Source organism: Candidimonas humi (genome assembly GCF_019166065.1).
Taxonomy (GTDB): Bacteria; Pseudomonadota; Gammaproteobacteria; order Burkholderiales; family Burkholderiaceae_B; genus Candidimonas; species Candidimonas humi.
Window position 1 is genome coordinate 114684 of record NZ_JAHTBN010000001.1, and the last position, 55335, is coordinate 170018.

Annotated in this window: 55 protein-coding genes (2 of these 55 running past the window's edge); 37 read left to right on the forward strand and 18 right to left on the reverse strand. The window is 63.9% G+C overall.

All coding sequences use genetic code 11. The annotated features are described in order from the left end of the window. The 3 genes in view from KVP10_RS00505 to KVP10_RS00515 are tightly spaced (at most 16 nt apart) and all read left to right on the forward strand, a layout consistent with a single transcriptional unit that may run on beyond the window. Positions 1–147: the final stretch of an amino acid aminotransferase gene (locus KVP10_RS00505; RefSeq protein WP_217962504.1), read on the forward strand. It extends 1059 nt beyond the left edge of the window; 147 of the gene's 1206 nt are visible here — the last part of the coding sequence; the start codon falls outside the window, past its left edge; it ends in the stop codon at positions 145–147. 16 nt (positions 148–163) lie between these two features. Continuing rightward, positions 164–1213 carry a hydroxyacid dehydrogenase gene (locus KVP10_RS00510; RefSeq protein WP_217962505.1) on the forward strand — a complete coding sequence of 350 codons (1050 nt, stop codon included), beginning with the start codon at positions 164–166 and terminating at the stop codon, positions 1211–1213. Between the two features lie 10 nt (positions 1214–1223). Further along, on the forward strand, positions 1224–2165 hold the full coding sequence (locus tag KVP10_RS00515) for an ornithine cyclodeaminase family protein (RefSeq protein ID WP_217962506.1): 942 nt from the start codon (positions 1224–1226) through the stop codon (positions 2163–2165). A 93-nt stretch (positions 2166–2258) separates the two neighbouring features. Here the strand turns inward: KVP10_RS00515 and KVP10_RS00520 are convergent, their stop codons facing one another. From KVP10_RS00520 to KVP10_RS00530, 3 genes are all read right to left on the reverse strand, one after another. Further along, positions 2259–3305 (reverse strand): LacI family DNA-binding transcriptional regulator, encoded by a 1047-nt coding sequence (locus tag KVP10_RS00520; RefSeq protein ID WP_217962507.1) that lies wholly within the window; start codon positions 3303–3305, stop codon positions 2259–2261. Positions 3306–3482: 177 nt separating this feature from the next. Next, a complete protein-coding gene (locus KVP10_RS00525; protein WP_246600221.1) occupies positions 3483–4421 on the reverse strand; it encodes a Bug family tripartite tricarboxylate transporter substrate binding protein in 939 nt (312 codons plus the stop codon). 268 nt (positions 4422–4689) lie between these two features. Continuing rightward, entirely contained in the window at positions 4690–5445 is a 756-nt protein-coding gene (locus tag KVP10_RS00530; protein WP_217962508.1) for a GntR family transcriptional regulator, read from the reverse strand. Positions 5446–5607: 162 nt separating this feature from the next. On the opposite strand from KVP10_RS00530, the gene KVP10_RS00535 reads away from it, so the two are divergent. The 4 genes from KVP10_RS00535 to KVP10_RS00550 all read left to right on the forward strand — a co-directional run bounded on the left by KVP10_RS00535 (position 5608) and on the right by KVP10_RS00550 (position 9698). Then, entirely contained in the window at positions 5608–6693 is a 1086-nt protein-coding gene (locus KVP10_RS00535) for an Ldh family oxidoreductase (RefSeq protein WP_217962510.1), read from the forward strand. A 53-nt stretch (positions 6694–6746) separates the two neighbouring features. Then, positions 6747–7925, forward strand: a complete 1179-nt coding sequence (locus KVP10_RS00540; protein WP_217962511.1) for an enolase C-terminal domain-like protein — start codon at positions 6747–6749, stop codon at positions 7923–7925. 223 nt (positions 7926–8148) lie between these two features. Beyond that, the gene (locus KVP10_RS00545; RefSeq protein WP_217962512.1) at positions 8149–9258 is read left to right on the forward strand and encodes an ABC transporter substrate-binding protein; all 1110 of its coding nucleotides are present in this window, start codon (positions 8149–8151) and stop codon (positions 9256–9258) included. Positions 9259–9389: 131 nt separating this feature from the next. Beyond that, entirely contained in the window at positions 9390–9698 is a 309-nt protein-coding gene (locus KVP10_RS00550; RefSeq protein WP_217962513.1) for a putative quinol monooxygenase, read from the forward strand. An 86-nt stretch (positions 9699–9784) separates the two neighbouring features. Here the strand turns inward: KVP10_RS00550 and KVP10_RS00555 are convergent, their stop codons facing one another. The 3 genes from KVP10_RS00555 to KVP10_RS00565 all read right to left on the reverse strand — a co-directional run bounded on the left by KVP10_RS00555 (position 9785) and on the right by KVP10_RS00565 (position 12889). Beyond that, positions 9785–10438, reverse strand: a complete 654-nt coding sequence (locus KVP10_RS00555; protein ID WP_217962515.1) for a glutathione S-transferase family protein — start codon at positions 10436–10438, stop codon at positions 9785–9787. Positions 10439–10606: 168 nt separating this feature from the next. Further along, a complete protein-coding gene (locus KVP10_RS00560; RefSeq protein ID WP_217962516.1) occupies positions 10607–11602 on the reverse strand; it encodes a Bug family tripartite tricarboxylate transporter substrate binding protein in 996 nt (331 codons plus the stop codon). Between the two features lie 318 nt (positions 11603–11920). Next, the gene (locus tag KVP10_RS00565) at positions 11921–12889 is read right to left on the reverse strand and encodes a Bug family tripartite tricarboxylate transporter substrate binding protein (protein WP_217962518.1); all 969 of its coding nucleotides are present in this window, start codon (positions 12887–12889) and stop codon (positions 11921–11923) included. 217 nt (positions 12890–13106) lie between these two features. Between KVP10_RS00565 and KVP10_RS00570 the strand changes: the two genes are divergently transcribed. Next, on the forward strand, positions 13107–13853 hold the full coding sequence (locus KVP10_RS00570) for a hypothetical protein (RefSeq protein WP_217962519.1): 747 nt from the start codon (positions 13107–13109) through the stop codon (positions 13851–13853). A gap of 109 nt (positions 13854–13962) precedes the next feature. Here the strand turns inward: KVP10_RS00570 and KVP10_RS00575 are convergent, their stop codons facing one another. The 5 genes from KVP10_RS00575 to KVP10_RS00595 form a co-directional block, all read right to left on the reverse strand. After that, positions 13963–14382, reverse strand: coding sequence for a PaaI family thioesterase (locus tag KVP10_RS00575; protein WP_217962521.1), 420 nt, complete (start codon positions 14380–14382; stop codon positions 13963–13965). 194 nt (positions 14383–14576) lie between these two features. After that, positions 14577–15557 carry a Bug family tripartite tricarboxylate transporter substrate binding protein gene (locus KVP10_RS00580; protein ID WP_217962522.1) on the reverse strand — a complete coding sequence of 327 codons (981 nt, stop codon included), beginning with the start codon at positions 15555–15557 and terminating at the stop codon, positions 14577–14579. Positions 15558–15622: 65 nt separating this feature from the next. Beyond that, positions 15623–16546 carry an NAD(P)-dependent oxidoreductase gene (locus KVP10_RS00585; RefSeq protein ID WP_217962523.1) on the reverse strand — a complete coding sequence of 308 codons (924 nt, stop codon included), beginning with the start codon at positions 16544–16546 and terminating at the stop codon, positions 15623–15625. Next, complete coding sequence (gene ilvD / locus KVP10_RS00590; protein ID WP_217962524.1) at positions 16543–18255, reverse strand: dihydroxy-acid dehydratase; 1713 nt, start codon at positions 18253–18255, stop codon at positions 16543–16545. Before ilvD ends, KVP10_RS00585 begins: the two co-directional genes overlap by 4 nt. Positions 18256–18402: 147 nt before the next feature. After that, positions 18403–19137, reverse strand: coding sequence for a GntR family transcriptional regulator (locus KVP10_RS00595; RefSeq protein WP_217962525.1), 735 nt, complete (start codon positions 19135–19137; stop codon positions 18403–18405). A 249-nt stretch (positions 19138–19386) separates the two neighbouring features. On the opposite strand from KVP10_RS00595, the gene KVP10_RS00600 reads away from it, so the two are divergent. The 12 genes from KVP10_RS00600 to KVP10_RS00655 all read left to right on the forward strand — a co-directional run bounded on the left by KVP10_RS00600 (position 19387) and on the right by KVP10_RS00655 (position 30999). Continuing rightward, on the forward strand, positions 19387–20556 hold the full coding sequence (locus KVP10_RS00600; protein WP_217963041.1) for a CaiB/BaiF CoA transferase family protein: 1170 nt from the start codon (positions 19387–19389) through the stop codon (positions 20554–20556). Between the two features lie 71 nt (positions 20557–20627). After that, positions 20628–21596 (forward strand): Bug family tripartite tricarboxylate transporter substrate binding protein, encoded by a 969-nt coding sequence (locus KVP10_RS00605; RefSeq protein WP_217962526.1) that lies wholly within the window; start codon positions 20628–20630, stop codon positions 21594–21596. A gap of 11 nt (positions 21597–21607) precedes the next feature. Then, positions 21608–22399, forward strand: coding sequence for an enoyl-CoA hydratase (locus KVP10_RS00610; RefSeq protein WP_217962527.1), 792 nt, complete (start codon positions 21608–21610; stop codon positions 22397–22399). Positions 22400–22495: 96 nt separating this feature from the next. Next, positions 22496–23437, forward strand: a complete 942-nt coding sequence (locus KVP10_RS00615) for a LysR family transcriptional regulator (RefSeq protein ID WP_217962528.1) — start codon at positions 22496–22498, stop codon at positions 23435–23437. 334 nt (positions 23438–23771) lie between these two features. Then, entirely contained in the window at positions 23772–23969 is a 198-nt protein-coding gene (gene rpmI, locus KVP10_RS00620) for a 50S ribosomal protein L35 (protein WP_217962529.1), read from the forward strand. 16 nt (positions 23970–23985) lie between these two features. Then, on the forward strand, positions 23986–24345 hold the full coding sequence (gene rplT / locus KVP10_RS00625) for a 50S ribosomal protein L20 (RefSeq protein WP_088601322.1): 360 nt from the start codon (positions 23986–23988) through the stop codon (positions 24343–24345). Between the two features lie 72 nt (positions 24346–24417). Beyond that, positions 24418–25440, forward strand: coding sequence for a phenylalanine--tRNA ligase subunit alpha (gene pheS / locus KVP10_RS00630; protein WP_217962530.1), 1023 nt, complete (start codon positions 24418–24420; stop codon positions 25438–25440). A 126-nt stretch (positions 25441–25566) separates the two neighbouring features. Continuing rightward, on the forward strand, positions 25567–27978 hold the full coding sequence (pheT, locus tag KVP10_RS00635) for a phenylalanine--tRNA ligase subunit beta (protein WP_217962532.1): 2412 nt from the start codon (positions 25567–25569) through the stop codon (positions 27976–27978). A gap of 11 nt (positions 27979–27989) precedes the next feature. Further along, entirely contained in the window at positions 27990–28310 is a 321-nt protein-coding gene (locus tag KVP10_RS00640) for an integration host factor subunit alpha (RefSeq protein ID WP_217962533.1), read from the forward strand. Positions 28311–28417: 107 nt separating this feature from the next. Then, positions 28418–28819, forward strand: coding sequence for a MerR family transcriptional regulator (locus KVP10_RS00645; RefSeq protein WP_217962534.1), 402 nt, complete (start codon positions 28418–28420; stop codon positions 28817–28819). 1 nt (position 28820) lies between these two features. After that, the gene (locus KVP10_RS00650; protein WP_217962535.1) at positions 28821–29633 is read left to right on the forward strand and encodes a ferritin-like domain-containing protein; all 813 of its coding nucleotides are present in this window, start codon (positions 28821–28823) and stop codon (positions 29631–29633) included. Further along, positions 29614–30999: an L-serine ammonia-lyase gene (locus KVP10_RS00655; protein WP_217962537.1), complete on the forward strand. Its 1386-nt coding sequence runs from the start codon at positions 29614–29616 to the stop codon at positions 30997–30999. Before KVP10_RS00650 ends, KVP10_RS00655 begins: the two co-directional genes overlap by 20 nt. Before the next feature lie 159 nt (positions 31000–31158). Here KVP10_RS00655 and KVP10_RS00660 read toward each other — a convergent pair whose 3' ends face one another. The 5 genes from KVP10_RS00660 to KVP10_RS00680 form a co-directional block, all read right to left on the reverse strand. Next, complete coding sequence (locus KVP10_RS00660; protein WP_217962538.1) at positions 31159–31965, reverse strand: anti-sigma factor; 807 nt, start codon at positions 31963–31965, stop codon at positions 31159–31161. Then, positions 31962–32492 carry a sigma-70 family RNA polymerase sigma factor gene (locus KVP10_RS00665; RefSeq protein ID WP_217962539.1) on the reverse strand — a complete coding sequence of 177 codons (531 nt, stop codon included), beginning with the start codon at positions 32490–32492 and terminating at the stop codon, positions 31962–31964. The genes KVP10_RS00660 and KVP10_RS00665 overlap by 4 nt, the downstream gene beginning before the upstream one ends. 187 nt (positions 32493–32679) lie before the next feature. Next, positions 32680–33654, reverse strand: coding sequence for a Bug family tripartite tricarboxylate transporter substrate binding protein (locus tag KVP10_RS00670; RefSeq protein ID WP_217962540.1), 975 nt, complete (start codon positions 33652–33654; stop codon positions 32680–32682). 123 nt (positions 33655–33777) lie between these two features. After that, positions 33778–35415, reverse strand: a complete 1638-nt coding sequence (locus KVP10_RS00675) for an alkaline phosphatase family protein (RefSeq protein WP_217962541.1) — start codon at positions 35413–35415, stop codon at positions 33778–33780. A gap of 13 nt (positions 35416–35428) precedes the next feature. Beyond that, complete coding sequence (locus KVP10_RS00680; RefSeq protein WP_217962542.1) at positions 35429–35821, reverse strand: cupin domain-containing protein; 393 nt, start codon at positions 35819–35821, stop codon at positions 35429–35431. Between the two features lie 181 nt (positions 35822–36002). On the opposite strand from KVP10_RS00680, the gene KVP10_RS00685 reads away from it, so the two are divergent. From KVP10_RS00685 to KVP10_RS00730, 10 genes are all read left to right on the forward strand, one after another. Beyond that, positions 36003–36896 (forward strand): LysR substrate-binding domain-containing protein, encoded by an 894-nt coding sequence (locus tag KVP10_RS00685; RefSeq protein ID WP_217962544.1) that lies wholly within the window; start codon positions 36003–36005, stop codon positions 36894–36896. Positions 36897–37022: 126 nt separating this feature from the next. After that, on the forward strand, positions 37023–38846 hold the full coding sequence (locus tag KVP10_RS00690; RefSeq protein WP_217962545.1) for an ABCB family ABC transporter ATP-binding protein/permease: 1824 nt from the start codon (positions 37023–37025) through the stop codon (positions 38844–38846). A gap of 305 nt (positions 38847–39151) precedes the next feature. Then, positions 39152–39646 (forward strand): SUF system Fe-S cluster assembly regulator, encoded by a 495-nt coding sequence (locus tag KVP10_RS00695; RefSeq protein WP_217962546.1) that lies wholly within the window; start codon positions 39152–39154, stop codon positions 39644–39646. Beyond that, a complete protein-coding gene (sufB, locus tag KVP10_RS00700) occupies positions 39643–41091 on the forward strand; it encodes a Fe-S cluster assembly protein SufB (RefSeq protein WP_217962548.1) in 1449 nt (482 codons plus the stop codon). Before KVP10_RS00695 ends, sufB begins: the two co-directional genes overlap by 4 nt. Positions 41092–41099: 8 nt before the next feature. After that, entirely contained in the window at positions 41100–41876 is a 777-nt protein-coding gene (gene sufC / locus KVP10_RS00705; RefSeq protein WP_217962549.1) for a Fe-S cluster assembly ATPase SufC, read from the forward strand. Beyond that, the gene (sufD, locus tag KVP10_RS00710) at positions 41873–43216 is read left to right on the forward strand and encodes a Fe-S cluster assembly protein SufD (RefSeq protein ID WP_217962551.1); all 1344 of its coding nucleotides are present in this window, start codon (positions 41873–41875) and stop codon (positions 43214–43216) included. Before sufC ends, sufD begins: the two co-directional genes overlap by 4 nt. Beyond that, on the forward strand, positions 43213–44508 hold the full coding sequence (locus KVP10_RS00715; RefSeq protein WP_217962552.1) for an aminotransferase class V-fold PLP-dependent enzyme: 1296 nt from the start codon (positions 43213–43215) through the stop codon (positions 44506–44508). The genes sufD and KVP10_RS00715 overlap by 4 nt, the downstream gene beginning before the upstream one ends. Before the next feature lie 79 nt (positions 44509–44587). Beyond that, complete coding sequence (gene sufU / locus KVP10_RS00720; protein WP_217962554.1) at positions 44588–45043, forward strand: Fe-S cluster assembly sulfur transfer protein SufU; 456 nt, start codon at positions 44588–44590, stop codon at positions 45041–45043. Between the two features lie 135 nt (positions 45044–45178). Continuing rightward, positions 45179–45742, forward strand: a complete 564-nt coding sequence (sufT, locus tag KVP10_RS00725) for a putative Fe-S cluster assembly protein SufT (RefSeq protein WP_246600223.1) — start codon at positions 45179–45181, stop codon at positions 45740–45742. Positions 45743–45745: 3 nt separating this feature from the next. Continuing rightward, entirely contained in the window at positions 45746–46453 is a 708-nt protein-coding gene (locus tag KVP10_RS00730) for a GNAT family N-acetyltransferase (RefSeq protein ID WP_217962555.1), read from the forward strand. A gap of 72 nt (positions 46454–46525) precedes the next feature. Here KVP10_RS00730 and KVP10_RS00735 read toward each other — a convergent pair whose 3' ends face one another. Next, on the reverse strand, positions 46526–47449 hold the full coding sequence (locus KVP10_RS00735; protein ID WP_217962557.1) for a LysR substrate-binding domain-containing protein: 924 nt from the start codon (positions 47447–47449) through the stop codon (positions 46526–46528). 183 nt (positions 47450–47632) lie between these two features. Here KVP10_RS00735 and KVP10_RS00740 point away from each other — a divergent pair, with 183 nt between their 5' ends. The 5 genes from KVP10_RS00740 to KVP10_RS00760 all read left to right on the forward strand — a co-directional run bounded on the left by KVP10_RS00740 (position 47633) and on the right by KVP10_RS00760 (position 52758). Continuing rightward, a complete protein-coding gene (locus tag KVP10_RS00740; protein ID WP_217962559.1) occupies positions 47633–48832 on the forward strand; it encodes a CaiB/BaiF CoA transferase family protein in 1200 nt (399 codons plus the stop codon). An 88-nt stretch (positions 48833–48920) separates the two neighbouring features. Continuing rightward, positions 48921–49910: a TRAP transporter substrate-binding protein DctP gene (dctP, locus tag KVP10_RS00745; RefSeq protein WP_217962560.1), complete on the forward strand. Its 990-nt coding sequence runs from the start codon at positions 48921–48923 to the stop codon at positions 49908–49910. Between the two features lie 160 nt (positions 49911–50070). Then, on the forward strand, positions 50071–50616 hold the full coding sequence (locus tag KVP10_RS00750) for a TRAP transporter small permease (protein ID WP_217962561.1): 546 nt from the start codon (positions 50071–50073) through the stop codon (positions 50614–50616). After that, the gene (locus KVP10_RS00755; protein WP_217963043.1) at positions 50616–51944 is read left to right on the forward strand and encodes a TRAP transporter large permease; all 1329 of its coding nucleotides are present in this window, start codon (positions 50616–50618) and stop codon (positions 51942–51944) included. The genes KVP10_RS00750 and KVP10_RS00755 overlap by 1 nt, the downstream gene beginning before the upstream one ends. A 61-nt stretch (positions 51945–52005) precedes the next feature. Further along, the gene (locus tag KVP10_RS00760; RefSeq protein WP_217962562.1) at positions 52006–52758 is read left to right on the forward strand and encodes an enoyl-CoA hydratase/isomerase family protein; all 753 of its coding nucleotides are present in this window, start codon (positions 52006–52008) and stop codon (positions 52756–52758) included. A gap of 67 nt (positions 52759–52825) precedes the next feature. On the opposite strand, the gene gcvA is transcribed toward KVP10_RS00760, so the two are convergent. Beyond that, positions 52826–53791 carry a transcriptional regulator GcvA gene (gene gcvA / locus KVP10_RS00765; RefSeq protein ID WP_217962563.1) on the reverse strand — a complete coding sequence of 322 codons (966 nt, stop codon included), beginning with the start codon at positions 53789–53791 and terminating at the stop codon, positions 52826–52828. A gap of 129 nt (positions 53792–53920) precedes the next feature. On the opposite strand from gcvA, the gene KVP10_RS00770 reads away from it, so the two are divergent. Both KVP10_RS00770 and KVP10_RS00775 read left to right on the forward strand, forming a co-directional pair. After that, on the forward strand, positions 53921–54667 hold the full coding sequence (locus tag KVP10_RS00770) for an RraA family protein (RefSeq protein WP_217962564.1): 747 nt from the start codon (positions 53921–53923) through the stop codon (positions 54665–54667). A 39-nt stretch (positions 54668–54706) separates the two neighbouring features. Continuing rightward, positions 54707–55335, forward strand: the 5' portion of a protein-coding gene (locus KVP10_RS00775; RefSeq protein WP_217962565.1) for a Bug family tripartite tricarboxylate transporter substrate binding protein. Its footprint extends 358 nt past the window's final position; the window shows 629 of its 987 coding nt (coding positions 1–629); its start codon is at positions 54707–54709; the stop codon falls past the right edge of the window.

Sequence of the window (55335 nt, forward strand, 5' to 3'; positions counted from 1 at the left end):
TCGGGGCTGTCTGCCGAACATGCCAAGACGTTGCGCGACGATTTCGGTATCTATGTCTTGGACACCGGCCGCATTTGCGTTGCCGCGCTCAACGATGGAAACCTGGATCGCGTCGTCCGGGCGATTACGCACGTAGTGAAACGATAAGCGGGGGGATACGACCATGGCGGTAGAAAAGCTTGTCGTCCGTTTCGATCATTGGGTCGATCCGATATTCGATCGTACTCTGAGTCAGGCATCCGGTATCTCGCTTGAAGTATTGTCCCGAGACACTTCCGATGCCGCCATGCGGCGGCTGGCTGCTGCGCATGTCTATCAGATTTCGCCGGCGGTCAATGAGCTGCCCTTGCCGTGGCGGGCCAACAAGGAATTGCTCGCGCAGTGCCCGAACCTGCTGTGCGTGTCATCGGGTGGAGCGGGGCATGACACCGTGGATGTAGACGCATGTACGCGTGCCGGCATCGCCGTGGTGAATCAGGTTGGGGGAAACGCCGCATCTGTGGCCGAATATGCCATCGGGATGATGCTCGCGGTTTCGCGCCGCATAGCCGAATCCGATCGCAAGCTGCGATCCAGGCGCGGATACACAAGAGAAGATCTCATGGGGCACGAAATTACCGGGAAGACATTGGGCCTGGTGGGAATCGGGCACACGGGGCGCGCCGTGGCCGGACTCGCGCGGGCTTTCCGGATGCGTGTGCTGGCCTATGATCCGCTGCTTTCCTCCGAGGAAATCAGTGCGCGCGGCGCTGAAAGCGCCGATCTGCCCGCCTTGTTGGGGCAATCCGACATCGTATCCTTGCATTGCCCCTTGGATTCCAGTACCCGTAGCCTGATGGACGCCGAGGCCTACGCGAAAATGAAAAAAGGCGCGATTTTCATCAGCACGGCGCGAGGGGGCATACATGACGAGCTGGCGCTTCGTGCAGCGTTGGCCGATGGCCATCTGGCAGGGGCGGGACTGGATGTTTGGGAGTCCGAGCCGCCCGCGCTCGATCATCCGTTGCTCGCCTTGGACAATGTGGTCGCCGGCTTTCATACTGCCGGTGTCTCGCACGAAGGGCGCAGAAATGTCGCGGCCATGGCGGCTGATCAGATTTTGGCGTTCTTGCGCGGCGAAACTCCGCCCCGACTGGTGAACCCTGATGTCTGGCCTGTTTTACAGGCTCGGTTCGCTCGCCTCCTGGGCATGCAGATTGCCGGGAATACGTGAGGTAAATCGGATGAAATTCGTCTCCGAATCCGAGTCCGCCTCCATTGTCGACCACGCATTGGCCTACGAGGCCGTGCGCCAGGCATTCATTGCGGCCGTCGATCCCGGCAGCCGTGTTTTTCCTGCCGTCATCGCCCACGGATCCGACAGGGCCAACCGGTTTTCCCTGAAGGCGGGCGTTACGTCGGCGTTGGCAGGCGTAAAAATGGGCTTTAATTGGCCTGCGAATAAACTGCGTTCGATGCCAAGCCACAATTCGATCATCGTCATTCTCGATCAGGAAGTGGGCAAGATCGAGGCGGTCATTGAAGCCGGTGTGGCGAATGCCTATCGAACCAGCGCCGCCAATGCCGTGGCTACCGATGTTCTGGCCCGCCCCGATGCCCATACCCTGGCAATATTCGGCGCAGGAAATCAGGCTGGCTACGAGTGTGCGGCGATCGCGCGTATCCGTCCCATCACACAGGTGCTTGTCGTGAACCGGGATGAATCCAGGGGGCAGGCTTTCGCAGAGCGCCTGCGACGCGACGGCATGAACGCCAGCGTTGTACCGACGCAGCACGCTTGCGAAGTTGCGGACATCATAGTAACTGCGACGGCTTCACAGATTCCCTTGTTCGATGCCGGATGGGTGCGCCCAGGCACTCATGTGTCCGCCATGGGCGCCGATTCCAAAGGCAAGCAGGAATTGCCGGTCTCCCTGCTGCTGCGCAGCCGCTTGTTTTGCGATCTTCCCGAACAGTCCCTGCGCATCGGGGAGTTCCAGCATATTTCCGATGCCGCGTCGGCGGCCGTGCAGTCCGTGACTGCGATCGGCTCGATACTCATGGGGGCCGCTGCCGGGCGAAACAGTGCGTCAGAAATCACGGTCTTCGACAGTTCGGGGATCGCTCTTCAGGATTTGTTCATCGGAAGGTGCATTCTCGAGGCGCTTAGGGCGCGAGAGAGTTAGGCGGCTTGTGGAGGGCTGCCCTCGCACAGAGGAAGGCGGGGCGGGCAAGGGCTGCCGGGCGCAGCTTGGCTGGCAGCGTGGAAGCCTGCCCGCTCAGCCACTGTCGCGTTCGATGATGGAAAAACCCAGGTCTACGACAGGCTCGGCCACCGGCTTGCCGGCGAGCTTTTCCATCAGCATGTCGGCCGATCGGCGGCCGATTTCCACGCTGTCGATTTGCACTGTCGTCAGTGCAGGGTCGATGTCCACCGCGAAGTCCAGGTCGCCGAAGCCGAGTACCGCGACGTCTTCGGGTACGCGCAGGCCGCGCTGCTTGAGCTCGGTGATGGCGCCCAGCGCTACCAAGTCCGATGCGCAGAAGATGACGTCGAGTTTCGGGTGCAGCGCCAGCAATTCGGCCGTGCCTGCGCGTCCGTGGCGCAGGCGCGTGGGTGCATCGATTTGCGCCGCGGGTATCCCGGTGTGCCCATGCCGGGCAGCAGCCTTGGCAAAGCCGCGGGCCCGCAGGGCGCTGCGCGGTTCCGAGGCGACGATCATCGCCGCTTGCCGATAGCCCTTGCGGTGAACGTAGTTCGCCATTGCCGCCCCCGCGGCTTCGTGGGAAAAACCGACCAGCATGTCCACGGGCGTGCGCGTCTTGTCCCAGGCTTCTACTACCGGTATGCCGATGGCCTGCAGCCGCCTGCGCATCGGGGCGGAGCGGATGGCGCCCATCAGCACGATGCCATCGACGCGGCGGCTCACGACGGCATCGATAAGCGCATTCTCGGTGTCCTGTTGGTAGCCGCGCTGGCCCAGCATGACTTGATAGCCCGCCGCCGCCAGGGTCTCCGTCAGCGATTGCACGGCCAGCATGAAGGATGAGCCTGAAGAAATGGTGGGGACCAGGCAGGCGATGACCCGGCTGCGCGATGATTTCAGGCCGCCTGCAAGCAGGTTGGGCACATAGCCGGTCTGGCTGACGGCCTGCTGGACCTTGAGCCGGGTCCGCTCGGCGACAATCGTGGGGTTGCCGAGCGCCCGCGATGCGGTAATTGTAGATACGCCGGCCACCCTGGCCACATCGGCCAGAGTGGCCTTGCCCGGTGTGGCCGGAATGGGTGGCGATGTACGGGCTGGCTTGGGATCCTTTGCCTGCATCGGTGCTTGTTATGAGTGTGGCGTATGTGCCGCCGAGGCCTCGGGTGTGCGGGGAACAGGCTCTTGTATGGCTCTCGCCTTATCCGCTTTCCGCAAGCGCCGCGCCAAAGGAGGTCGGACGGCAAACGTAGGCCGATAGCATAGCAGATTGCATCCTGCCGGCGACCGGCCGAGTCGCTAGTTCAGGTGGATTCCGGCGTCCTTTACGACCTTGGCCCAACGCGCGGTTTCTGAATGCTGCCATGCATCGGCGTCTTGCCACGAGTTTGCCACGACCTCATAGCCCTGTTTTTCCAGGACAGCCTTGGATTTCGGAGCGACCAGCGCGGTGCGCAGCGCTTTCGACAGCCGTTCGACGACAGGGGTCGGGGTGGCCTTGGGCACAGCGATGCTTTGCCACGAATAGACCACCATGTCGGATATGCCGGCTTCCTGCATGGTCGGCACATCGGGGATAGATGCGATGCGATGTTCGCTGGTGACAGCCAATGCGCGCAACTGGCCGGCCCGGATGTACGGGAGGACCGCGCCCAGGTTCATGAACATGACTTTGATCTGGCCGCTCAGCGTGTCCGAAATGGCGGCGCCTCCGCCGCGGTAGGGCACGTCGACGCCGGGGCTGTGGGTGCGTAGCCGGAACAGGGCCGCGGACAATTGCTCGGAAGCGCCCATGCCGGAGCAGGCGTAGGACATGCTTTCGGGGTGCTGTTTGGCATAAGCCAATAAGCCGGCTACGTCGTGCACGTCCAGCTTGGGATTGACCACCAGGACGTTGGGTGTGCGCACTGCTTCGGTCAGGTAGCGGAAATCGCGCGTGGGGTCATAGGCCAGTTTTTTGTAGATCGAGGGATTGATGGCGTAGGTGCCTATCGAGCCGACCATCATGGTGTAGCCGTCGGGCTTTGCACGCTTGAGTTCGGCGGCGCCGATGCCGCCATTGGCGCCCGGCTTGTTTTCGATGATAACGGTTTGCCCCAATTCTTGTGTCAGCGCGGGCTGGATGGCGCGCGCCGTGATGTCCGACGAGCCGCCAGGTACAAAGGGCACGATCAGGTTCAGGGGTCTATTGGGGAAGGTGGCGGTGTAACCCGCGCAGCTCCAAAGTATTGTTGCCATCGCGCAGCTGCGGCTCAATCTGCGAGACCAATTCATGGTTTTCTCCTCTCTGATAGGTGGGATGGGCTTCGCCCTTGTCATGCTGAAAGCCTATGTTCGGGGCTTGAAGCCGTCATATGACAACGATGTCATTTTTAAATGATATCGTTGTCATAAACGCCTTGCAAGAACTTCTCGATAGATCCGATGCATGTACGGGCATAGCGATGCTTGGCTGCCAGACATGGTGGCGGCCATGCACGGCAGACCGGAAGTGTGTGGGCGAGGGCTATTTGCTCTCGGGGCTGCCCCAGCGAGGCGCGGCCTCGTTGGCCAACCCCTGGCTGCGTTGCAGGGCGCTGAGCATGCGCGCCAGCGCCCCCTGCAAATGGGTGCGTATGGCGGCTTCGGCGCGCTTGCCGTCGCGCTTGGCGTAGGCGGCGAGAATCTCGGCGTGTTCGTTGACGGCATCGTCCGAGCCTATCGTGCCGGCGTCGCGAAACAAGGACATGCGTGCTCCCGCGAGCACGGCATGCATGGACTTGTAGCTTGCCGACAGGACTTCGTTGCGCGCGCTGTCGACTATGGTCTGGTGGAACTGGCTGTCCAGGGCGGTGTATTCGCGGTATTCGCGAAAACGCGTCCCCAGCTTGCGCATGGAGCGCATGGATTTTTCGATCTTTTCCAGGGCGGCTCGCACGTCGGGTGCCCCTGCGGCCGCGCCGACATTGGCGCAATAGCCTTCGGTAACTGCGCGATATTCCATCAGGTCGCGCAGGAATTGCGGTGTCGGGCTGGGCGTGACCGAATAGCCGGTATTGGTGGCCGATACCACCAGGCGTTCGGCCTCCAGCCGCGCCAATGCTTCGCGTATGGGCGAAGAGCTGACACTCAATTGGCGCGACAGTGCATCGATGTTCAGGCGTGCGCCGGGCTCCAGCCGTTGATCCAGGATTTGTTCCTTGATCGCCGCATAGGCGCGCTCGGTCAGTGAGACCTTCTTGGGTGAAGTGCCGGACGGCTGCGGGCGGGAAGTGGTGCTCATGTCGATGGCCTATAGCGCCGTGGATATTGTCTCGAATGCGAATTTTAGCAACAGAATATCATCCACGATATAAAATAAATCGTGCATGATTTATTGACACAACGTGCACGAAGAACCTAGAATCCATCCTGTCCCGAATCGAATCAGGCATCAGCCCCGACCATGACCTGCGGCACAGAACAAGATTTGCGTATTCCGGCCACTGCCTTGAGCGCCTACGCGGCCGAATTGTTGCGGCGCGCCGGCATGACAGCCCAACAGGCGGCGGCCGTCGCCGGGCGTCTGGTGGAGAGCGATCTGCTGGGGCATCGCACGCACGGTGTGGCCATGCTGCCCACGTATCTTGAGCGTCTCGCCGACGGCCGCATCCGGACCGCCGGCAGCATAGACGTGCTCAATGACGACGGCGCCAATTTCACCTGGCAGGCCAATCGCCTGCCTGGGGCCTGGGTGGTGGACCGCGCCGTATCGCAGGCGATTGAGCGCAGCCGCAATCATGCAGTGGTGACGGCCAGCATCGCGGAATGCACGCACATCGGGGCCCTGCAAGCCTATTTCGACGAAATCGCGGAATGCAAGTTGATGGCGCTGATGATGGTCACCGATCCCGGCGTTGCTTCTGTCGCTCCTTTCGGAGGCGCCGACCCGGTATTGACCAGCAATCCGCTGGGCGCCTGCATTCCTACTCACGGCCAGCCCATATTGATCGATCAATCGACTTCGGTCACCAGCAATGCATCCGTGAGGCAATACGAGCTTGCCGGCAAGAAGCTGCCTGGCAAGTGGCTGCTGGATTGCGAAGGCGTGGCGACCGATGATCCCGGGGCGCTGGCTGGAGAGCCTCCCGGCACCATCATGCCCATAGGCGGAGAAGACTTCGGCTACAAGGGCTTTGCGTTCGGCCTCCTGGTCGAGACTTTCGCATTGGCCCTCTGCGGGTTCGGCCGCAGCCAGCCGCGCGTGCGCGGCGGCCAGGGGGTGTTCCTGCAGTTGCTGGATCCGGATCGTTTCTGCGGGCGCCAACGCTTTCTGGACGAGACCACGGCGCTGGCTCGGCAGTGCAAGGCCAGCCGGCCCGCGCGCGGCAGCGATGGCGTACGGCTGCCCGGAGAGCGCGCCTTGATGCTGAAACACGAGCAACAGATCTCGGGGGTTGCTTTGTCGGCGGCCAGAGTGCGTCAGGTCGACGATTGGGCCGAGCGCCTGTCGGCCCCCCATTTGGCCAGCCTGGCCTGTACTCGAACTTGAATGTAGCCCGGCTGCGCATCTCTTCTACTTCTCACTCATAGGCTTATTTCGCCATGTCTCTTATCGATCGTATCGACATCACGACCTTCAAACTGGAATGCTCCAATTTTGCCAAGGATTATCACTATCCTATCTCCGGCTCGCTGGTCTACCAGCCCGGCGTGACCTCGGAGCGCAAAGGGCTGCTGGTCCAGGTGCATACCGAGGACGGCCTGGCCGGCGAGTTCGCGGACTTCACGCTGACAGGCGCACCCGAGCAGGCTGTGGAAGCAGCCCGTTCCGCCGTCGGCCAGCATTGGCACGAGCGCGAGCTGATCTATCGCAAGGCTCGCCGCGCTTCCCGCCCGGCGCATAGCTATGGCCTGTCCTTTATCGATGTCGCGCTTTGGGACTTGGCCGGCAAGGCTCACAAGGCGCCGCTCTATCAATTGCTGGGCGGCCACCGGACGGAGATCCCGGCTTATTTCTCTTGCCACAATGGCGATCGCAAAGGCAATCTGTCCAGCAAGGAAGATGTCGTGGCTTTCGCCCGTCCTTTGCTGGAGCTGGGCTTCGGCGGGTTCAAGATGCACAGTTGGCACGAGGGAAACAAATGGGAAGAGGCCGAGAATGTGGCATACATGCGCAAAGAGCTTGGCGATCGCGTAGAACTGATGCTGGATCCGGCTTGTGTGTTCGATTCCCTGGCGGACGCCGTCTTTGTGGGCAAAGCCTGCGAGGCGGCCGGCTTCAAGTGGTACGAGGATCCGCTGCGCCCCCTGGGCATCGGCATCTACGCCCACCGCAAGCTGTGCGAGGCCCTGGACATTCCCGTGCTGCAGACCGAACACGTGGCCGGCCCTGAAGCCAAGGCGGATTTCCTGCTCAATGGCGGCACCGACCTGCTACGCGTGGACGTGCACTACGACCTGGGCGTTACCGGCGCGCTCAAGACCATACGCTTTGCCGAATCGCTGGGGGTGAACGTGGAGGCCCACGGCCCCAGCCCGGTGCACCGCCACCTGATCGCGGCGATGCAAAACACGGCCTGGTACGAGGTGGCGAATATATCTCCGGCCATGGACGACCCTTCGCCTCTTATCTATACCTGCGGCTATAGCGACAACTACCGCTCTATCGGCAAGAACGGCACTCTCAAGGTTCCGCAACTGCCTGGCGTCGGCGTCGAATACGACCACGACCTCATACAGAAGAACAAGATCGCCACCGTCTCTGTGCGTAACGAGGGCTGAGCCTCGGGTGCGCATGAGCGCAATGCGCCGTGCCGGGCCTGGCCGGTATTCCCGCCAGCCTGGCAGCGCATTTTCATCAAAGATATGAGATCGCGCCGCGGTATGTGACATGGCTTGGCGGTTTCATTCTTGACGGGCAAGACTCGGGCGCCGAAGTAGGCGCAGCCGGGATTGATTTGCCCGGGAACTGGATATCAACCAACCATAGTTCGAGGAGATCATCATGAGAGACAAGCCTGTCAGCCGTCGTTCCGTCTTGAAAGCGGGGGCTTCCGCCATCGCGCTGCCATTTTTCGGCCTGTCGCTGCTGGAATCCGACGCGCATGCGGCATCGGGCACCGGCAAGGTGTCGGTGGTAAATGGCATCGCAACCGGGGCCGATGTCGCAGAGGCCGAAAGAGAAGGGGCACTGACGATATACACGCACGACAATATCGCAGGGATGTCCGGCATATGCGCGGATTTCCAAAAACTGTTCCCGAAGATCGACACCAAGTACGTCAGCCTTCAGACCGGCAATCTGTATACCAGGCTGCTTGCGGAACGGCAGGCGTCCCGGTATCTGGCGGACATCGTGCAGTTCTCGGATATCGGCGTAGCCATGGATTTTCAAAAACGCGGCGGCTACGAGGAATACCATTCCCCGCAGGACAAGAACTACAAGCCGCAGTATTTGAGCGACCCCGCAGGCTATTATTTCTGGATAGGCGTGTCGGTTGCGGGGATCGCATACAACAGCAAATTGGTATCGGCCGATGAGGCGCCCCGTGACTGGCCCGATCTGATAAACCCCAAGTGGAAAGACCGGATCAGTTTCAAGCTGACTTCATCGGGAGACCAGTTCCTCGAGTGGTATATGCTGCGGCAACTCTATGGAGACAAATTCTGGCAGTCCATTTCGGAATTGAAGATAAAGGGATTCAATTCCTTCGTCCAGCTCTTCGATCGTCTCTCGCGCGGCGACGACTTGATATGCGGGATAGCCGATTGGCAGGGGTATGAGCCCTATCATCTCAAGAATGCGCCCGTGAATTTCGTCATTCCCAAGAGCGGCGTCACCGCGATCCAGTTTCTTAATGGAATAGCGAGCAAGGCGCCGCACCCGCAGGCGGCGCGGCTGTTCTCCGACTGGGTGCGTTCCGATGTCGGCCAGGCTTCGTACCAGACCAATCCTCATATGTTCTATCTGTCCGTGCGAAACAATATGAAGAGGCCGGCCGGCGCGCCGAATCTGGACGAGATCCCGGTGCTCGTGCCGAAAGACGTGCAGAAGTTCGTTGCAAGCAGATCGACTTACAACAAGGAATGGAATGCCATGCTGGGCCTTATCTGAGCCCTGCGCGAAGGGGGGTTATGGATCGAGCGCCGAGCCCGTTTGCAAGGATGATGCTTTGGGCATAGCACAGCGCGATTTGCTCTATGATGCGCATGTATCCGTCGTTTTGCTTGCAAGGAACCCTACGCATGATCCATGTCATCGCCACCATCACCGCCAAACCAGGCCAGCGCGAGGCTGTGCTGGCCCTGTTCAAGAAGAATGTCCCTGCCGTGCTGGCCGAAAAAGGCTGCATCAGCTACGAGGCGGTAATCGATGTGCCGGGGTTCGGCGGTCCGCAGACAGACCTGGGTCCGGATACTTTTGCAGTGGTCGAGCGCTGGGAAAGCCCCGAGGCGCTGAAGGCCCACGCGGCTTCTCCGCACATGGCCGAATATGGGCGCAACACCAAAGAAATGCTGGCGCGGCGGGTGATCAACGTGCTGCAGGCCTGCTAGAAGCCCCAGTCAGCCAGTCCGCCAGCCGGCGCCCCCAGGCCGCAACGCGTCCGCACCGGTAGGTACGGGCGCCCGGCGGCAGAGCGCTAGGGCAGCTCTATGCCTTCTTGTTCCAGCGCGCGCTTTACCGCGGGCCGCGCACCCATGCGCCGGGCGTGCTCCGTCCATACGGGAAAATCGCGCGCCATGTCGTAGCCCAGGCGGGACCCGCGTCCCCAGTTCCAGAACACGAACATATAGGCATCGGCGACGCTGTAGTGCTCGCCGGCAACCCAGGCCGATTTCGCCGCGGCGAGCTTGGCCTCGACCATGCCCCAGGTTTCGCGGCATGATGCCCTGGCTTTTGCCTTGATGTCCTCGATGGCGGCTTCGCTGCTCGCGTAGCGTTCGGGGCGCGACACGTGGGCGTAGCTGACATGTATGCCCGACGAGCCCCAGGCCAGCCATTCCGCGCAGCGCGCCGCAGCTTGCGGGTCGCCGGGCCATAGCTTTGCGGCGGGGAAGCGCTGAGCCAGGTAGTAGAGGATGGCGGGGTTTTCCGTCAGGACGAAGTCGCCGTCGGCGATGACGGGCACGCGCCCCTTGGGATTGATGGCCAGGTATTCGGGACGGCGCTGGGCGCCCTCGGCCAGGGCGACCCGCACGGGCTCGAACGGGGCGCCGGTTTCTTCCAGCACGATGTGCGATGCCAGCGAGCACGCGCCGGGAGAATAAAAGAGCTTGATTTCTGGGGTGTTCATGTAGAGTCTCCTTGGAATTATCGGGACGGCTGCCTGGCCGGGGGTGGTACCGCGGCCGGCGCGGTGATGTGGCGGCCTGCCGACATGCTGCCCCGGCAGGCGCTGCGTGCGCCGCAGCCGGGGCGTCGCACATCTGCGATTGCAGTGGCCGGCCTGCGGCGTTTCGGTTTACTGCAGCGTGATGTGCGCTTCTTTGATGATGCGCGCGTTGCTGGCCGATTGGCGTTCGATTTCCTGCCTGAAGGATTCGGGCGTGCCGCCGGTGGCGACGTTGTCGCTGTGTTGCAGGATGCCGGCGATCTTGGGGTCTTTCAAGGCCTTGTTGACCGCGGCGTTCATGCGCTGCAGGATGGGCGCGGGCAGGCCGGCCGGGGCGAAGATGCCGAACAGCGAGGACAGGTTGGCGCCGGGGTAGCCCAGTTCTGCGAAGGTAGGAATGGTGGGGTATTCGGCCAGGCGCTGCGGCGCGGCCACGGCCAGCGGACGCAGCTTGCCGGCCTTGATCTGCGGCGCCAGCATCGGGGCGGAATTGACCGACAGCACATCGAACTGCGAGCCCAGGGCGTCTTGCATCTGCTGGCCGGCGCCCTTGTAGGGCACGTCGAGAATCTTGACATTGGCCTTGCGCATGACTTGTTCGGCCATGATGTGGCCGACCGAGCCTTTGCCGGAGGTGGCCCACGAGACCATGCCGGGCTTGCGGCGTGCGAAGTCGATCAGGGCGGGGAAGTCCTTCACGTCTTTCATGTCGGCGGCCTGGGTGGCCAGCAGCACGACCGGGGAATACATGACGCTGACGACAGGCAGGATGTCCTTCTCGGGATCGAAGGGCGGCTTCATCAGGTGCGGGTTGAGGGCCAGCGGGCTGATGGAGGAAAAGCCGAAGGTATAGCCGTCCGGGGCGGCCTTGGCGACCACGTCCATGCCTATGGTGCCGGCTGCGCCGCCGCGGTTTTCCACGACCACCGGCACACCGAGGTCGCCGGTGAGTTTCTCGGCCAGGGCCCGGGTAACCGTATCGCTGACGCCGCCGGCCGGATAGGCCACGATCATGTGTATGGGATGGCGGCCGGGCCAGGAGGCCGCGTCGGCGGCGCAGGCCTGGAAGCCGGCCACGGCAGCGGCGCAAAACAGGGTGGTTGCAGCGATGCGTGCTAGGGGCATGGTGGGGGTTCCGTTGGTTTTGATCCCGGCAATTTTACGCGCAGAAGTGCCGGTGACGTGCTGTGCGCGTTCAAGTCGAGTGTGATGGGCGGGCCCGGCCAACGCAGGGATGCTGCGGACGGGCACTCCCCGCTTCAGGTCGCATGGGGCACGCCCGACGCCAGCTTGGTCGAGGAGAAGGCTGCACATATGTCGAAGCACCTGAAGGGTCAGGATGCTTTCTCGAGCCATGGCGATGCTCGGGCCCGCAGCGGGGCCCGGCGCATCCGGCGGCCGCCGATGCGACCCCTTGCATATAGGCTGCCCGAATGTGCGCCTTTATTGCCGAGGGATATGATATTTTTTTATGAGCCCCGCGTATTCCTTGACCTGTTTGAGGAAGAAGGCGTCGAACTGTTTTGCATCCAAAGGAGCAGGCTCCATACCTAATCCGAGTATTGCCTGCTTTACCTGCGGCTCGGCCAAAGCCTTCATCAGCGCGTTGCTCAACTTATCCACCACGGCCTGCGGCGTTCCCTTCGGTGCGGCGACGGCCCACCACGACCCCAATCCCTCATCTTTCAATCCCGATTCCAACAGCGTGGGAACGTCGGGAAGCTGGGTCATGCGCGTACGGCCGGAAACCGCCAGCGGACGCAATTTTCCGCTTTTCAGGAATCCGAATACTTCCGCCGGCACTGTCATGAAGAAAGTGGTTCGTCCGGCGATCAGGTCGGTTAATGCGGGAGGGCCGCCTTTATAGGGCACATGAACAGCCTGGAAATCGCCGTCGCTGGTGATGATTTCCCCATTCAGGTGTTGGTTGGAACCGTAGCCGGTCGACGCGAACGAAACCTGCTTGGGATTACTGCGGCCATAATCGATCAGGTCTTTCAGGGAATGAAAAGGCGACTTGCTATTGACCACCAGAACGGACGGAGCCTGAGCCACCCGCGCCACGCGGACGAAGTCATGCACCGCGTCGAAGCCCGTGTTCTTGAACAAAGTCCGGTTCACCGCCAGTGAGCCGGACGCCATCAACAAAGTATAGCCATCGCCGGGCGAATGGGCCACATAGCCCGCTCCGAGATTGGAAGCCGCGCCTGGCTTGTTTTCTACGACTACTGATTGCTTGAGTTCCTCGCCGAGAATTTTGGCGGTTTCTCTGCCGATGATGTCCACGCCGCCGCCCGCAGTAAACGGGACAATCAGGTGGATGGGATGATCGGGATATGCTGCCAGCGCATTTGCGCATGCCGCCATGGCGACGAGTGCCAGCGCCAACCCCTTTTTTATTTGCTTGGGCATTCTATATGTCTCCAGTTAATTATTTATCCGGATTTTTATCTGCTGCTGCGATAATGCAATTGCCACAATAGCATACCGTAGTATACTATTTTCGGCAGAAAATGATTCGAAGAGTCGTGTGGCGAGTCGCAGGCGGCTGGCTGGCGCGTACCGGTATCCACCAAAACAGGGCAACGGCTCCAGCCGGCCTTTTGCTGTTCTTTTTGAGGAGGTCGCAATGATTTACGCGGCGAATAGCGAGAAAACGCTGGCGGAAAAATTCCTGACGCTGTCCGGCTCGGGACACAAGCATTACAGGACCGACTTTCTGGGCCGCAAGGGCGATCCCAGGATCAAAGGCAAGCCGCAGGCCTACCTGCTCGATCTAAACGCAGACGAAGTGCTGCCGCCGCATTTCCATATCATCGATCAGTTTCAGGTATTTTTCCGTGGCAATGGCACGCTCGGGCGCAATGCCGACGTGCTGCAGCCGGTCAGCATCCACTATGCGGACCATCATACGGGTTACGGTCCCATCATCGCCGGCCGGGAAGGCTTTTCTTATTTCACCTTACGCCCCGAGGCCGACCCAGGCGCCGTCTACCTGCACAAGGAAGGCTATCGCGAAAAGCTCGAGCCCAGCCGCAAGCGTCATCATCTCGTTCAGACCCGAATCAACGCCGAACCCGCCGTGATCCATAGTGGCGTCACACAGGAATGCCTCGTTGAAAAGGGCCAGAAAAACGATGCCGGCATCACTATGCTGCGCATGGGCGCCGATGCCCACGCAGTTGCACCCGACCCGGCGCGTAGCGGCGGGCAGTATTACCTGGTTCTCAGCGGCACACTTCTGCATGACGGTCAGCCCTATCCGCCGTTGTCCGTCCTTTTCGTCGATGCCGCCGAGCCGGCGTTTGAGGTGCGGGCGGGGCGTCAGGGGCTGGAAGCCGCAGTCATGCAGTTTCCCGATTGGTCAGAAGAGTGACAGGCCTTCGGTCATCGCCATCGGAGCAACATTGCCGCGGCGGACAATAGTGGCAAACCTGGGGCCACACGAGCCTTCACGCGCCGATTCGCGCCCATGAGATACGCATCTAACGCCGTCCGGCGGGATCCATGATGGCAAATATGCCGCTGGCCCGCAGGACCTTGTCGTCTCCTACGTAGACGGAGCATTCGGCAAATGCCATGCGCTTGCCCGCCCGTTGCACGTTGACGATGGCGCGCGCCCAGTCGCCGACTTTCGCCGGTTTCAGGAAGTCGGTAGTGAGGGTCACGGTGACCAGGCCGACGGGCTGGTCGTAGCATTCGATGATGGCATCGCCCAGGGCGCTGTCGGCCAGCGTGACCAGCAGGCCGCCGTGCGAGATGCCGCGCAGGTTGCGGTGCTTGTCCAGGATGCGCAGCGCCATTTCGGTGCGCACGCCATTTTCTTTCTTTTCGTAAAAGGGGCCGCACAGGTCGGTGAATTCGCTCGGCCTGTGCACCTGGGTATAGCCGGAAGGTATGTCCATTGTCTGTCGAAAAGGCGGCAAGCCGCGATGTTGCGAAGCTGTGAAGCATAGCGCATCCGGCCTCGATGGCAAAAAGGGATGTCCCCGGCGCGGACGCGAGCCGGCCCGCACTCATGGGCCAGGAAGGCCTGGCGGCCTGTCCCGGCAGGGCGCGTCGACGGCCTGTCCGCAGTGAGGACAGGCCGGCCCCGTGGCTACTTTACTTGCAGCGTGATGCCCGAGGCCTTGATCTGCTTGGACCAGAATTCGCGCTCGCGGGTTGCATAGCTGTGGAATTCATCGGGGCTCATGTGCATGGCCTGCAGGCCCAGCATGTCGTGCACCTGGTTCTGGAAGCCGGGCGCCGCCAGGCCGGCATTGATGGCCTTGTTCAGCTTCAGCACGATGTCCTTGGGCATGCCCGGAGGGCCGACAATGCCGGTCCAGGCGTTCGAAGACAGGCCCTTGACGCCGGCTTCCTCGATGGTCGGCACATCGGGCAGGATGTCCATGCGCTTGGGCGTGATGGTCGCCAGGATGCGCACCCTGTGGCTCTTGTAGAAGGGCATGATCGTGGCGATGTCGGTGATGTCCATCGAGATCTGCTTGCTGACCAGGCCCTGCGCCGCCGGCGCGCCGCCCTTGTAGGGCACGTGGGTGATCTTCAGGCCTTCCAGACGCGCGAACAGATCCAGCGTCAAGTGGTGCGGGGTGCCCACGCCCGGCGAACCGCAAGTCACCAGGCCCGGATGCGCTCGCGCATCCTTGATGAGGTCGGCCAGGGTCTTGTAGGGCGAACTGGCCTCGACGGCGATGACCAGCGGGAAGATGCCCAGGCCCGAGATGTAGGTGAACTTCTTGGGATCATAGGGCAGCGAGGCATACAGCGAGGGGTTGTAGGCCAGCGCCGTGGCATCCATGGTGCCTATGGTGTAGCCGTCGGGCTTGGCGTTGAGGATGGCATTGGCGCCGATGATGGTGCCCGCGCCGGGCTTGTTCTCGACGATGATGCTCTGGCCCAGCTTGGTGGAAATTTCCTTGCCCAGCAGGCGCACCACGAAGTCTATGCCGCCGCCGGCGGAATAGGGCACGATCCAGGCGATGGAATGGGAAGGCCAGTCGTTGGCGGCGGCCGGTGCGGCGGCCGCGGCGGCCATGGCCATGACGGCCAGGTATTTGCGCAGGTGCTTGAACATGAGTCTCCTCGTCGGTGTGGTGCTTATGTCGTTGGTGGATGCTTCGGTATTGTCCGGTGCGCGGTTCAGGCCTTTGCGCCGGGCGGTCTTTCGGGCCAGGGCACACGCACCAGCTCGGAGATGTCCGCCGGGCCCAGGCCTTGCCGCGCTGCCGTGCGATAGCTGTCCAGCGCCGCGCGCAGCCCGCGCATGTCGGTGCCGGTTTCCTGCGCCAGCACCGCGATGTTCTCGACGTCCTTGAGCATCGTGGCCACGGCCCCCAGGGGCTGGGCTATGGGCGCCGTCATGCGCGGCACGAAGATCTGCAGCAGCGCGGAGTCGGCCCAGCCGCCGGCCAGGGCGGTGTTCAGGACCGATGGATCCATACCGCTGTGCGCGGCCAGTGCCACGGCTTCGGCGATGGCGTTGATGGTGCTGGCGACAATAGTCTGGTTGCACAGCTTTGCGGTCTGGCCGGCGCCGCTGTTTCCGACGCGCGTGACGCGCGCGGCATAGGCGCGTATCCATGGCTCGACGTGCTGCAGTGCGTCCGCCGGGCCGCCGGCCATGACCGACAGCGTGCCGGCGGCTGCGCCCGCCACGCCGCCCGAGACGGGGGCATCGATCCAGGTCCGGCCCGAGCCCTCGCGCAGGCGCGCCGCATAGTCGCGCGTGGCCGCGGGCGAAATGCTGGAATGATCGACCAGCAAACCGCCTTCGACCAGGTGTATGCCTTGGGGCCCGAATACCGTGGCTTCGACGGCGTCCTGGTCGGTCAGGCACAGGAAGACCGCCGCCGCGCCGGCAGCGGCTTCGGCCGGGGTGGCGACGGCTTGCGCGCCGTCGGCGGCCAGCGCCCGCGCCTTGTCGGGGCTGCGGTTCCAGACGCGCACCTGATGTCCGGCGGCCAGCAGGCGCCTGATCATGGGCGTGCCCATCAAGCCCGCGCCGCAGAATCCCAGCACCGCGCGCCCGGCCTGTTGCGCCCGTGCCGCTTGCGCCGCAGTCATTCGCCCTCCGGCGTTTCGTAGGGCCATTGCAGATTGCCTGAATGCGTCACCGCGCCTTCGTGCGCCGGACGCACCAGCGCGGCGTACTTTTCCAGTGCGCCGGCCAGGCGGGGCTGCGGGGCGGGGACGTGGCTGGCGCGGCGCGCCGCCAGTTCGGCATCGCTCAGGTCTACATGCAGGGTGCCGGCCTCGGCGTCGATGTGAATCATGTCGCCGTCGCGCAGCAGTGCGATCGGGCCGCCCGCGGCGGCTTCGGGGCCGATATAGCCTATGCACAGGCCGCGGGTGGCGCCCGAAAAGCGGCCGTCGGTCAGCAGCGCCACTTTTTCGCCCATGCCCTGGCCGTACAGCGCGGCCGTGACGCTGAGCATTTCACGCATGCCCGGGCCGCCCTTGGGGCCTTCGTTGCGGATGATCAGCGCCTCGCCGGGCCGGTAGCTGCGCTGCGACACGACGTGCATGCAGGCTTCTTCGTTTTCGAAGACACGCGCAGGCCCGGAAAACTTCAGCGATTTCAGCCCGGCGATCTTCAGCAGCGCGCCGTCGGGGCACAGATTGCCCTTGAGCACGGTCACGCCTCCGGTGGGATGAATGGCGCGCGAGCAGGGGCGCAGCACCTCGCCGTCGGGCTCGGGCACATCGGCCAGGGCCTCGGCCAGGCTGCGGCCGTCCAGCGTCAGCACGCTGCCGTCCACATAGCCGCCGTCCAGCAGCGCCTTGAGCACTGCCGGCACGCCGCCCGCCTCGTGCAGGTCGCGCGCCAGGTAGCGGCCGCCGGGCTGCAGGTCGCCGATGAGCGGAGTGCGGCGGAATACCGCGGCGACGTCGTCCAGCGTGTAGCGGATCCCGGCCTCGTGCGCAATGGCCGGCACGTGCAGGGCGGCGTTGGTCGAGCCGCCCGTGGCCGCCACCGCCGCGCAGGCATTGTCCAGGCTGGCGCGCGTGACCAGGTCGCGCGGCAGCGGGCCGCCTTTTTCCAGGCAGCGCATGACATGCTCGCCGGCGCGGTAGGCGATGGCCAGGCGCTCGCTGTAGACCGCCGGCATCATGGCCGAGCCCAGCGGCGACAGGCCCAGGGCCTCGGCCACCATGGCCATGGTGTTGGCCGTGAACTGGCCCGGACAGGAGCCGACCGAGGGTATGCAAGTGCGTTCCATGGACTGCAGGTCGGCCAGCGGCATCTGGCCGTTTTGCACGCGGCCCACGGCCTCGATGGTGTCGAGTATGGTGGCCTGGGCGCCCAGGCCGCGGCCCGGCAGCGTCGCGCCGCCGTACATGAATACCCCTGGCACATTGACGCGCAGCAGGGCCATCATCATGGCCGGCAGCGTCTTGTCGCAGCCCGCGAAGGCGATCAGCCCGTCGTAGCCGTGGGCACGCACCGCCAGTTCGACGCTGTCGGCGATGGTTTCGCGCGACACCAGGCTCATGCGCATGCCGCCGTGGTTCATCGAGGTGCCGTCCGAAATCGAGATCGTCGAGAAACTTACCGGGACCCCGCCGCCCGCAGCCACCCCGAGCCGTGCGCGATCGGCCAGCGGCGCCAGGCCCATGGAGCAGGGCGTGTTCTCGCCCTGGGTGCTGACGATGCCCACCATGGATTTTTCCAATGCGGCATCGTCCAGGCCCGTGGCGCGCAGGAAGGCGCGGTTCGGCGTATGGGTAAGCCCTTGGGTGACGATGCGGGAGCGGTGCTTGTGCAGGGACATGGCGGGGATCCGGTGTGGCGTTTGATGGACGATGGAGAGTCGGGATGGCTTGGTGTTTTCGGTCTTGCAGCTAATAAGAATGACGTTTTCAGGCGTGCAGGTATTGGGTATGCAGTTTTGGGGCGTATCGTTCTCAGGCGTGTAGGTTCAGGCGTATGTCGGGCTGCGTTGGCGCCGCTGCCGCGCCGGAGCGGGCTCGGATGCGACGCCATGGGCGAGCAGCAGGTCGAACGACCAGCAGATATCGCGCTCGAGCGCATCACGCGCTGCGCGGGCATCGCGCCGTTCGATGGCCTCGACGATGGCGGCATGCAATTCGACCGGCGGGCGCTCGTCCGGACGCATCAGCGCCCGGGCCGCGCGCAGGCAGGGGCCGGACTGCAGCCACAGGTTTTCTATCATCGCCAGCAGCGATTCCGAACCGCCGGCCCGATAGATCGTGAAATGAAAAGCCTGGTTGCTGGCGACCCATACCGACAGCGCGTCGGGGTGCGCAAGAGACTGCCCGATGCGGCGCGCCAGCCGGCGCAAGTCGGCGATTTCCGCCGTACCCATGCGTTCGACCGCCCATTCGGTGACGGCACCTTCCACCAGCACTCGGGCGCGCCGTATGTCGTGCAGGCGTTCTTCCGAAAGAACCGGCACGCGCATGGAGCGGCTTTTCATGGGTTCCAGCGCGCGCTGCGCGGCCAGGCGGCGCAGCGCCTCGCGCACCGGCATAGCGCTGGTGCCGAAGGCATCGGCCAGTTCCTGGATGCCCAGTACCGATCCGGCAGCGTAATCGCCGCGCATCAGATGGTCGCGCAGGCGCTGGTAGACCGCGAGGTTTACGGCCACGTGTTCTACGGGGGAGGGTTCGAATCTGCCGTTCGTCGATGCCATTGCCGTGCCGCAAGCCGCTGCCGGGGCGCATGCGCCTGCCGGTGCCGCAGCGAAAATCCTATCTTTGATCAAAGATCTGCAAGAGTAGGGGCAGTATAGGAATGAATACCCGCAAGGGCGTATCCGGAATTTCCCGTAGCCCTCGCTTACGTCTGCGACGAACGCATCCTTAGAGAGTTTCGACTGGCCCGACATCGCGCCTGATCCTTACACTGCCAACTGTTTTTCAGGGTTGGGCTTGGAATGGCTATATTGGGAAACGCGTTGGAAGGCATACGCGTATTGGATCTGTCCCGCATTCTCGCGGGCCCGTGGTGCACGCAAAACCTGGCCGATCTCGGCGCCGAAGTCATCAAGGTGGAGCGTCCGAACGGCGGCGACGATACTCGCGGCTGGGGACCTCCGTACATTGAATCGGGCGACGGCGCACACAGGATGTCCGCCTATTTCAGTTGCTGCAATCGCAACAAGAAGTCCGTGTGCCTCGACTTCAAGCTGGACGAGGACAAGAGCCGGCTGATGCAAATGGTGCGCGACGCCGATGTGCTGGTGGAGAACTACCGCGTCGGCACGCTGGCGCGCCATGGCCTGGACTACGACAGCCTCAAGGCGATCAATCCGGGGCTTATCTACTTGTCCATCACGGGTTATGGCCAGACGGGGCCGAAAGCCTCCAGGCCGGGCTACGACTATATATTCCAGGGATTGGGCGGCCTGATGAGCTATACCGGCAGGGCCGACGACGAAGACGGGGCCGGGCCGCTGCGCGCCGGAGTCGCCGTGGTCGACATCGCGACGGGCATGTATGCGACATCCGCGCTGCTGGCCGCGCTGTTCCAGCGCGGGCGCACGGGCAAGGGGTCGTACCTGGACATTGCCTTGCTGGACGTGGCTCTCGCCATGAATGCCAACCAGGGCGCCAATTACCTGGTGTCGGGCGAAAACCCGAAGCGTACCGGCAACGCCCATCCGAACCTGGCTCCGTACGAAGTGTTCCGTGCGCAGGACGGCTATTTCATCCTCGCCATAGGCAACGACACGCAGTTCCAGCGTTTCTGCGCGCTGTGCGACCGGCCTGAACTGGCGCAAGACGAGCGCTTTGCCAGCAATAGCGCCCGGATATCGAATCTGGGCTCGCTGCGCAAGATCCTGGCAGCGCTGATCGAGCAGCATCCCCGCGCGCACTGGACCCGGGCATTGGATCGACTGGGTATTTCCTGGGGATCGGTCAACACCCTGGAGGAAGCCTTCGAGGACGAGCAGGTTCGCCACCGCGGCATGCTGCGCTATGCGAGCCATCCCGTGCTGGGCGAAGTGGCCCTGGTCGCCAATCCCATGCTGGCGGCAGAAGGCCAGCATCGTTTCGCCGCCCCGCCTTTGCTGGGCGAGCACACAGCTGGAGTATTGCAGGACGGCTGAGCCTGCTTGCCGTATGTCCGTGTGTCCTGTTTTCCGTTTTGTCATTGCATATATCGATCGAGGAGACCTTCATGCATCGTAGAAAATTGTCCCTGCTCATTGCCGCGGCCGGCATGCTTGCCAGTTCCCTGGCTGCGGCGGCTTATCCCGACCACGCCATCAAATTGATTGTCCCCTATGCGCCGGGCGGGACGACCGATCTCATCGCCCGCATCGTGGCGCCGCGCATGGGCGCGGCGCTGGGGCAGTCGATCGTCATCGAGAACAAACCCGGCGCGGGTGGCGCGATCGGCAGCGCCTATGCCGCGCGCCAGGCGCCCGACGGCTACACGATCGTCATGGCGGTGGAAAGTTCGCACGCCGTCAATCCCAGCGTGCACAGCCATCCCACGTATGATCCGGTGAAGGATTTTTCCCCGATCAGCAATCTTGCGAATGTGCTGGGGGTGCTGGATGTGAATGGCAAGTCCAGCATCAAGACGTTTGCGCAATTGATCGAGCAGCTCAAGGCCGACCCCGGCAAGTTCTCGTACGGCTCGTCGGGCAACGGCGGCTATAGCCACTTGTTCGGCCAGCGCTTCATCGCTTCCACTGGCACGCACATGCTGCACGTGCCCTATAAAGGCCTGGGGCCTGCGCTGACGGCATTGCTTTCCGACCAGATCCAGGTCGTGTTCGACAATCTTCCGTCATCGGCGGGCCAGATCGCCAGCGGCAGCCTGCGGGCCCTGGCCGTTGCCGCGCCCCAGCGAGTCAAGTCCATGCCCGACGTGCCCACCTATGCCGAGGTGGGCTATCCTGAACTGAATACGCCGTCCTGGTTCGGCCTGGCCGCGCCCAAGGGCCTGCCCGCAGCCAAGCTGGAAGTGCTCAACCAGGCTGTAAAGACCGCGCTCGCCGATCCGGAGGTCGTTGCGCAGATCGATCGCCAGGGCGCTGTGGTGGACTACACCAGCCCGGAAGAATTCGCGAAAGTCATACGTGAGTCCAATGAGCGCTGGCAAGGCGTGGTCAAGGCCATCAACTTCCAGAAAATGTAAGGGGTATCGGCATGTCGGAACAGAACTGGAGCCAGCACGCGCAGCTGGACGTGGATGGCCGCGGCGTTGCCACGCTATGCATACGCAACGCCAAAAGCCTCAATATATTGAGTACGCCCGTGGTGCAGGCGCTGACGCAGGCCCTGGAGTCGGCCTCGGCCAGGGCGGACATCCGCGTGCTGGTGCTGCGCGGCGAAGGCGACAAGGCCTTTGTCGCCGGGGCGGACATCAAGGAAATGGCCGCGTTCGACCAGCGCGGCGCCGAGGCGTTCATCGAGCGGCTGCGCATTCTGTGCGAACGCTGCCGCCAATTGCGCGTCCCGGTCATAGCGCGTATTCCCGGATGGTGCCTGGGCGGCGGCCTCGAGTTCGCCTTGGCCTGCGACCTGCGCATTGCCGCGGATACGGCCAATTTCGGCATGCCCGAGGTCAAGGTGGGCATACCGTCGGTCATTTATGCCGCGCTGATGCCGCGCCTGATCGGCAAGGCCAGGGCCACCTGGATGCTGCTTACCGGAGAAATCGTCGACGCCGCGCAGGCCGAGTCGTTCGGGCTGGTCGACCGGGTCGTGCCGCTGGCGCAGCTCGATGCCGAGGTCGATCGTGTCGCGGCCCTGTTGGCGGGCCTGGGCCCCCAGGTAGTGGCCCAGCAGAAGCGCATGATGCGCCAATGGGAAGACGAGCCGCTGCAAACATCCATCGCCGACAGCGTGCGCGAGTTCGGCGCGGCCTTCAACACGGGCGAGCCGCAGGAATTCATGGGCAAATTCATACAGGCCAAGCAGGGCCGGGACCGCGCCTGAGGCGGGCGAGGGCCGCGGCCTCGGCGCGGCCCCGCTTGCACCGCTCTTCGCCGCTGGCTATGCTAGCGGCCATGTCGCCATGGACCGGGGGAAGCGGTGCGCTACGAACTGAAAGACCTGCGCCTGTTCCGCGCCATCGAAGAAACGGGCAATCTGTCCGCGGGGGCCGCGGCCATGCACATGACCGCTTCGTCGGCAAGCTACCGCTTGAAGAACCTGGAATATGCGGTGGGCAGGCCCTTGTTCACGCGCACGCCCCGGGGCATGACGCTGACGCCGGCCGGCGAAGTGCTGTCGCGCCATGCGCGCACGGTGCTCGACGATGTGCAATCGATGCATGACGAACTCCTGGGCCTGGCTTCCAACCTCAAGGGCAGTATCCGCCTGCTCGCCAACAGCAGTTCGCTGAACAGTTTCATTATTCCGAGCCTGGCGCGGTTCCTGAGCGCCAATTCCAGAGTCAATGTCGACCTGAAAGAACAGGAAAGCAGTGTCATCCCGCAATCGATCCTCAACGACGAGGCCGACATAGGCGTGGCGGCAGCCTCGTCCGAGTCCGACGAGCTCGAATCGCAGCTATACGCGCAGGACACGCTGATCTGCGCGGTGCACCCGGATCATCCGCTGGCCACGCAACAGCGCGTGCCGTTCGCGCGCTTGCTGGATTACGACTTCGTGTCCATGGACCGCAACAGCAGCAATTTCCTGTTCCTGGCCGGGCAGGCGCGAGCAGAGAGCAGGCCGCTGAATGTACGCATCCACGCCCATGATTTTCGATCGGTGCTGTACCTGGTGCAGGCCGAGGTCGGCATTGCCCTGGTGCCCGCCAGCATTGCGCACGAATATGCCCGGGACAAGCGCGTGGTGCCGGTCGCCATCGCCGCGCCGTGGGCTACGCGTAATCTATATATGATCACTCGCAGGCAATCGGGGCGCAGCAAGCTCATCCATGAGTTTGCCGACATTCTCATGCATGACCCTCAAGTGGTTGCCAGCCGGGCGAGCATGGATGATTGTAGCTTTCAGATACATTCTTGACCGCTACGCCACAAGAGGCGGCTTTCGATGGACAAGAAGAGAAAAACCGTCATATAATCAAGAGCTTTTCTGGCGGGCGACAGGTTTATGCCTTGTTAGGTTGGCTTTCTGCTACTGCTACTTCTTTTTAAGGTAGTAGCTGGCTCCTATATAGATCAGGCACTGCCTTTGCCGTGCGGATGGCTACGCGGGCCCTTGCGGGTTTCTGGGCCTCGGCGCGTAAGCTTTCCCGTAGGCTGCCCACCCGGAAAATAAAACAAGCGAAGCTGGGTCTTACAAGTATTGCCGGTATCGGCTGGCAGTCACCTCTCTTCGCACATCAGTGAGCTATGTCATGCCCAAGATGAAAACCAAGAAAAGCGCTGCGAAGCGCTTTCAGGTCCGCGGCAGCGGGTCGATCAAGCGGGGTCAGGCGTTCAAGCGCCACATCCTGACCAAGAAAACCACCAAGAACAAGCGCCATCTGCGCGGTTCTGCCGCGGTGCACGAGACGAATGTCGCCTCGGTCAAGGCAATGATGCCTTTCGCTTGATTATCGGAGATCTGCCATGCCTCGAGTAAAACGCGGCGTTACCGCCCGCGCCCGCCATAAAAAAGTCATCAAGGCCGCCAAGGGCTACCGCGGCCGCCGCGGCAATGTGTTCCGCATTGCCAAGCAAGCGGTCATGCGCGCCGGGCAATATGCCTACCGCGACCGCCGCAACAAGAAGCGCACCTTCCGCGCTTTGTGGATCACGCGTATCAACGCGGCTTGCCGTGAACTCGGCATTACCTACAGCGTGTTCATCGCCGGCACCAAGAAAGCCTCGATCGAACTGGATCGCAAGGTGCTTGCCGATATGGCCGTGAACGACAAGGCGGGCTTTGCCGCCGTCGTCGCCCAAGCCAGGTCCGCGTTGGCCGCCTGATCGGTTTCGATCCTGTAGTGTTTGCGAACGGGGCTCTGTCGGGCTCCGTTTGCATTTGGAAAAGCGATAAACATGACTTCTCCGGATGACGGCCTGATCGATCAGGCAAAAGAACAGTTTGCGCAGGCCCCCGACGCGGCGGCGCTGGAAAACGCCAAGGCCAGGTTCCTGGGCAAGCAGGGCGCGCTGACGGCGCTGCTCAAGGGCCTGGCGCAACTGGATCCGGAACGCAAGCGCGCGGAAGGCACGCGCATCAATCTGCTCAAGCAGCAGATAGAAGGCCTGCTCAATGATCGCCGCGCGCAACTGGCGCAGGCCGATCTCGATCGCCGCCTGGCCGAGGAAACCATAGACGTGAGCCTGCCCGGGCGCGGCCGCGGCGCCGGCGGCATCCATCCGGTGATCCGCACCTGGCAGCGCGTGGAGGCGATTTTCCGTTCGATCGGCTTCGACGTGGCCGATGGCCCCGAGATCGAAAACGACTGGACCAATTTCACTGCGCTGAACAATCCGGAGAATCACCCGGCGCGTTCGATGCAGGACACGTTCTATATAGACATGCAGGACGCCGGCGGCCTGCCGCTGCTGCTGCGCACGCACACCAGCCCGATGCAGGTGCGCTATGCTCGCATGCACCAGCCGCCCATCAAGGTCATTGCGCCGGGGCGCACCTATCGCGTCGACAGCGACGCCACTCATTCGCCCATGTTCCACCAGGTCGAGGGCCTGTGGATCGCCGAAGACATTTCCTTCGCGGATCTCAAGGGCGTCTATACCAATTTCCTGCGGGCGTTCTTCGAGACCGACGATCTTTCGGTGCGCTTCCGCCCGTCCTTCTTCCCGTTCACGGAACCTTCCGCCGAAATCGACATGATGTTCACGTCGGGGCCGAACCGCGGCCGCTGGCTCGAGATATCGGGCTCGGGCCAGGTGCACCCCCAGGTCGTGAAGAATTTCGGCCTCGATCCCGAGCGCTACATCGGCTTTGCCTTTGGCTCGGGCCTCGAGCGCCTGACCATGCTGCGCTACGGCGTGAACGACCTGCGCCAGTTCTTCGAGGGCGATCTGCGCTTTTTGCGCCAGTTCAACAGCTAGCGCCAGTCCATGCCTCGAGGGGCGCGTGGCCGGCGGCAAAAAAGCCGGCCATCGTGGCGCGAAGCGCCGGCCTCGATGCCCCGGAAAGCCGCAACGTAACGTCAACCGAATCCAGATCCTTCCATCATGCAATTTCCCGAATCCTGGCTGCGTACTTTCTCCAACCCCGATATCGACACCGAAGAGCTGTCGCAGCGCCTGACCATGGCCGGCCTGGAGGTCGAAGAAACGCGGCCGGTCGCGCCGCCGTTTTCGGGCGTGGTGGTGGCGCACATCGTGGCGATCGAGCCGCATCCGAATGCCGACAAGCTGCGCGTGTGCCGGGTCGATGACGGGTCGGGCGAGCCGCTGCAGATCGTCTGCGGCGCGCCGAACGCGGCGGCCGGCCTGAAGGTGCCGCTGGCGCGCATCGGCGCCGTGCTGCCGGGCGGGATGCGCATAGGCAAGGCGAAGATGCGCGGCGTCGAGTCGCTGGGCATGCTGTGCTCGGCGCGCGAACTGGGGCTGTCGCAGGACCACGCCGGCCTGCTGGTGCTGGATGATGCGGCACAAGCCGGCCAGCCGCTGCGCGAGGCGCTGGACCTCGATGATACGCTGTTCACCCTGAAGCTGACCCCCAACCGCGCGGATTGCCTGTCCATACTCGGCGTGGCGCGCGAAGTGTCGGCACTGACCGGCGCCGCGTTGACGCCGCCGGCCATAACGCCCGCGCCCGTGGCGCTGTCCGACCGCCTGCCCGTGACGGTACAGGCGCCCGATCTGTGCGGCCGCTTTGCCGGGCGCATCATACGCGGCGTGAATGCGCGCGCGGCCACGCCCGACTGGATCAAGTCCCGCCTGGAGCGCGCCGGCCAGCGCTCGATCTCGGCGCTGGTGGATATTTCCAACTACATCATGCTGGAGCTGGGGCGGCCCACCCACGTATTCGACCTGAAGCGTATCCAGGGCGGCCTGACCGTGCGCTGGGCGCGCCAGGGCGAGTCGCTCGAGCTGCTCAATGGCCAGACCGTCGAGCTGGCGCCCGACGTGGGCGTGATCGTCGCCGGCGACGCGGTCGAGAGCATGGCGGGGATCATGGGCGGCGAAGCGACCGCGGTCACGCTGGACACCACCGATATTTATCTCGAGGCGGCGTTCTGGTGGCCCGAGGCGATCATGGGCCGCGCCCGCCGCTACAAGTTCAGTTCCGAGGCCAGCCACCGCTTCGAGCGCGGCGTCGATTTCGAATCGGTGGTCGAGCACCTCGAGCGCATGACCGGCCTGATCCTGGAAATCTGCGGCGGCAGCGCGGGCCCCGTGGACGACCAGGTAATAGACCTGCCGCGCCGCGACCCGGTCGCCATGCGCCTCGAGCGCTGCCACCGCGTGCTGGGCGTGCCGGTGCCGCGCGACGAGATCGCCGGCATATTCCAGCGCCTGGGCCTGCCGTGCCGCATCGAGGGCGACACTTTCCTGGTCACGCCGCCTTCCTATCGCTACGACCTGTTCATCGAGGAAGACCTCATCGAGGAAGTGGCGCGCATCTATGGTTTCGAGCGGATCCCCGATCTGCCGCCGCTGGCCCGCGCCGAAATGCGCAGCGAGCCCGAGACGCTGCGCGGCCCGCACGCGCTGCGCAACACCATGGCTGCGCTGGACTACCAGGAAGTCATCAATTTTTCGTTCGTCGAGCAGGCCTGGGAACACGACTACGCCGGCAATGACGATCCGATCCGCCTGCTCAATCCCATCGCCAGCCAATTGGCCGTCATGCGCTCGAGCCTGATCGCCGGCCTGGTGGCCAATATCCGGCATAACGCCAACCGCAAGCAAAGCCGGGTCCGGGTCTTCGAGCTGGGCCGGACCTATGCGCGCGACGCCTCCGTGACCGATGGCGACCTGAGCGTGGCCGGGGTCAGCCAGCCCATGCGCCTGGCCGGCGCGGCCTGGGGGCCGGCGCTCGAAGAGCAGTGGGGCGCGGCATCGCGCGCCGTGGATTTCTATGACGTCAAAAAGGACGTAGAAACGCTGCTGGGCTCGCAGGCCGAGGCGCTGCGCTGCGTGGCGGCCCCGCATCCTGCGCTGCACCCCGGGCGTTCGGCGCGCCTGGAACTGCGCGGCGAGCACATAGGCTGGCTGGGCGAACTGCATCCGAGGCTGGTGCAGCAGGCCGAGCTGAACCGGGCGCCGGTAGTCTTCGAGGTCAATGTAGCGTCGGTCTCGACGGCGGCGATGCCGCGGTCCGGCGAGCTGTCGCGCCAGCCCGTGGTGATACGCGACCTGGCCGTATGGGTCGCGCCGCAGGTCGACTATCAAAGCCTGCTCGACACGCTTGCCCGCGCCATCGCTTCCGATGTTAAGCTATCCATCGTCCGCGATGTCCGCCTGTTCGATGTGTGGCGCGACGCGACGGCAGGGGCGGCCTCGGAAAAGAGCATGGCATTTCGCTTTTGGTTACAAGATCCCGAGGTCACGCTGGACGATGCCACTGTCGAACAGTGTATAAATCGGCTATTAGAGGCGCTCGTCAGCGCTCATGGGGTGCGCTTGCGCGCATAAGGAGTGGACCGATGAACCAGGAAGAATCCCGTACCCTGACCAAGGCCGAGCTGGCCGAACTGCTGTTCGACCGGGTCGGGCTGAACAAGCGCGAAGCCAAAGACATTGTCGATACGTTCTTCGAAGAAATCCGCGAATCCCTGGCGCGCGGGGTGGAAGTGAAGCTCTCGGGCTTCGGCAATTTCCAGGTGCGCGACAAGCCGCCGCGTCCGGGCCGCAACCCCAAGACCGGCGAGGTGATCCCGATCGCCGCCCGGCGCGTGGTAACTTTCCACGCCAGCCAGAAACTCAAGGGGGTGGTCGAGCAATCGGCCGAGGCTGCGGGCGAATAATTCCGCAACTGGAATAAATTCGCGCCACGTCCAGCCTATCGTGGCGGCGCAGTCCCGATAGTTTTCTCTTTTTTCGCGTACCCAAGCAACTGACATAGAATCCGCTCATGAGTCCGACCGAAGCCCCAGTCACCTTGCCGCCGATTCCGGCCAAGCGCTATTTCACGATCGGCGAAGTCAGCGAGCTGTGCTGCGTCAAGCCCCATGTATTGCGCTACTGGGAACAGGAATTCACCCAGCTCAAGCCGGTCAAGCGGCGCGGCAACCGTCGCTACTACCAGCATCACGAAGTGCTGCTGATCCGCCGCATACGCGACCTGCTCTACGAACAGGGCTTTACCATCAGCGGCGCGCGCAACCGCCTGGGCGACGCGCGTGAAACGCCGCACGATCAGGATGCCGCGGTGCGCCTGAGCGGCCCGGAATTCCAGGCCCTGCGCGCCGACCTCGTCGCCGCCAGCGACTTGCTGGCCGAAGCCATAGCGGCAGCGCCCGACGGCGCAGCCTGAAGTGGGGCCGGCCCCGCGCCCCGACAGCCTCAGGCAGGCCGCGCTGGCGGCCCTGGCGATCTCCGATCCGCAGGCCAAACTGGCAGCCCTCGGCGCCCTGGACGACAATCTCGATGCGGGCGCCGTGGCCGTTCTTGCCGAGCCGGCGGGCTTGCCCGGAAGGCCGGACAAACCCGAACTGGTAGCGCCCCAGCGCCTGCGCAAGCGCGCCGCGGGCACCCCTGCCGGCCTTGCCGCGCTCATACATTCCCTGGCCCATATCGAATTCAACGCCATCAATCTGGCCCTGGACGCGGCCTGGCGCTTTGCCGGCATGCCGGCGCAGTATTACCGCGACTGGGCCCGCGTGGCGCGCGAAGAGGGCGAGCACTTCGGCCTGCTGGCGGCCCACCTGCGCAGCCTGGGCCATGAGTACGGCGATTTCCCGGCGCACGACGGCTTGTGGGAAATGGCCGAGCGCACCCGCGGCGATGCGCTCGCACGCATGGCCCTGGTGCCGCGCACGCTGGAGGCGCGCGGGCTGGACGCCTCGCCCGTGGTGCGCGGCAAGCTCGCGGCGGTGGGCGACGCGCGCGGCGCGGCTATCGTCGACATCATCCTCAGGGATGAAATCGGCCATGTGGCCATTGGCAACCGGTGGTATCGTTATCTTTGCGAGCAGCAGGGCCTGGACCCTTATCAAGGCTATCAAGAACTGGCTGCCGCATATCGCGCTCCGCGCCTGCGTGGACCTTTCAATTTCGAGGCTCGACGGGCCGCCGGATTCAGCGACCGGGAATTGGAGGCCCTGCAGGATGACGCTGTCGATATTTGACATATTCAAGATAGGCATCGGGCCGTCCAGCTCGCATACGGTCGGCCCGATGCGAGCGGCGCGCAATTTCGCCCGCAGCCTGCAGCAGGCGGGCCAGTTGCCGCAGGCACGGGCGCTGCGTGTCGAACTCTACGGTTCGCTTGCCGCCACGGGGCGCGGCCATGGCACCGACCGCGGCATCATGCTGGGCCTGATGGGCGAAGCGCCCGACACGGTAGATCCCGAGCGCATCGGCAGCCTGATCGACGGCGTACGCCAGGCGCGCGAATTGCGGCTGTGGAACTCCCATCCTGTGGCCTTCGATCCGGACAAGGATTTTTCCTACCATCTCAAGCCCATGACGGAGCATCCCAACGGCATGCGCTTCAGCGCATTCGACGCCCAGGGGCAATTGCTGCGCACCGAACGCTACCTGTCGATAGGCGGTGGCTTCATCCAGGGCCTGGACGCGGCCCAGGCCGACGAGCACCGGCCGGCTGGCGCACCGGTGCCGTATCCATTCGAGAACGGCGCCCAGCTCATGGGGCACTGCGATCGCAGCGGCCTGTCGATCGCGGCTTTGATGCGCGCCAATGAATGCGTGCGTATGCCGCAAGACGAACTCGAGGCCGGCGTGCTGCGCATCGCGCGCACCATGAATGCCTGTGTGGATCGCGGTTGCGGATTGGGCGAAGAGCCTCTGGATGACATGTTGCCCGGGCCGCTGAAGGTGCGGCGCCGGGCCCCGGCCCTGTATCGCGAGCTGCGCCAGGGCTCGGCCCGCAAGGACCCGCTGCACACCATGGATTGGGTCAATGTGTATGCCATGGCCGTCAACGAAGAGAACGCCGCCGGGGGCAGGGTGGTCACGGCCCCCACCAACGGCGCGGCCGGCTTGCTGCCGGCCGTCCTGCGCTATTACCAGGTATTCGTGCCGGGCAGCAGCGATGCCGGCCTGGTGGATTTTCTGCTGACCGCGGCCGCGATCGCGTTCTTGTACAAGCGCAATGCCTCGATTTCCGGCGCCGAGGTCGGCTGCCAGGGCGAGGTCGGGGTGGCCTGTTCCATGGCCGCCGCCGGCCTGGCGGCAGTATCGGGCGGCACGCCGCATCAGGTGGAAAACGCCGCCGAAATCGGCATGGAGCACAATCTCGGGCTGACCTGCGACCCCATAGGCGGGCTGGTGCAGATTCCCTGCATCGAGCGCAATGCGATGGGCGCAGTCAAGGCCATCAACGCCGCAAGACTGGCCCTGCAGGGCGATGGCACGCACCACGTATCGCTGGACGCCGTCATCGAGACCATGCGCCAGACCGGCGCCGACATGCGCAGCAAGTACAAGGAAACCTCGCGCGGCGGCTTGGCCGTGAACGTGGTGCTCTGCTAGGAACTGTTCGCGTTGAAGATGGTGTAGCCCCTGCGTGCCTGCCCGGGCGCGCGGACGAGGCGCGGCCGAGCCTCATGCGCGACCGCACAAGTGGCCCGGTAAGGGGAGGCCCTGCAAGGGCGCAGGGCGACTCCGTTGTGCACACAGCTTCGCGGCGGGTCAGGGCGCCAGCGCTATCATCCGGCCGATGAACAGCACGGGGCCCGTGGGCCCTGCGGGAGAGCCGCCTTGCGGTTCGAGCGTGATCTCGAAGATCTGGCCCGGCACGATGTCGCCGACGTTGGCCGCGGCGATCTTCGTCGTCTGGTTCGGGTCGATCACCCCCAGCGACCGGGGCGTATCGCTTTCGGTGGGGTGCGTCCAGAGCTGCGCGGACGAGGCCTCGGGGATGTCGCTGTGCACCAGCGGCTTGAACAGCAGATCGTGCTTGGCGTCGAAGGTGACGGTCCAGGCCGGCGTGGAACTTTGTCCGGGGGCCTGCAGGATCGCCAGTTGCGGCGGCAAGGCCTGGGGCGGCGAGGCCGCGGGCGCCTGCGCCAGGGCCTGGGGCTCTGCAGCCTGCACGGCCGTGGTCTTCGAGGGCGATTTATGCGCAAGGGCCAGGCCGATGGCCACGATGGCCAGGCACAGGCTGACGATGCGCCACAGCCATACGCTGCTCCAGATTCCGCCCGCGGCGGGAGCGCCTTCCGCCCGCGGGCGTGCGCTGCGGCGTTCGCGCTGGGCTCGAGGCGCCTGCAGGCCCAGGCGGGCCTGGATATGCTGCAGCATTTGCTCAGAGGGTTCCAGCGGAGGCAGTTTGTCGACCAGCCTCAGGAAACGATTTTCCCATTGCAGGGCGGTGACCGCTGCGCCTTTTTCGGCGCCCAGCAAGGCATGGGCACGGGCGGTGTCCTGCTGGTCGAGCAGGCCCAGGGTGTATTCGGCTATCAGCAGATCCTGATCGGCTGCCAGTTCGGTGCTCATGCTTGCGCGGTCTCCTGCAGCGCGCGCAGTCCCGCGCGGACTTGCGCCTTGACCTGGGTCACGGGCACGGCCAGGCGGGCCGCGATCTGTTCGTAGGTCAGGCCATTATAGAAAGCCATCATGATGGGGCGGCGCTGCTCGTCGTCGAGCGCCGCCAGGCGTCGCGCCACTTCGTCCTGTTCCGTGTCGGCCACGGCCAGATCGTCGGGCAGGGTGTCGATCCATGCGTCGTCCGCGCCGCCGGGGCGGCCGGGCTGGCGCAATTGCTGCAGGATGCGATAGCGCAGAATGCTGTAGATCCAGGCGCGTGCGGCGCCCATGGCGGGGTCGTAGCTGCCGGCGTTCCTCCAGATCAGCACGAAGGAATCGCGCACCAGTTCTTCCGCGTCGCTGCGCCGCGAGAGCATCTTGGCCGCCAGTGCCAGCATGCGCGGGGATTCCTGCCGGAAAAGCTCCTGGAACGCAGCCTGGTCGCCTCCAGCGCAGGCGGCCAGCGCGGCTTCGTAGTCGAACGACGGGTCGGACATCGATACTCCGGTTTAGCAGTCGGGATTTCTTGCGGGAGTATTGTATAGGGAGTCCAAGCGGGCAAAAGTTCCGTGGCTGAGGCGCCACGGTAACAAGGTATTGCCATGGTTCGCGGAAGTGTGTCGCGCCTATGTTCGGCGGGCGCTGGTGCGAGCGGACTGCCGCAGGCGCAGCGACGCTTTGGCCTTAGCCAGCGGTGATATGGGCTTCGCGCACGACGACCGGCCAGCGTTCGAGGCTAGATTCGATCAGTGCGCCGAAAGCCTGTGCCGTGCTCGCCTGAGGATCCAGGCCGAGCACGGCGAATTTCTGGCGCACGTCCGGCATGGCCAGCACCTGGGCCAGGCCACGGTTCCATTTCGCTATGATGGCCGGATCGGTTCCGGAGGGCGCAACGAAGCCTTCCCATTCGCGCAATTCCACGCCCTGCAGGCCTAGTTCAGCAAGCGTCGGAACCTGGGGCATGGCAGCAAGCCGTTTCGGACCCGTGACGGCCAGGGCCCGGATCTTGCCGTCCTTGATGTTCTCCGCGGCTACCGAAGTAGTCACGAACATCATGTCGACTTGGCCGCCGAGCAGCCCCGACAGGGCTTCGGATGGTCCACGGTAGGGTATGTGGCGCAAGGAAAGCCCAAGTTTCTGGCGTACGATCTCGGCGATCAGATGCGAAGGCGAGCCGGTGCCGCCGGAGCCAAAGGTAAGACTGTCGGGGTGGGCACGCGCTGCCGCGACGATATCCTTCAGCGTATGGTAGGGGCTGTTGGCAGGCACGCATAGCACGTTGTAGGCCCACACTGCCTGGCCTATGGGAGCGAGATCTTTTGCAGTGTCATAGGTCAGCTTGCCCATCAGGCTGGGCAAGACGGTATGCGTCATGTACATGAGGCCCACGGTATAGCCATCGGGCTTGGCCCGCGCTACTTCGGCCATTCCTATCGCGCCGGTGGCGCCCGGCTTGTTTTCCACAATTACGGGGGCGTTCCACAGCTTGCCCAGTTTCTGCGCCACGATGCGCGCAATGATGTCGGGCGGGCTGCCGGCGGTAAGGGTGACGACCAGGCGGATCGGTCGATCCGGATAGGGTCGTGCGGCCGCAGTATGAGGGGCGGCGCCTATTGTGAGCGCGGCGGCCGCGGCCAAGGTCTTCAGCCAGGTCTTCATGCTTGTCTCCTGTTGCCAGTTTATTTGTCGATTACTCGCAAGGGTTGCGGCTCGCTATGAGGCGGCCGACCCTTGTTTGCCCGCGGCGATTTATTCGTGGCGCGCCGGCCGTCGGGCTGTGACTTACCAGACTCCGATATGCACGGCCTGCTGCTCCTGGGCGTGGTAGGCGTGGGCCTGCTCCAGTCCGATAGTGGGATGGCGCTTGCGCTGGAACATCCATTCGAACAGCCTGTCCTTCATTTCCGCACGCTGGCCCTGCAGGCCGGGGTCGCGACCCCGGTCCTCGAATTCCTGCGGGTCATTGCGCAGGTCGAACAGATGTGGCGGCAGACCGTCGTAGTGCACATATTTCCAGCGGCCGTCGTACACCACCATCGCGTGGCACTGGTCGACTGTGCGCGCCAACGGCACGCGCACGCTGTCGCGGAAGCCGAAATTGAATTCGCTGAATGCGGCCGTGCGCCAGGGCGTGTCCTGGCAGCCATGCAGCATGGGCAGCAGCGAACGGCCTTCGATAATGTGGGCGGGAATAGGCAAGCCTAGCGCGTCAAGTATGGTGGGTACGATGTCTATGGCCTCGACCAGCGATCGTTCTGTGCTGCCGCGACGCGCATCCGCCTGCGGCGTGGGGTCATAGACGATCAGCGGAACGCGGGCGACAGTGTCATGGAACAGTTCTTTTTCACCGAGCCAATGGTCGCCCAGGTAGTCACCGTGGTCGCTGGCGAAGACGATGAGGGTATCGTCCAGACGTCCGTGGCGGCGCAGGAAGTCGAACAGCCGGCCCAGGTGGTCATCGATCTGGCGCACCAGCCCCATGTAGGCGGGAATGACGCGTCGGCGCACGGCGTCGTTGCAGAAACTGCGGCTGACATCCCACTGGCGATAGCCGTCGGTCACGGGATGGGAGTCGTCGAGTTCGCGCTGCGAGCGCTGCGGCGGCAGCACGTCCTGCGGGCCATACATGCCGTGGTATGGCGCCGGCGCCATATAGGGCCAATGCGGCTTGATGTACGACAGATGCAGGCACCAGGGCTGTTCGCCGCGTGCACGGATGAAATCCATGGCGCGGTCGGTCATGAAGGCGGTCTCGGAGTCGGCCTCGGCAATGCGCGCCGGGCGGTCCGCGTGGCGCATGTGCCAGCCCGATAGCAGCTCGCCATCGTCGCCCATGGCCGAATTGGCCTGTTCGTGCCAGAGATTGGCGCCGGCATAGCCCTTGGCCCGTAAGTACATGTCATACTGGTTCAAGCCCTGGGGGCCATCGAACGGCCAGATGCCGTCGTCGCGCACATAAGGTTCGAATCCTCCTTGCGCGGCCAGCACGCCCTGCATGCTGTCGGTCTTTACACCCAGTCTCGCCAGGCCCTGGGTGTCGCCTTCGACGTGCGTCTTGCCCACCACGGCACAGCGGATGCCTGCCGGGCGCAGGTAGTCGCCCAGGCCTTGCTCCGTGGCGCGCAGGGGTACGAAATTGAAGATCGACCCGTGGCTGGAAACATAGCGCCCGGTGTAGATCGACATGCGCGAAGGGCCGCAAACCGCTCCCTGGACATAGGCCTGGTCGAAGCGCACGCCGCGCCCCGCCAGCCAGTCTATGTTCGGAGTGCGTAGCGTCGGGTGCCCGTAGCACGAAAGATAGTCGCGCCGCAACTGGTCGCACATGATGAACAGCACGTTGCGCGGCCGCTTGGGGTGCGCGGGCCGGCCGCCTTCGGGAGCCGCGTTGCGGGCGATGGAATCCGGCGATGTATGCATGATGCCGGTCTCCTCAGTTTGCGTGGGAGTGCTGGTCCCAGGGCAAGGTGACGCGCTGGCCGAACTCGGTTTCCACGTCTACCGGCGCCATGCTGAGCGCAGCCACGATGTTCATGGGTACTGTGCCGGTATTGCAGATCTGGTGCACCTGGTTCGGCAGGAAGGTCAGGGTACAGTTGGGGCCGAATGGAGTGGTCACTCCATCGACGACGCACTGGCCGCTGCCGCTGAGCACCACGATGGCCTCCTCGCAGTCGTGGCGGTGCACCGGAGTGGCGCCGCCGGGTTCTATGGTCTGCATCCACATTTCCATCTGGCGCATATGGTCGCGGGGGCCGGCTACTGTCTTGTGCTCGATGCCGGGGATTTGAAAGGAGGGCAAGGCGTTGATATCGATGACTGGCATGGCATACTCCACGAGAAAGGGGCAGACGAGATGGTTACTGTGGAGTCATGTTAATGTTCTGGCCTACAGTGAAAAGGGCGGTTTGGGGTTGTCCCCATACCTTTCCGATATGGGTTGCGGGAGAGAGCGCCTCGTGCACCCGGCACCGGCCACTCGGCACCCAACAGGGACGGAGACGGACTTGCGATTCTCTCAATTGCGCAACCTGCTGGCCTTGACCGAGCATGCCAGCCTGGGTTCGGCGGCACAGGCTCTGGGCATTGCTCAGCCGGTCCTCACGCGCAGCATCCAGCAACTAGAGGCGGAACTGGGCGTCAAGCTGGTGCAGCGCAGCGCTCGCGGCACACGCCTGACCGAGGACGGCGAGCGCCTGGCGTTGCGGGCGCGCAAGATCGAGGCCGAAATGCTGCGGGCCCACGAAGAAATCGAGCAGCGTCGCGGCAGTCCGGTGGGCCAGGTGGGGCTGGGCGTGTCGCCGGTGGCGCTGGTGCTGCTGTTGCCCAAGGCCATGGCGCTGTTTCGCCGCGAATATCCGCGGGTGCGCGTCAATATCGCCGATGGCTTGTTCCCCCAGGTGTTCGGCAAGCTGGACGAAGGCGTGCTGGATTTCGCGATTGGGCCATTGCCGGGCGCAAGTGTGCCGGCGCCGTACCAGGCGGAGCTGCTGTTCAATGGCGAAATGGGCGTGGTGGCGCGCGCCGGGCATCCTTTACGGCGAGCGCGCAGCCTGGCCGATCTGGCCTCGGCCGGCTGGCTGCGCTGCGGGCCGGAGCAGGGGCCGGGAGATATCCTGGATGCGTCGTTTTCGGCGCTGGGCCTGGCGGCGCCACAGCCGCTCATGCATTGCGAGTCGGCCATTTCGGCGCTGGAATTCGTCGCCGAGTCCGACCTGCTTGCCCTGCTGCCGCGACGCCTGCTGGAGGTCAGTCACATGCGCCATGCGGTCGTTCTGGTATCGGTGCGCGAGCAGATAGCTCCGGCTGCGGTGCATATATTCCGTCGCAAGGATCTGCTACCCACGCCCGCCGCGCAGGCCTTGCAGGCCGCGATTCGACTGTGCGCCCGGGCCTTGTAAACCTCGAACGCATCCAGGCACGCCCGCCATGCATCCAGGCATATTCTGCTGCCTGGAAACCCGGCAAAATATCCGAAATGTCCAGATAATAAGTATCCAGATAAATCAGACAACAGACAGACATCGATGAGATTCACCCATACCGGCCCGGCGCCGGCGCATCGCAACGACTGGCAGACCATTCGTTCGCTTTTGCCTTTCCTGTGGCAGTCCAAGCTGCGCGTGCTGCTCGCCCTGGGCTGCCTGATTGCCGCCAAGGTGGCCAGCGTGGTGCTGCCCATCTACTTGAAGCGCATCGTCGACGCCCTGAGCGTGCCGGCCACGCTGCTGGTGCTGCCGCTGGCGGCCTTGCTGGGCTATGGCTTCGCACGGCTGGCCGGCAGCATATTCGGCGAACTGCGCGACGCCTTGTTCGCGCGCGTCACGCAAGGCGCCATACGCAGTGTCGCGACCAAGGTGTTCCAGCACTTGCTGGCGCTGTCGCTGCGGTTTCACATGCAGCGCCAGACCGGCGGCCTGAGCCGCGACATCGAACGCGGCACCAAGGGCATAGGCTTTTTGCTGAACTTCACGGTTTTCAACATCCTGCCGACGCTGCTCGAGATAGGCATGGTGACGGGCATACTGCTGTGGCGCTATGCCTGGCCGTTCGCGGTGGTGACGCTGGGTACCATTGTCTGTTACATCGCTTTCACGCTGTTGGTGACCGAAAAGCGCATGGTGTACCGGCGCAGCATGAACGACCTGGACAGCAAGGCCAACAGCAAGGCGATCGACGCGCTGATCAATTACGAAACCGTCAAGTACTTCGGCAACGAGGGCTACGAACTGGACCGCTATGACCGCAACCTGGGCAAGTGGGTCGATTCGGCGGTGCGCAACCAGGTGTCGCTGAATTTCCTGAACATGGGGCAGGGCACCATCATCACCATCGGCATTACGCTGCTGCTGTGGCTGGCGGCGCGCGGCGTGGTACATGGCGGCATGACGGTGGGCGACGTGGTGCTGGTGTCGGCCTACCTGACGCAATTGTATGCGCCCTTGAATTTCCTGGGCTTCGTGTATCGCGAGATCAAGCATGCGCTGGCCGACATGGAACGCATGTTCGGCCTGCTCGAGCAGGACCAGGAAGTGGCCGACAGGCCGCAGGCGAGCGCGCTGGACACCACGCGCGCCAGTGTCGAATTCGAACATGTCGATTTCGGCTACGACAGCCGGCGCCGGATATTGCACGACGTCAGCTTCACCATCCCGGCCGGCCATACGCTGGCGGTGGTCGGGGCGTCGGGGGCGGGCAAGTCGACCCTGTCGCGCCTGCTGTTTCGTTTCTACGATGCGCAGGGCGGCACGATACGCGTCAACGGCGTGGACGTGCGCGACCTGACACAGGCCAGCCTGCGCTGGCATATCGGCATCGTGCCCCAGGACACGGTGCTGTTCAACGACACCATTTTCTACAACATCGCCTATGGCGACACCGGAGCTAGCCGCGACGATGTCATCCAGGCGGCCAAGTCGGCGCGCATCCACGATTTCGTGATGAGCCTGCCCGACCAGTACGAGACCCAGGTGGGCGAGCGCGGGCTGAAGCTGTCGGGCGGGGAAAAACAGCGCGTGGCGATCGCCCGCACGCTGCTGAAAAACCCGCCGATCCTGATCTTCGACGAGGCCACCAGCGCCCTGGACAGTCGCACCGAGCGGGCCATACAGGAAGAACTGGAGCAGATTTCGCGCGACCGCACCACGCTCATCATCGCCCACCGGCTGTCGACGATCGCCCATGCCGACCAGATCCTGGTGCTGGAGCACGGCCGCGTCGTCGAGCGCGGCACGCATGCGGGCCTTCTGGCGGCGGGCGGCCGCTATGCGCAGATGTGGCGGCTGCAGCAGTCCGGCGGTGACCGGCCCGGCGATGGCGAGGGGCAGGAGCTGGCCGCGATGCATGAATGAAGGCGCTGTTGCCGTGGCGGCAGTCTCGGATGAATGAGGGTGCTGTCGTTGCGGCGGCAGTCTCGGCTTTTTAATGTCGGGTGGGGTGGGCCGCGGGGCGACGGGCCGGTGCATTCAGTCGAATCCGTCCCTATTTAATGCCACGGAAACTCCCGAAGAACTATGCGCCGCCCCGCGCCGTCTTGCTGCGGGGCAACATCCCTGCCAATGGCAGGGTATTTCCCGACAGGCGGGCGGTTTCTTGGCTAAAATAGGACTAAAGAAGTCCTGTTTAGCCGGCTGCGGCGACCCCGGAGGCCCTCAATATGTTGCGTATCAGTAAAATCGTCGATTACGGCACGCTTGTGCTTACGCACATGGCTGCCTGTCCCGATCGCATGTTCAGCGTGGCCGATCTGGCCTCTACGCTGGGGCTGGGGCAGCCCACGGTCAGCAAGGTGCTCAAGGCGCTGGCGCGCAGCGAACTGGTCAAGAGCAGCCGTGGCGCGCATGGCGGCTATGTGCTGAGCCGGCCGCCCGAGCGCATCAGCATCGCGCAATTGGTCGATGCGCTGGAAGACCAGCCTTTCGGCCTGACCGAATGCAGCGCCACGCCGGGCGTATGCAGCTTCGAGGCCGCCTGCCAGATCCGCAGCAATTGGCAGCATATCAACGCCATCGTGCGCCGCACGCTGGAAGAGGTCAGCGTGGCCGATATGCTGCATCCGCTGCCTGTCGATTATCCCGGGCATGGCCTGGCGCTGCCGCAAGCGGCGCCGGGCGCATGTGATGTATCCCATTCATGGAGTTTGAGTAAATGAGTCCAGTCACCGAAAAGATCGACTCTTTTCTAGACCGGGAGTACGAGGCCGGTTTCGTCACCGAGCTCGAGTCCGACACCGTGCCCAAGGGGCTGTCGGAAGACACCATACGCCTGATCTCGGCCAAGAAGGGCGAGCCCGAATTCATGCTCGAGTGGCGTCTGGCCGCCTACCGGCACTGGCTCACCATGCGCTTGCCGGAATGGGCCCGGGTCAAGTACCCGGCGGTGGATTTCCAGGACATCATCTATTATTCCGCGCCCAAGCAGAAGAAAGACGGTCCCAAGAGCCTGGACGAGGTCGATCCCGAACTGCTGCGCACCTATGAAAAACTGGGCGTGCCCTTGCACGAGCGTGCGCGCCTGGCCGGGGTGGCGGTGGACGCGGTGTTCGATTCGGTGTCCGTGGCCACCACCTTCCAGAAGCAGCTCGCCGAACACGGGGTGATCTTCTGTTCGTTTTCCGAGGCGGTCAGGAATCATCCCGACTTGGTGCGCAAGTACCTGGGCAGCGTGGTGCCGCCCAACGACAATTTCTACGCTGCGCTGAATTCCGCGGTGTTTTCCGACGGTTCGTTCGTGTACATACCCAAAGGGGTGCGATGTCCGATGGAATTGTCCACGTATTTCCGCATCAATGCGCAGAATTCGGGACAGTTCGAACGCACCCTGATCATCGCCGACGAAGGCGCCTCGGTCAGCTACCTCGAGGGCTGTACGGCGCCCATGCGCGACGAGAACCAGCTGCATGCGGCCGTGGTCGAACTGATCGCGCTGGACGATGCGCGCATCAAGTATTCGACGGTCCAGAACTGGTATCCGGGCGACAAGGAAGGCAAGGGCGGCATCTACAACTTCGTCACCAAGCGCGGCGACTGCCGCGGCCCGCGTTCGCGCATTTCCTGGACGCAAGTGGAAACCGGCTCGGCCATCACCTGGAAGTATCCCAGTGTGGTGCTGCACGGCGACGATTCCGTGGGCGAGTTCTATTCGGTGGCGCTGACCAACAACTACCAGCAGGCCGATACCGGCTCGAAGATGATCCACATGGGGCGCAACACGCGCAGCACCATATTGTCCAAGGGCATCTCGGCCGGACGCGGTAGCAATGTGTTCCGCGGCCTGGTGCGCATGACGCCCAAGGCCGAGGGCGCGCGCAACTTCACCCAGTGCGACTCGCTGCTCATCGGCAAGACCTGTGCGGCCCATACCTTCCCCACCATCGAGGTGCGCAACCCCAGCGCCCAGGTAGAGCACGAGGCCACCACCTCGCGCATCGGCGAAGAGCAATTGTTCTACGCCATGCAGCGCGGCCTGTCGGCCGAAGACGCGGTGTCGATGATCGTCAATGGATTCTGCAAGGAAGTATTCAAGGAACTGCCGATGGAGTTTGCGGTAGAAGCACAGAAATTGCTGGGCGTGAGCCTGGAAGGCAGCGTAGGCTAGGAGAAAAAATGCTGGATATCAAGAATTTGCACGCTTCGGTCGAAGACAAGAAGATCCTGCGTGGGTTGAACCTGAGCATCGGGCAGGGTGAAGTGCATGCGATCATGGGCCCCAACGGCTCGGGCAAGAGCACGCTGGCGCAAGTGCTGGCCGGGCGCGAAGACTATCGCGTCGAGGAAGGCAGCGTCGACTGGGACGGCCAGGACCTGCTGGCCATGCCGGCCGAAGAACGCGCCCGCGCCGGGCTGTTCCTGGCCTTCCAGTACCCGGTCGAGATACCAGGCGTCTCCAATGCCTATTTCCTGAAGTCGGCCGTCAATGCTGTGCGGCGCCATCGCGGCCTGCCGGAGCTGGACGCCATGGACTTCATCAAGCGCGTCAAGAGCGAGATGAAGGCGGTGGACATGCGCGAGGAATTTCTCTATCGCTCGGTCAACGAAGGTTTCTCGGGCGGCGAGAAAAAGCGCAACGAAGTGCTGCAGATGGCGCTGCTCGAACCGCGCCTGGCGATCCTGGACGAGACCGACTCGGGCCTGGACATCGACGCGCTGCGCATCGTGGCCGATGGCGTGAACCGCTTGCGCTCGCCCGAGCGCTCGCTGGTCGTCATTACCCACTACCAGCGTTTGCTGGACTACATCGTGCCCGATTTCGTGCATGTGCTGGCGCATGGGCGCATCGTGCGCTCGGGTGGCCGGGAACTGGCGCTCGAACTCGAAGAGCGCGGCTATGGCTGGATCGAGGAAGAACTGGCGGCAGCGGCGCGGCAAGGGGCGGCGTCATGAGTGGCGTGCAGCAACAAGATGCTGCGGCGGCGCAGGCCGTGCAGCGCTGGACGCAGGAATTTTCCCGGCGCGGCGCCAGCCTGCCCGGCGCGCGTGCGCCCTGGCTGGCCGAAGTCCGCCGGCAGGCCATCGAGCGTTTCGCCGGCCTGGGCTGGCCCGGCACCGGCCTGGAAGACTGGCACCATACTTCGCTGGCCGTATTGCAGCAGCAGGAATTTCCCGATTCGGGCGCTGCGGCCGATGAATCCCTGGCCCTGGCCGAGCCGCTGCTGGGCAGCCTGGCGGGCCATGTCCTGGTGTTCGTGGACGGCCGCTACGACGCGGGCCTGTCGCGCGTAGGCGACTTGCCGGCCGGCGTGCGCGTCGAATCGCTTGCCGCGGTGCTGGAAGCCGACCCTGAACTCGTGCGGCCTTATTTCGGCACGGCGGAAGACGGCGCGACCACTGCGGCCCTGAACCTGGCGTTGTCCGCCGACGGGGCCTATGTGCACCTGGGGCGCGGCGCGGCGCTCGAAGAGCCCGTGCACCTGGTGTTCATCGCCGCCGCACGCGGCGCGAGCTTCCCGCGCAATGTGATCGTGGCCGAGGCCGGCGCGCAGGCGACCATCGTCGAACACTATCTCGGCGCCGACGGCCCCACGACTTTCACCAATACCGTGACGCGCGGCCATCTCGACCGCGATTCCCGCATTACCCACTGCAAGCTGCAGGAAGAATCCGCGCAGGCCTTCCATTTGGCGGACACCGACGTGCTGCAGCAGCGCGGCTCTACCTTCGTCTCGCATGCTTTGTCGCTCGGCGCGCGCCTGGCGCGCAACGACATCGCCACGCGCTTCGCGGGCGAAGGCTGTGAAACCCTGTTCAATGGCTTGTACTACGCCGATGCGCGCCGCCATGTGGATCATCACACCCGCATCGATCACGCCACCCCGCGCTGCAATAGCCGTGAATACTATCGCGGCATTCTCGACGGCGCGGCGCGCGGCGTGTTCGCCGGACGCATCCTGGTGGCAGAGGGCGCCGACCGCACCGATGCCGTGCAGCGGTCCGACAGCCTGCTGCTGTCCAAGCTGGCGCAGGCCGACACGCGTCCCGAACTGGAAATCTACGCCGACGACGTCAAGTGCGCCCACGGCGCCACGGTGGGCCAGATCGACGAGACGGGCCTGTTCTACCTGCGTTCCCGCGGCCTCGATCCGGCCCATGCGCGCAACCTGCTGATCTACGCGTTCGCCGCCGAAACCCTGCAGCGCATCGAGCTCGAACCGCTGCGCCGCCGCGCCTCGGCCGCAGTTCGCCGGCGCCTGCCGGGCGGTGCCGCGCTGGAGGAATTGGCATGAACGTGCAAGTGCAGTTGCAGAACAAGCTGGCCGCCTCGGCGGCCGGCGCGCCCGGCCTTGTCGACCAAGGGCTGCAGTGGGCCGCCGACTTTCCCATACTCGACCGCCCCATACGCGGGCGGCGCCTGGTCTATCTGGACAATGGCGCCACCACGCAGAAGCCGCGCACGGTAATCGACGCCGAAAGCCGTTATTACCTGGAAGACAACGCCAATATCCATCGCGGCGTGCACTGGCTGTCGCAGCATGCGACCGATCTGTACGAAGCCGGCCGCGAGCGCGTGCGCGGCTTGCTGAACGCGGCGCGCAGCGATGAAATCGTCTTTACCCGCGGCACCACCGAAGCCATCAACCTGGTGGCGCAGAGTTGGGGGCCGGCGAACCTACAGGCCGGCGACGAAATCCTGCTGACCGCCATGGAGCATCACTCCAACATCGTTCCCTGGCAGATGCTGGCCGCGCGCACGGGAGCCGTCATCAAGGTCGTGCCCATCAGCGACAGCGGCGAACTGGACATGGACGCTTTCCACAGCCTGCTCGGTGCGCGCACCCGCTTGGTGGCCTCGGCCCATGTCTCCAATGCCCTGGGCACTATCAATCCGGTGGACGAGATCGTGCGCGCCGCGCATGCGGCAGGCGCGCTGGTGCTGCTGGACGGCGCCCAGGCCGTGGCCCACCAGGCGGTGGACGTGCAGGCGCTGGGTTGCGATTTCTATGCGTTCTCGGGACACAAGCTGTACGGCCCCACCGGCATAGGCGCGCTGTACGGACGCCACGAGTTGTTGCAGGCCATGCCGCCCTGGCAGGGTGGCGGCGACATGATACGCACCGTGGCGTTCGAAGGCAGCACGTATGCCGACGTGCCGCAACGTTTCGAGGCCGGCACGCCCAATATCGCCGGCGTGGTCGGGCTGGATGCCGCGATCGCCTACGTGCAGCACGTGGGCCTGGATGCGATCGAGGCCCACGAACAGGAATTGCTGGCCTACGGCACCGAGGCACTCTCGGACATCAAGGGCTTGCGGCTGATAGGCACTGCCCGCCACAAGGCCGCCATCCTGTCCTTCGTGGTCGAAGGCATACATCCGCACGACCTCGGCACCATCCTGGACATGGAAGGCGTGGCGATACGCGCCGGCCACCATTGCGCCATGCCGCTGATGACGCGCTACGGCATACCCGGTACCGCGCGGGCCTCGCTCGCGCTGTACAACCGGCCGGCCGACATCGACGCGCTGGCGGCCGCGGTGCGCAAGGCCATCGATCTTTTCAATGGGGGTAGCAAGGCATGAGCACGCACGCGCGGCCGCCCGGAGGGCGTGCGACTCCTCCCGCGGGGAGGATGTCGCGCAGCGACAGGAGGGTACATCAATGAGCGAGTACGGCGGCGATCTGCGCGAGCTCTACCAGGAAGTGATCTTCGATCACAACCGCCAGCCGCGTAATTTTCACCCCATGCCCGAGGCCAACCACCATGCCGACGGCCACAACCCGCTGTGCGGCGACCAGCTTACCGTGTACCTGCGCGTGGAAGACGGCGTGGTGGCCGACGTCAGTTTCGTGGGCCACGGCTGCGCCATATCCACGGCTTCGGCCTCGCTCATGACCGAGGCGGTCAAGGGCAAGCCGGTCGGCGAGATCGAGGCGCTGTTCCAGGATTTCCATGCCATGCTCACCGGCCCCGATCACCCCGGGCGCGATTTCGGCAAGCTCGAAGTGCTGTCCGGCGTGAAGGAATTTCCCGCCCGGGTGAAGTGCGCCACGCTGGCCTGGCATACCCTGCACAATGCCTTGGTCGACGCCGCGGATACCGCCAACACGGAATGACGCAACGGGGCTGCGGCGCGGCCGGGCGATTGGCCATGGCGGCGCGGCGGCCAGTGACGCAAGAGGCGACGTAGCGGCGCGATGGCGCGGCTACGTAGCAAGGCAACAATGAAGTAATGCAGCAATGACGAGGCAATGATGATAGGTCGCACATACGACGTGGAACTCACCCGCGACTGTCCGGCGGTCCAGGTGCCCTGGGGTTCGCCGGTGACGCTGGATGCCGGCAGCCCGGCGCAGATCACCCAGCACCTGGGCGGCAGCTACACAGTCATGGTCGGGGGCAATCTGTACCGCATCCAGGATCGCGATGCCGATGCGCTGGGGCTGGAGCCCGAAGAAACCGAGCAAGCCGCCGCGCCCGAAGGCCCGGCCACCGCCGAATCGGTGGAACAATCGGCCTGGGAGCTGCTGGCGACCTGCTACGACCCCGAAATCCCCATCGACATCGTCAACCTCGGGCTGGTCTATGGCTGTACCGTCAGCCCCCTGGAAGAGCCGGGCCATTTCCGGATAGAGGTCAACATGACGCTCACGGCACCCGGTTGCGGCATGGGAACCCTGATAGCCGACGAGGCGCGCGCCAAGCTGCTCTCGATACATGGCGTGGACGATGCCGAGGTGCAACTGGTGTGGGATCCCCCATGGAGCCGCGAGATGATCAGCGAGGCGGCACGGCTCGAAATGGGAATGATGTAGGGCATGGCTACGCGTCGCAACGAGTTCGACCAGCCGGTAGGTAGCGCCGTCGAGGGCTGGTCGCCGCGCGGATTGCCGCCGCGCAGCGCCATCGACGGCCGCTACTGCCGCCTGGAACCGCTGGATATGCGCCATGCGGCGGATCTGTACGAGGCCTACAGCAGCGCCGCCGACGGGCGCGACTGGACATATCTGTCGACGGGGCCTTATGCCGCCTTCCAGGACTACCGAGGCTGGCTCGAGCATGCCGCCACGCTGAACGACCCGCTGCACCACGCCATTATCGATCTCGGCACGGGCAAGGCCGTCGGCACGCTCGCGCTGATGCGCATCGACCGCGCCAACGGCGCGATCGAGGTGGGCCATGTGGCGTATTCGCCGCGCGTCAAGCGCACTCCTGCGGGCACCGAAGCCCAGTTCCTGCTGATGCGCCGAGCTTTCGACGAGCTGGGCTATCGCCGCTACGAATGGAAATGCGACAGCCTGAACGCCGCCTCGCGCGCCGCGGCGCTGCGCTACGGCTTCCGGTTCGAAGGCATATTCCGCCAGGCGGTCGTGTACAAGGGCCGCAGCCGGGATACTGCGTGGTTTTCGATCCTCGACAGTGAATGGCCGGCGATAAAGCACGGCTTCGAGCAGTGGCTGGACCCGCGGAACTTCGACGCCTCGGGTGTCCAGCGCCGCAAGCTCGCAGATCTGATCAAGCGCTGAATTTCAGCGGCGGGGCGATCAGGGCTTGCCTTGCGTCGGCTGGCCGGCGAAGGCTCGGGGGATCGGACTGCGTCAGCGCAGCAGCTTGCCGCCTTTCCATATTTTCCCTTCGACCAGTTGTTTCAGGATCGCCTGGCATAGCTGCATCACGATCGTGGTTGCGGGCGAGGCGGGCAGCGTGTCGCTGGTGCACAGGAACAATTCCCGGGTGAAGCCGCCGGCGATGCGGTGGATGGCGATCTCCTCTCTCCTGATTTCATCGTGGGCGGCAGAGTAGGGCAGGATGGTGGCGGCCAACCCCTCCTTGACGGCCGGTATCAGAATAGCCGATGTGCTGGCTTCCCCGTACAGGTTGTATACCAGGTGGTCCTTCAGAAAGGCGTGTTCCACGCGCGAGCGCAAAGTGTTGGGCATGCTGGGAAGGATAAGGGGCAGGGCGGCTATCTTCGACAGCGCGATCCTGCGCCCCGTGAGCCGAGTTGCCGGGTGGGCCATCAGATACAGCTCTTCCTGCAGCAGCGGAATGAAATTGACGCCTTTGGGTTTCTGCGGATCCGGCACGACCGAGAAATCCACACGCCCCTGGGTCACCAATGACAGCAGATCGGCACTGGGAACATCGACGATCTCCAGCACGATGGACGGATGGCGTTCCTTGACCTGCTTCATCAGGCGCAATGCCAGGATCTTGGCGGTGCTGGAGGGCATGGCGACTGAGACGTTGCCGGTGACGGCTCCCTCTTTGCGCGAGAGCAGGATGCGCGTGTTCTCGACTTGCCGCAATATGGTGCGCGCATGCCGATACAGCAGTTCTCCTTCCGGCGTGGGCAGGATGCCGCGCGAACTGCGATGCAAGAGGCGGGCGTCCAGGCTTTGCTCGAGCAATAGTATCTGCTGGCTGAGAGCCGGCTGTGCAATGTGCAGCGCCTCGGCGGCGCGCGTCATGTTCTGCGCTTCGACGATTTTGACGAAATATTTCAGCTGCCTGATATTCATGTCGGTATACACGATCGGCTGCAATGCGGCCGCTGCGGCTCTGTCGCGGGAGCTCGCCCGCGCCTTCGCACATCATAAGAAAATCTTATTGGGCGCTTCTTAAATAGTATTTCAATCCGTGCAGGTGTTTGCCTAGAATCCGGAAATATTCCCGCAGGCTCGATACGAACAGGAGACAGAGCGATGCAGCGGCCGCTTTCCGGTGTGAAGGTCCTGGATTTGACGCGGGCTCTGGCTGGCCCGTTTTGCTCGTTGATACTGGCCGACCTGGGGGCCGAGGTCATCAAGGTCGAACCGACTCCGAACGGAGACATGATACGCCAGTGGGGGCCGTTCGATCAGGGCATAAGCGTTTATTATCTCAGTGCCAACCGCAACAAAAAAGGCATGGGAGTGGACTTCCGCCATCCCGACGGCGCGGCCCTGCTGCGGGACATGGCGCTGAAGTCGGATGTGCTGGTCGAGAATTTCAAGGCGGGCACGGCTGCTGCCATGGGTTTGGGCTACGAGCAGCTCGCGGCGAGCCACCCGGGCCTCATATATGCCTCGATTTCAGGTTTCGGCAGCCGCGGCCCGGCGCGCGACTGGGCGGGGTTCGACCAGATCGCCCAAGGCTATTCCGGCCTCATGAGCCTGACCGGGACGGAGGAGTCCGGGCCGGTGCGCGTAGGCACGGCAATCGGCGACCTCACCGCCGGGATGTGGGCGGCCATGGGCGTACTCGCCGCGTATGTCGAAAAGCAGCGCAGCGGCGCCGGGCAGCATGTCGAAACCTCCCTGCTGGCAGGGCTGATGGGGCTGCTGAGCGTGCAGGGCCAGCGCTACCTCAGCAAGGGCGAGGTGCCGCAGCCTTGCGGCAATGTGCATCCGGTCATTGCCCCGTACGGCACATTCGAGACGGCCGATGGCCCGCTGAACCTGGCGCCGGCCACGCAGGACATGTGGCTGCGGCTGTGCGGCCTGCTGGAGTTGCCGGGCCTGGCGGAGGACGAGCGCTTCCGCACCAATGCGGACCGGATTGCGCATCGCATGGAGCTCAAGCAGTTGTTGGAGTCGAGCCTGCGCCGCAAGACGCGGATGCAATGGACTCCGCTGATGATAGAAGCGGGCATCCCCGCCGGCCCCATCAACAGGCTGGACGATGTATTTCATGATGCCCAAGTCCAGGCTTGCGGCCTGGTGGAAAGCGTCAGCCATCCACTGCTGGGAGAGCTGAGGCAGGTAGGATTGCCCATTTCCATGAGCGGCGCGCCGGATGGCTCGGTGCGTTCCGCGCCACCGCTGTTCGGGCAGCACACGGTGGAGGTCCTGGCCGACTTCGGATGGGACCAGGCCGCGATAGACGATCTGATTTCGAGAAAAGTGGTGTTCCAGAGCGCATGAACGCCGCGGCCCGGCCGTCTGGATGGCCTTCATGCGCAATTCGATGCCGGCTCAAATTTTTGGGCGGCCCATATAAAAGGAGACAGGCATGAGGTACGGAAAACTTATGTGGCTGGCGGCGGCATTGCTGAGCGGGGCCGCCGTGCATGCCGAAACGTTGAAGCTGACACATCAGTGGCCGCAAGGGGACGGCCGCGACAGAGGGGCGCGGCTGTTCGTCCAGGAAGTCGTCAAGCACGACCCCTCGTTCAAGTTCCGCATTTATCCCGGCGCTTCCCTTATCAGCAATCCGCTCAAGCAGATCGACGCGCTGGCTTCGGGCTCGATAGACCTGTCGATATTTCCCTTGATCTATGGTGTAGGCAAAGCGCCGGAATTTTCCATTACGATTTTGCCCGGAGCCATCAACAGCGTGCAGGACGCCATGCGTTTCAAGGGCACGGCCTATGAAAAGCGGCTGCAGGCCGTAGCCGAGAAGCAGGGCTTCCATATCCTGACCTGGTGGTGGACCGAAGGCGGCATAGCCGACAGGGTGAGGCCCATTACCACGCCGGACAGCGTCAAGGGGCTGAAGTTCCGCGGCGCCGACCGCACCATAGACACCATGCTGAAGCAAGCTGGCGCCTCGGTATTCTCGATGCCTTCGACCGAACTTTACAACGCCATGCAGACCGGGGTGCTCGATGGCCTGATGACCTCGTACGAAACGTTCATGAGCATGCGCTTGTATGAACAGTCGAAGTACGCCACGCTAGGGGGAAAATACACGATATTCGTGGTGTTCCAGCCCTTGGTGATTTCAACCAAGGCCTGGAACCGCCTGACGGCGCAACAGAAGAAGATATTCGAAGCCGCCGCCGACGCGACTCAGGCCAGCTTCAATGCGGAGCAGGATCGCATCAAGGCCGAAGTCGTCAAGAAATTCGAGTCCGCGGGCGTGAAGGTGCATCAGATGACGCAGCCGGAATATCAACAATGGCTCGCGCTGGCCAAAAAGACGGCCTGGCCGGAATATGCCAGCATCAGTCCGCAGGCCAAGGGTCTGCTGCAGGCCGTGCAGGAATTGAACAAGCAGTAAACGATGAACCGTCTTGCGTAGGCATGGCGGAGCTTCTCGCCTTCGTCGCCTGTCGCAACTGCCGCCGCCGCAAGCCGGCGGCTGGCTTGCGGCGGCGCACGGGGCGACCATGGCGATGTGCGGCACAGAGATCCCACATCTTGGCGGAAGGAGGCCTACGATGCGCAGTTTCGAGCGTTGTGTCGACGCCATCAGCGTCGCGCTGGCGGTGCTGGCGGCGATTCTGCTGCTGGCAGCCACCGTCATCATCACCTGGATGGTGGTCGAGCGCAGCCTGGGTATGCAGAATTCGTGGGAACTGGAAATATCCATAGAGCTGATGATCGCAGCCATTTTTCTGGGCTCCCCCTACACGCTTTCTACCGGCGGCCATGTGCGCATGGACCTGCTCGATGCCGTGCTCCCGCAGTCCTGGCGCAGCCCTCTGGCGTTGGCCGCGAAATGCGCGGGTTTCCTTGCCTGCATCTATCTCGGCTGGAAGGGGCTGGGCCTGGCCATACATGCCTATGACACCGGCGAGCGGGCATTGGGCGTCTGGCAGCCTCTGGTGTGGCCGAAATACGCCACGATACCGCTGGGCATGTTAATGACGGCGCTGCAGTATCTGGTACAGATACGCCGCGAACATTGCGCGGGCGGCAAGACCGGCGAACCGCAAGAGCGCCGCGCAATGCAGAGCGAGCCTCAGGGCAGCGGGGAGGCATGATGTCCGAGCTCGAAATAGGTGGCCTGCTGTTCGTCGTGACCTTTCTGGTGTTGTTTTCGGGCATTCCGATCGCTTTCGGGCTGATCCTGGTGTCGCTGGGGTTCCTGCTGGCCTTTGGGGATGATGGCGGCCTGAGCGCCGTCCCCAGCACCTTTGTCGGCGAGCTGTCGAATTTCGCGCTGCTGACGATCCCGCTGTTTGTGCTGCTGGGGTGCGCCATCGGCGCTTCGCGGGCGGGCAAAGATCTATACGATTCGCTGCATCGCTGGCTGTACCGCGTGCCCGGCGGCCTGGTCATAGCCAATATCATCGGTTGCGGCCTGTTTGCGGCCATGTGCGGATCCAGCCCCGCCACGGCCGCGGCTATAGGCAAGGTGGGCGTGCCCGAGATGATCCGGCGCCATGTCCCCCCTCGCTTGGCCACGGGATCGATTGCCGCGGGCGGCACCCTGGGCATCCTCATACCGCCTTCGCTTACTTTCATCGTCTACGGCATTGTTACGCAGACTTCGATTGCCCGGCTGTTCCTGGCCGGCGTCGTGCCGGGGCTCGTGCTGGTCGTGCTGTTTGCCGTGTATGCGTGGCTACGCACGCGCCTGCAGGCTCCATCGGCCATGGCCGCCGCCGCTGCGGCCACCGAGCGCTACAGCTTTGCACAGAAGATGTCCGGCCTGGTGCGCATCGCGCCGTTCCTGTGCATTATCGTGGCCGTGACCGTGGTCATGTACGGTGGGCTGGCGACCCCTTCCGAGGTCGCCGCCATCGCGGCCTTTCTTGCATTGGCCATGGTGGCGCTGGTGTATCGCACCTATCGCCCGCGCGAAGTGTGGGTGATCATGCGCGACGCGATCAGGGAATCTTGCATGATCCTGATGATCGTCGCCGCGGCGGCCGTCTATGCGTACATGATGTCGTACCTGTATATTACGCAGAGCGTTGCCGAATGGATGTTCAGCTGGAATTTGAGCAATTGGGAGCTGATCCTGATTCTCAATGTGTTTTTGCTGATCGCCGGCTTCTTCCTGCCGGCGGTCTCCATCATCCTGATGAGCATGCCCGTGATCCTGCCCGTGCTCGCACACAACCACGTGGACCTGATCTGGTTCGCGGTCATCCTGACCATCAATCTCGAAGTCGGCCTGATTCATCCGCCGCTGGGCCTGAACCTGTTCGTAATACGCGGCGTGGCGCCGGAGGTGGCGCTGCGCGACATCATGCTGGGGACGCTGCCTTTCGTGGCCATCCTGTTGCTGTTCATCGTGATACTGGTTTTTTTCCCGGAAATCGCTACCTGGCTGCCCAATACCTTGATGGGGCCGGGAAAATGAATCGCGGATGCGGTAGAGTCGCGTTTATGGCGCCACGCCGGCGCACTGTCGGAGAGATTCAATGGATATGATCGTCGACCGCGAGCCGGACCTGAGCATCGTCGGGTCCGTGGCCACGTTGACGCTATGCCGGCCCAGCCAGCACAACCGTATCGCGCCCGAGGACTGCGCCGTCATAGACGGCCTGCTGGCGCGCGCCGCGGCGACGCCGGAGCTGCGCGTGCTGGTGATTACCGGCACGGGTGCCAAGACCTTCAGCTCGGGCTATACGCTGGGAGCCATCCTGGACCAGCTCGACAAGCGTTTCGAGGACATGCTCGACCGCCTCGAACGTTTTCCGCTGCCCACGGTGTGCGCGATGAACGGCAGCGTGTACGGGGGCGCAACGGATCTGGCGCTGTGCTGCGACTTGCGCATCGGGGTGCGGGGCAGCCGCATGCTGATGCCGGCCAGCCGTTTCGGGCTGCACTATTATCCCGGGGGCCTGCGCCGCTACGTGGGGACGCTGGGGCTGGCGGCGGCCAAGAAACTGTTCATGACCGCACGCGCGATTGCGGACGAAGAGATGCTGCGCATCGGCTTTCTGAGCGATCTGGTCGAGCCGGCCGCCCTGCAGGACACGGTGGACGCCTATGTGCAGGATCTCCTGGCCTGCGCGCCCGGGGTGCTGTCCACCATCAAGGCGGACTTGATGGATACGGCCTACGGCACGGCGATTCCGGAAGTGCTGCGCGCCCATTATCAAGAGTCGCTCGCCTCGCCGGAACTGGCGCGGCGCCTGGCGGCGATGGGGGCGGGCAAGGCCGCCGGCTGAATTGGCGCCGTCGCGCTGGTTGCTCTAGACGAAGTCGTCACCGTTGGCCGGGGTGAGCCTGCGAGTTTCACCGAGGCGGCCGGCCAATTGCTGCAGGATGGCGCGGCGCGGCGCCTCCAGGCCCGGGGCGCATCAGCTGGCGCCGTTGCGCCTCGAACGCCGCGGCTTCTTCCGTCAGCCAGGCCCGGAATTCCATCGCGTAATACTTATCGGCCGTTGCCTCGGAATGGATCAGGTAGAACGCGTCGGGGATCTTGACGCGCTCCGCGAAGGGCGCGGCCAGCGCGCCGGACTCGAGATCCTCGACCACTAGCGCGTGTTGCGCAATGGCGATGCCATAGCCTTCCTTGGCGAATTGATAGGCCAGGCTGACACTGCCGAAGCGGATGCCTTCCTGTGTATCGTCGCGCTCCGCCCGCATGGCCCGCAGCCAGGTCTTCCAGTAGTCCGGGTGCACCATGGAGTGCAGCAGGGTGTAGCGGTGCAGATCGTCGTAGCTGGCCAGCGGATGATCCGCCAGAAAGGCCGGGCTGCACACGGGGACCAACTCTATGTCGATCAGCTTGCGGCTGGACAGGTTCGGCCAGTTGCCCCGGCCTATGCGTATTGCCACGTCGGCGTTGTTCAGGCGATAGTCGACCGGGGCCAGCGTGGTCGAGAACGTCACATGGCATTCCGGGAATTTCACTTGAAATTTCATCAATCGAGGAATGAGCCAGCGCAGGGAAAAAGTCATGGGGCACCAGATGTGCAGGGAATTCATCAGGTTGCGCTGGCGTATGGCCCCCGTGGCGGTGGATAGCTGCAGCAGGGGCTCCGAAATCTGCTCCCAGTAATCTTTTCCGCTGGCCGTGAGCCTCACCTCGCGATGCAGCCGGTGAAACAAGGGAATACCGAGGTGCGCCTCGAGCAGGGCGATTTGCCGGCTGACAGCGCCCGCCGTCAGCGACAGCTCGATCGCGGCCTGCTTGAAGCTTTCATGGCGCGCGGCGATCTCGAATACCTTGATCGCATACAAAGGCGGCGTATTCATGGTGGAAGCCTTCGCTCACTTTACAAATACTCAATCTAGCGCGAGTTTATATCGTTTGACCCTGGCGTTGGCGGTCTCCCATAATTTCCTCCAATCCGTGCCCGCTCAATGACTAAGGAAAGAATGGCGATGAAGAACAAGCCCCTCACCGGCAAGATCGATGCGAGCCGCATCAAAATGATGGAAGTCCCGCGCCCCGGCCGGGAGCTCATCGAAGGTTTCAAGGCCCTTGGGGACGCGTCGAGCGTGGTGAGCGATGTGCTGGACGAGCTGGGGATCACCGGCGCCCTGGGCGCCTCGCTCTACAGGCCCACTATTGCGGGGCGCTGTATCGTCGGGCCCGCACTCACCGTGCGCAACATCGTGCAGCGTGAGCATCCATACGAAACCGCGCGCAACAAGGTCAATAAAATGGCCGAGTTCGAGGCTCACAACCTGGCCTTGCCCGGGGATGTCGTGGTCATCGATGGGGTGGCGGGCATATCGAACATGGGCGGCATTTCCGCGCAGACCGGCAAGCGCCAGGGCGAGGCCGGTGCGATCATATCGGGTGCGATTCGCGACGTGGGGCATTCCCGCTCCGTGGATTATCCGGTCTGGGCGACGGAAATCACGCCGGTAACCGGCAAGTGGCGCATCGAGACCGTGGAAATCAACGGCGACATCGACATGAGCGGCATCCGTGTTTCGCCGGGCGACATCGTCATCGCCGACGACACCGGTGTCTGCTTCATCCCTATAGCCAGGGCGGCCGAAGTCCTGCGCGCCGCAAGCAAGAAGGCACGGCTCGAAGAGGAGAAGTGCCGGGTGATCGACACGGGGATCCCGGTATACGAAGTCACCCGATTCCAGACGGATACCTCCCACGCGAAATAAGCAGGCCGGCGAGTCTCCGACGTTCGCCAGGAGCACGAAATGCATGTATGGAAAACGGCCCGCCTCGGGTGTGTGTCTTGCCTCGCATTCACGGCGCTGGCATGGAACGGTCCGGCCGCATCGGCAAGCGCGCAGGCCTACCCCAGCCACATGATCAAGTTCGTGGTCCCGTTTCCCCCCGGAGGCGGCACCGACACACTGGCCCGCTACGCCGCGCAGGCCCTGGAAAAAGAACTGAAACAGACCGTAGTGGTCGAGAACAAGCCCGGAGCGGGCACGGTGATCGGCACCGCCTACGTCGCCCATGCGCCCGCCGACGGCTACACCATATTGGTCGGCGCCATCAACACCGCCACCAATCGTTACCTGTACAAGAAACTGTCCTATGATCCCGATGCGATCATGCCTCTGGGCGGACTGGCTTATTCCCCGTCGATTGTCGTCACCAGCGAAAAAAAGCGCTTCCATGACGTGAAAGGCCTGGTCGCCTATTCCAAGGCACACCCGGGCAAGCTGAATTTCGCGTCATACGGCATAGGCAGCAGCCCGCATCTGGGAACCGAGCTATTGATCCAGGCGACGGGGCTGGATGCCACTCACGTGCCATATCAGGGCGGCGGGCCGGCCCAAGCTTCGGTGCTTGCCGGCCAGACCGACTTTCTCATGTC

What these genes read in the sequence shown, in the direction of transcription:
- KVP10_RS00510 (WP_217962505.1), top strand. Translation starts at nt 164, where the DNA reads ATGGCGGTAGAAAAGCTTGTCGTCCGTTTCGATCATTGGGTCGATCCG.
- KVP10_RS00515 (WP_217962506.1), top strand. Translation starts at nt 1,224, where the DNA reads ATGAAATTCGTCTCCGAATCCGAGTCCGCCTCCATTGTCGACCACGCA.
- KVP10_RS00520 (WP_217962507.1), bottom strand. Translation starts at nt 3,305, where the DNA reads ATGCAGGCAAAGGATCCCAAGCCAGCCCGTACATCGCCACCCATTCCG.
- KVP10_RS00525 (WP_246600221.1), bottom strand. Translation starts at nt 4,421, where the DNA reads ATGGCAACAATACTTTGGAGCTGCGCGGGTTACACCGCCACCTTCCCC.
- KVP10_RS00530 (WP_217962508.1), bottom strand. Translation starts at nt 5,445, where the DNA reads ATGAGCACCACTTCCCGCCCGCAGCCGTCCGGCACTTCACCCAAGAAG.
- KVP10_RS00535 (WP_217962510.1), top strand. Translation starts at nt 5,608, where the DNA reads ATGACCTGCGGCACAGAACAAGATTTGCGTATTCCGGCCACTGCCTTG.
- KVP10_RS00540 (WP_217962511.1), top strand. Translation starts at nt 6,747, where the DNA reads ATGTCTCTTATCGATCGTATCGACATCACGACCTTCAAACTGGAATGC.
- KVP10_RS00545 (WP_217962512.1), top strand. Translation starts at nt 8,149, where the DNA reads ATGAGAGACAAGCCTGTCAGCCGTCGTTCCGTCTTGAAAGCGGGGGCT.
- KVP10_RS00550 (WP_217962513.1), top strand. Translation starts at nt 9,390, where the DNA reads ATGATCCATGTCATCGCCACCATCACCGCCAAACCAGGCCAGCGCGAG.
- KVP10_RS00555 (WP_217962515.1), bottom strand. Translation starts at nt 10,438, where the DNA reads ATGAACACCCCAGAAATCAAGCTCTTTTATTCTCCCGGCGCGTGCTCG.
- KVP10_RS00560 (WP_217962516.1), bottom strand. Translation starts at nt 11,602, where the DNA reads ATGCCCCTAGCACGCATCGCTGCAACCACCCTGTTTTGCGCCGCTGCC.
- KVP10_RS00565 (WP_217962518.1), bottom strand. Translation starts at nt 12,889, where the DNA reads ATGCCCAAGCAAATAAAAAAGGGGTTGGCGCTGGCACTCGTCGCCATG.
- KVP10_RS00570 (WP_217962519.1), top strand. Translation starts at nt 13,107, where the DNA reads ATGATTTACGCGGCGAATAGCGAGAAAACGCTGGCGGAAAAATTCCTG.
- KVP10_RS00575 (WP_217962521.1), bottom strand. Translation starts at nt 14,382, where the DNA reads ATGGACATACCTTCCGGCTATACCCAGGTGCACAGGCCGAGCGAATTC.
- KVP10_RS00580 (WP_217962522.1), bottom strand. Translation starts at nt 15,557, where the DNA reads ATGTTCAAGCACCTGCGCAAATACCTGGCCGTCATGGCCATGGCCGCC.
- KVP10_RS00585 (WP_217962523.1), bottom strand. Translation starts at nt 16,546, where the DNA reads ATGACTGCGGCGCAAGCGGCACGGGCGCAACAGGCCGGGCGCGCGGTG.
- ilvD (WP_217962524.1), bottom strand. Translation starts at nt 18,255, where the DNA reads ATGTCCCTGCACAAGCACCGCTCCCGCATCGTCACCCAAGGGCTTACC.
- KVP10_RS00595 (WP_217962525.1), bottom strand. Translation starts at nt 19,137, where the DNA reads ATGGCATCGACGAACGGCAGATTCGAACCCTCCCCCGTAGAACACGTG.
- KVP10_RS00605 (WP_217962526.1), top strand. Translation starts at nt 20,628, where the DNA reads ATGCATCGTAGAAAATTGTCCCTGCTCATTGCCGCGGCCGGCATGCTT.
- KVP10_RS00610 (WP_217962527.1), top strand. Translation starts at nt 21,608, where the DNA reads ATGTCGGAACAGAACTGGAGCCAGCACGCGCAGCTGGACGTGGATGGC.
- rpmI (WP_217962529.1), top strand. Translation starts at nt 23,772, where the DNA reads ATGCCCAAGATGAAAACCAAGAAAAGCGCTGCGAAGCGCTTTCAGGTC.
- rplT (WP_088601322.1), top strand. Translation starts at nt 23,986, where the DNA reads ATGCCTCGAGTAAAACGCGGCGTTACCGCCCGCGCCCGCCATAAAAAA.
- pheS (WP_217962530.1), top strand. Translation starts at nt 24,418, where the DNA reads ATGACTTCTCCGGATGACGGCCTGATCGATCAGGCAAAAGAACAGTTT.
- pheT (WP_217962532.1), top strand. Translation starts at nt 25,567, where the DNA reads ATGCAATTTCCCGAATCCTGGCTGCGTACTTTCTCCAACCCCGATATC.
- KVP10_RS00640 (WP_217962533.1), top strand. Translation starts at nt 27,990, where the DNA reads ATGAACCAGGAAGAATCCCGTACCCTGACCAAGGCCGAGCTGGCCGAA.
- KVP10_RS00645 (WP_217962534.1), top strand. Translation starts at nt 28,418, where the DNA reads ATGAGTCCGACCGAAGCCCCAGTCACCTTGCCGCCGATTCCGGCCAAG.
- KVP10_RS00655 (WP_217962537.1), top strand. Translation starts at nt 29,614, where the DNA reads ATGACGCTGTCGATATTTGACATATTCAAGATAGGCATCGGGCCGTCC.
- KVP10_RS00660 (WP_217962538.1), bottom strand. Translation starts at nt 31,965, where the DNA reads ATGAGCACCGAACTGGCAGCCGATCAGGATCTGCTGATAGCCGAATAC.
- KVP10_RS00665 (WP_217962539.1), bottom strand. Translation starts at nt 32,492, where the DNA reads ATGTCCGACCCGTCGTTCGACTACGAAGCCGCGCTGGCCGCCTGCGCT.
- KVP10_RS00670 (WP_217962540.1), bottom strand. Translation starts at nt 33,654, where the DNA reads ATGAAGACCTGGCTGAAGACCTTGGCCGCGGCCGCCGCGCTCACAATA.
- KVP10_RS00675 (WP_217962541.1), bottom strand. Translation starts at nt 35,415, where the DNA reads ATGCATACATCGCCGGATTCCATCGCCCGCAACGCGGCTCCCGAAGGC.
- KVP10_RS00680 (WP_217962542.1), bottom strand. Translation starts at nt 35,821, where the DNA reads ATGCCAGTCATCGATATCAACGCCTTGCCCTCCTTTCAAATCCCCGGC.
- KVP10_RS00690 (WP_217962545.1), top strand. Translation starts at nt 37,023, where the DNA reads ATGAGATTCACCCATACCGGCCCGGCGCCGGCGCATCGCAACGACTGG.
- KVP10_RS00695 (WP_217962546.1), top strand. Translation starts at nt 39,152, where the DNA reads ATGTTGCGTATCAGTAAAATCGTCGATTACGGCACGCTTGTGCTTACG.
- sufB (WP_217962548.1), top strand. Translation starts at nt 39,643, where the DNA reads ATGAGTCCAGTCACCGAAAAGATCGACTCTTTTCTAGACCGGGAGTAC.
- sufC (WP_217962549.1), top strand. Translation starts at nt 41,100, where the DNA reads ATGCTGGATATCAAGAATTTGCACGCTTCGGTCGAAGACAAGAAGATC.
- sufD (WP_217962551.1), top strand. Translation starts at nt 41,873, where the DNA reads ATGAGTGGCGTGCAGCAACAAGATGCTGCGGCGGCGCAGGCCGTGCAG.
- KVP10_RS00715 (WP_217962552.1), top strand. Translation starts at nt 43,213, where the DNA reads ATGAACGTGCAAGTGCAGTTGCAGAACAAGCTGGCCGCCTCGGCGGCC.
- sufU (WP_217962554.1), top strand. Translation starts at nt 44,588, where the DNA reads ATGAGCGAGTACGGCGGCGATCTGCGCGAGCTCTACCAGGAAGTGATC.
- sufT (WP_246600223.1), top strand. Translation starts at nt 45,179, where the DNA reads ATGATGATAGGTCGCACATACGACGTGGAACTCACCCGCGACTGTCCG.
- KVP10_RS00730 (WP_217962555.1), top strand. Translation starts at nt 45,746, where the DNA reads ATGGCTACGCGTCGCAACGAGTTCGACCAGCCGGTAGGTAGCGCCGTC.
- KVP10_RS00735 (WP_217962557.1), bottom strand. Translation starts at nt 47,449, where the DNA reads ATGAATATCAGGCAGCTGAAATATTTCGTCAAAATCGTCGAAGCGCAG.
- KVP10_RS00740 (WP_217962559.1), top strand. Translation starts at nt 47,633, where the DNA reads ATGCAGCGGCCGCTTTCCGGTGTGAAGGTCCTGGATTTGACGCGGGCT.
- dctP (WP_217962560.1), top strand. Translation starts at nt 48,921, where the DNA reads ATGAGGTACGGAAAACTTATGTGGCTGGCGGCGGCATTGCTGAGCGGG.
- KVP10_RS00750 (WP_217962561.1), top strand. Translation starts at nt 50,071, where the DNA reads ATGCGCAGTTTCGAGCGTTGTGTCGACGCCATCAGCGTCGCGCTGGCG.
- KVP10_RS00755 (WP_217963043.1), top strand. Translation starts at nt 50,616, where the DNA reads ATGTCCGAGCTCGAAATAGGTGGCCTGCTGTTCGTCGTGACCTTTCTG.
- KVP10_RS00760 (WP_217962562.1), top strand. Translation starts at nt 52,006, where the DNA reads ATGGATATGATCGTCGACCGCGAGCCGGACCTGAGCATCGTCGGGTCC.
- gcvA (WP_217962563.1), bottom strand. Translation starts at nt 53,791, where the DNA reads ATGAATACGCCGCCTTTGTATGCGATCAAGGTATTCGAGATCGCCGCG.
- KVP10_RS00770 (WP_217962564.1), top strand. Translation starts at nt 53,921, where the DNA reads ATGAAGAACAAGCCCCTCACCGGCAAGATCGATGCGAGCCGCATCAAA.